Origin of the sequence: Leclercia sp. M50, assembly GCF_037150775.1 — a bacterium.
Classification (GTDB): Bacteria; Pseudomonadota; Gammaproteobacteria; order Enterobacterales; family Enterobacteriaceae; genus Enterobacter.
Map to the genome: position 1 here is coordinate 1 of NZ_JBBCPK010000025.1, position 50,185 is coordinate 50,185.

Genomic DNA, 50,185 nt, shown 5'->3' on the forward strand with positions numbered 1-50,185 from the left:
CGCTTTTCTCTGCCGGGTATTCATCGCTGAACCCCGCTGACCCGGCGGCTTGCGTGCCGTTGTTCCGTGTCAGTGGAGGCGCATTATAGGGAGTTCTCCGGCGCTGACAAGCGTAAAATTAAAAAAAACTACCAACCGTGTTTTTTTTCGCCAAAAGCCTCATTTTTTAGCCAGAAACGGTGCTAATTGCTGTTTTCGTCACCACAACCCGCCTGCAGGTGGCATACTTACTGGCATCAAGATTTAAGGAATATGCTTTATGCCTTTAAGCGCGCAACAGCTGGCGGCACAAAAAAACCTTTCCTATGTGCTGGCTGAAAAACTGGCACAGCGGATCCTGGCAGGTGTTTACATGCCTGGCAGCATCCTGCCGGGCGAACTGGAACTGGGGGAACAGTTTGGCGTGAGCCGAACGGCCGTTCGTGAAGCTGTGAAAACGTTAACCGCGAAAGGGATGGTGCTGCCCCGTCCGCGCATCGGTACGCGCGTGATGCCTCAGGGCAACTGGAACTTCCTCGATCAGGAGCTGCTCTCCTGGTGGATGACGGAAGATAACTTCCAGCAGGTTATTGATCACTTCCTTGTTATGCGCAGTAGCCTGGAGCCGCAGGCCTGCTTGCTGGCCGCAACGATCGGAACGGCAGAGCAAAAGGCCCGGCTAAACACCCTGATGGATGAGATGGTTCATCTGAAGAAAAACTTTAACCGGGAACGCTGGATAGATGTGGATATGGCCTGGCACGAGCATATCTATGAGATGAGCGGTAATCCGTTCCTGACCTCTTTTGCCTCGCTCTTTCACTCTGTCTATCACACCTACTTTACCTCTATTACCCAGGATGAAGTGGTTAAGCTGGATTTACATCAGGCCATTGTCGATGCCATTCAGGACAGTGACGGGCCACGCGCCATGGCAGCCAGCCAGGCGCTGCTTGCCCCACCAGCACGGTAGCCATAACAACAGGAACTCGAATGACAGTAAAAAAAGCACGCAGTATGGCGGGCCTGCCGTGGATAGCGGCAATGGCCTTCTTTATGCAGGCCCTGGATGCGACCATCCTTAATACTGCCCTTCCCGCAATAGCCCAAAGCCTGAACCGTTCTCCGCTGGCCATGCAGTCAGCCATCATCAGTTATACCCTGACCGTTGCGATGCTGATCCCGGTGAGCGGCTGGCTGGCCGATCGCTTCGGCACCCGCCGTATCTTTATGCTGGCGGTAACGTTGTTTACGCTGGGCTCGCTGGCCTGCGCACTCTCCAGTTCTCTGGGAGAGCTGGTTGTCTTCCGGGTAATCCAGGGGATAGGCGGCGCGATGATGATGCCGGTTGCGCGCCTGGCCCTGTTACGGGCCTATCCACGCAGCGAACTGTTGCCGGTGCTTAACTTTGTCACTATGCCGGGCCTGGTCGGGCCGATCCTCGGACCGGTACTGGGTGGCGTGCTGGTCACCTGGGCCAGCTGGCACTGGATATTCCTCATTAATATTCCGATTGGGATCGCCGGGCTTTTCTATGCCCGCAAATTTATGCCGAACTTCACCACCCCACGGCGTAAATTTGATATGGGCGGGTTTTTCCTGTTTGGCCTGAGCCTGGTGCTGTTTTCAAGCGGTATGGAGCTGTTCGGTGAGAAAGTGGTGGCGACCTGGCTGGCTATCTCCATCATTTTCGGCGGCATCGTTCTCTTCCTTCTTTATATCCGTCACGCGCGCCGTCATCCGACGCCGCTTATTTCGCTGTCGCTGTTTAATACTCGAACTTTCTCGGTGGGTATTGCCGGCAACATTGCCTCACGGTTGGGTACCGGTTGTGTTCCTTTCCTTATGCCGCTGATGCTACAGGTCGGGTTTGGTTACCCGGCACTGATTGCGGGCTGCATGATGGCGCCTACGGCGGTGGGCTCGATCCTCGCCAAATCCGGCGTGACGCAATTGCTGCGCCGGCTGGGCTACCGCAGGACGCTGGTTGGCGTGACGATATTTATCGGTGTGATGATTGCACAGTTCTCACTGCAGTCGGCGGCGTTGCCGGTATGGCTGTTGATCCTGCCGCTGTTTGTGCTGGGGATGGCGATGTCCATCCAGTTCACGTCGATGAACACCATTACCCTTGCCGATCTCAACGACGAGAATGCCAGCGGCGGTAACAGCGTGCTGGCGGTGACGCAACAGCTGTCGATCAGTCTGGGGGTGGCGGTAAGTGCGGCAGTACTGCGTTTTTATGAAGGATTCGACAGCACAAATACTGTCGAACAGTTTCACTTCACCTTTATCACCATGGGCGTGCTGACGGTGATCTCGGCGCTGGTCTTTATGCTGCTAAAACCGAAGGATGGTCGTAATCTTATTAAAGATCGGCACAAACCTAAACAGACCCCCGTTCCATCAGAACAGGAGTAAGCTGCAGCCGCTGTTGTTGCAGAGCGGGCTGGGCGATACGGTGGATCAGGACATCAACCGCCAGCTCGCCCAGTTCATCTTTTGGCTGATGGATGGTGGTGAGCGGCGGCGTCATATACTGCGCCAGTTCGATATCGTCATACCCCACCACGGCGATATCGTCCGGGATACGCAGTCCCGCCTGATAAAGCGCCTTGTAAGCCCCTACCGCCATCGCATCATTACCAATAAAGACCGCCTGCGGGCGCTCCTTCTGGGCCAGTAGAGCCTGCATCGCCTCAAACCCGCCGCTAAATTCAAAGTCACCGGTGATTTGATAGCCCTCAGGCACCGGCAAACCGGCACGCGCCATCGCCACCAGGAACCCTTCCAGCCGCAGGCGGGCGGGGGTTTTATCCAGCGGACCGGTAATACAGGCGATGCGGGTGTGGCCTTTATCAATCAGATGCTGCGTCGCCATGTCCCCGCCCAGCAACGAGTTATCCTGGATGAGATCGCTGGTACCGTCGAACGGCGCCCAGTCCATCATCACCGTGGGAACGGAGGGGTAGCGCTGCATAATCTCCGGGGAGGGTTGGTGCGTTTCGGTGCACAGCAATAGCAACCCGTCGACGCGCTTTTGCATCAGCGTCTCCAGATTGCGGTTCATGCGCTGTTCGTCGCCTTCGGTATTGCATAACACCAGGCTGTAGCCACGCTCAAAACAGCTGCGCTCAACGCCGCGCACCAGTTCAGAATAAAAGGGGTTGGTACTGGCCGTAATGAGCATGCCAATGGTGCGCGTCTGGTTGAGTTTCAGACTGCGCGCCAGGGCGGAAGGCGCATAATTGAGGGATTTAACGGCAGCCTCGACCTTCTCCCGAATAGCGTCGCTGACGAAGCGATCGTTATTGATGACGTGGGAGACCGTCGAAGTAGAGACGCCCGCCATACGGGCGACATCTTTCATTGTGGCCAAGCGTTACCTCTGCTGACTTAAAAATTCATCGATCTCATTACGCCATGGTACAGAAGGCTGTGCACCTGGACGGGTCACCGCAATGGCCGCCGCCGCATGGGCAAAGCGGATTGCGTCATCCAGGTGTTCGCCTTCCAGCAGCGCCGTCACCAGCGCACCATTAAAGGTGTCGCCCGCAGCGATGGTATCGACAGCTTTCACCTTAAAGCCAGGAATGCGACGCCCTTCTCCCTCAACGCTGGCCCATACGCCGCGGCTGCCAAGAGTAATGATGACCGTGTGGATGCCTTTGTCGTGCAGGGCTTTCGCCGCGCGCGCCGCATCCTCATCGTTTTCAACGCGAATGCCCGTCAGCTTTTCGGCCTCGGTTTCATTCGGGGTAATAATGTCCACCAGCGCCAGAAGCTCGTCTGATAATACACGGGCTGGCGCGGGATTTAGTACGACAGTGGTATGATTTTCATGAGCAATTTTCGCTGCCGCCAGCACGCTTTCTACCGGGGATTCCAGCTGCATCAGCAGGGCGTCGGCACTGGCGATAAGCGCATGTTGCGCCGCCACTCGCTCAGGTATCAGCGCCGCGTTTGCCCCCGCATGAATACCGATGACATTCTCACCTTCTCCGTTGACAAAAATCAGCGCCACGCCGGTTGATTCACCGTCCACCACGCTCACTGGCGCAATATCGATGTTGTCGCTTTCCAGCTGCTGGCGAACGCGCTCCCCGGTATCGTCATCGCCGGTACAGGCGATAAAGGCGATGTTCGCCCCGCTACGTCCGGCAGCGACCGCCTGGTTCGCGCCCTTGCCGCCAAAGGCGACCTGGTAGCGATGACCCGTTACGGTTTCGCCCGGTGTCGGGAAAGCGTCAAGGTTAAGAATGTGATCGGCATTAATACTGCCAAGGACGACGAGCTTACCTGCGGTTTTCATAGTTGAAGTGTCCATCAGAGAGTGCCACCGGGATGCCCCGGTGGCGTATGCCACTCTTTTCTTTATATGTTGTCCCTCAGGCAGCCTGCGACTGCCTGAATCGCATATTACTGCTTGATGACCAGTTTCAGGTCAACAGGGTATTTGGCCTGAACTTTCTCGCCCTTCAGCACTTTGTCAGCAGTCTGCACGCCAGTGGCGCCGATCTGCTCTGGCAGCTGAGCGATGGTCGCAGCCAGTTTGCCATCGTTTACCGCTTTTTCACCATCAGGCGTGCCGTCAAATCCAACCACCATCACATCAGATTTACCCGCAGTCTGCAGCGCACGCAGCGCGCCCAGCGCCATTTCATCGTTCTGTGCGAATACCGCTTTAACGTCCGGGTGCGCGGTCAGCAGGTTCTGCATGACGTTCAGGCCCTTAGTACGGTCGAAGTCTGCCGGCTGGCTGGCCAGTACGTTGAATTTGTGGGCAGCAACCGCCTGCTGGAAGCCTTCGCCACGCTCACGCGCTGCGGAAGTCCCGGCGATACCCTGCAGTTCGATAACCTTGGCGCCCTCGCCTGCTTTTTTGGCGATGTAGTCACCGGCGATTTTGCCGCCCAGCACGTTATCAGAGGCAATGTGGCTGACCACTTCGCCTTTAGATGCCTGACGGTCCAGGGTGATCACCGGGATGTTAGCCTGGTTTGCCATCTTCACGGCGTTACCTACCGCATCGGAATCGGTCGGGTTGATCAGCAGAATTTTGGTGCCGCGAACGGTTAAGTCCTGCACGTTAGCCAGCTCTTTTGCCGGGTTGTTCTGGGAGTCGAGGATCACCAGGTTGTAGCCCAGTTTGTCGGCCTCTTTCTGCGCGCCATCCTTCAGGGAGACGAAGAACGGGTTGTTCAGGGTAGAAACCACCAGCGCGATGGTATCTTTCGCCATGGCGTTTGCACTCACGGTTGCGCTCAGCGCGACAGCAGAAACCAGGGTAGCCAGTTTTTTCATGTTCATATCAAAGATGTCCTGTAGTGTCGTCAGTTACTGTTTTTTGTTGTCTACCAGTACCGCCAGCAAAATCACTACCGCTTTGACGATCATCTGGTAATAGGAAGAAACACCTAACAAATTCAATCCATTATTCAGGAAGCCGAGGATCAGCGCACCGATCAGCGTACCGACGATGCGGCCTTTCCCCCCGGCCAGGCTGGTGCCGCCCAGCACGACCGCGGCGATGGCATCCAGCTCATAGCCCGTACCGGCGGTCGGTTGCGCAGACGAGAGACGCGCCACTTCGATAATCCCCGCCAGCGAAGCCAGCAGGCCGCTCAGGGAGTAGACGATAACTTTGACTTTATTGACGCTGATACCGGACAGACGCGTCGCCGCTTCGTTCCCCCCCAGGGCATAGATATAGCGGCCCAGGCGGGTGTGATGCAACATGTACCACGCCGCGAGGAAGACTAACCCCATGATCCAGACCGGCGTCGGGATACCCAGCGGGCGGCCAATACCGAACCAGCCAAACAGATCGGCGTTGTCGGTAAAGCCGGTGTTAACCGGGCTGCCGTTGGTGTAAACCATGGTCACACCGCGCAGCAACAGCATCATCACCAGGGTAGCAATAAACGCCTGAACACGACCTTTCGCCACAATAACACCGGTAACAGCCCCAATAGCCGCACCCAGCGCCAGCGCCGCTGCAACGGCCACCAGCGCGTTGACTTCAATCCCTACAATTGAAGCAGCAACCGCGCCGGTGAGCGCCAGCAGGGAACCGACGGACAGATCGATACCCGAGGTCAGAATCACCAGCGTCATGCCCACCGCCATAATGGCGTTCACGGACGTCTGCTGGAGAATGTTGAACAGGTTATTAACGGTAAAAAAGTTCGGGCTCATGGTAGAGACAATCGCGATCAGCACCAGCAGGGCAATCAGCGATTTTTGTTCCATCAACCATGCCTTCGTGAAATAACGGCGTCCAGAAACAGCCTGGGTAGTCATCTTCTTACTCCTGATCCACGCGATTAAGCTTGCCCACAGCGGCAGCCATCAGAATTTCCTGGGTGGCCTGGTCGCGACTGAATTCACCGCCGAGATGCCCTTCATGCATGACGATAATGCGATCGCTCATGCCTAATACCTCTGGCATCTCGGAAGAGACCAGAATGATGCTTAGCCCGTCAGCCTTAAACTGGTTAATGAGCTGGTAAATCTCTTTTTTGGCGCCAACGTCCACGCCGCGCGTCGGTTCATCAAGAATCAGCACCTTCGGACGGGTCATCAGACCGCGGGCAATCGCCACTTTCTGCTGATTCCCGCCGGAGAGCAGCCCGATAGCCTGTTCCATCGACGGGGTTTTAACATTAAAGAGGCGGATAAAATCGCTGACTGCCTGCTGCTCGTCTTTATGCTTCAGACCACCGCCGCTGCGGCTGAAGTAGCCTAGCGCGGTTAAGGACATGTTCTCTTTCACCGACATGCCCAGTACCAGGCCATCGCGCTTACGGTCTTCGGAGATATAGACGATACCGTTCGCCAGGCCATCCTGCGGAGAACGGGTGACAACTTCATGACCATCAAGGGTGACATAGCCGCTGGTGCGCGGGTTGGCGCCATACAGCACCTTCATCAGCTCGGTACGCCCGGCGCCCATCAGCCCGGCCACGCCGAGGATCTCCCCCTGACGCAGGGTAAAGCTGACATCATGCACCCCAGGGCCGCACAGATTATCGACCTTCAGGCGGATTTCGCCCGGGGCCTTATCGATGCGCGGATACTGGTCTTCCAGCTTACGTCCCACCATCATCTCAATCAGCGTATCTTCGGTGAGGGTCACCACTTCACGCTCGGCAATAAACTGCCCGTCGCGGAAGACGGTGACGTCATCGCAAATCTCGAAGATCTCTTTCATGCGGTGGGAGATATAGACAATGCCGCGCCCCTGCGCTTTCAGCTCGCGGATCACGCGGAACAGGGAGTCGGTTTCGGTATCGGTGAGGGCGTCGGTGGGTTCATCCATCACGATAACCCGGGATTCGAAGCTCAGGACCTTGGCGATTTCGACCATCTGCTGATCGCCGATAGAGAGTTCGCCCACCAGACGATCGCTCTTAAAGCGCAGATTCAGCTTCGCCAGCAGTTTGTCGGCTTCGGCATACATCTGTTTCCAGTCGATTTTGCCAAAGCGGTTAACAAACTCACGCCCCAGGAAGATGTTCTCCGCGATGGAGAGCTGCGGGATGAGGTTGAGCTCCTGGTGGATGATGCCGATCCCGGCTTCCTGAGAGGATTTCGGGCCGTTGAAGGTGGTCTCTTTTCCCAGCCACAGCAGCGAACCGGCATCGCGTTGATAGATCCCGGTCAGCACTTTCATCATGGTGGATTTGCCAGCGCCGTTTTCGCCCACCAGCGCCATCACGCGCCCGGCGTAAACATTCAGCGCGGCCCCGGAGAGGGCTTTGACGCCCGGGAACGATTTATCGATCCCTTTCAGTTGCAGGAGTGCGTCCATGATGGCCTCAAAAGGTGACGCCAGCACAGAGAATGATATTCGCATACGGGGAACACTCCCCGCTGCGAATCACCGCCTGGCTGTCAGCGGTATTTTTCTTGAGCTGCTCGTGCGTTATGTAACTTATTTTTATGGTGTTTCCCTGGTGTTGTTGCAGTTGCTTGATATGGCCAAGCAACGTTTCGTGGAGCTGCGGATTATGTTGTTTGATTTCCGTTGCGAGAATGGCTTCCTCAACCTGCATCTCGGTTGTCACCACATCCAGCACCTGCATAAACGTGGGCACGCCCTGCGTTAATGCCAGATCAATACGCGTTGTGCTGTGGGGAATGGGTAAACCCGCATCACAAACTACCAGCGTATCGGTATGCCCGAGACGGGAGATGACAGATGAGACTTCAGAGTTGAGTACAGTGCCTTTCTTCATTTTCTTGCTCCACTAGCGAAACGTTTCGCTGACATCAGTTTTATCTTACCGATGCGCAGAAAACCACCATGACGTAACAGATTTGTGATCGTTGTCGAAACGTTTCGCTAAGTGAAATGGGGAGATAAATATGGCGGTCAGGCAGGGGTTTTGTAGGCCGGGTAAGCGAAGCGCCACCCGGCATTTTCAGGAGGGATTAAATCTCGACTTGCGTCCCCAGCTCAATCACGCGGTTAGGCGGGATCTCGAACTGGTCAGGCGCGCGCAGGGCGTTACGCTGGAGAATAAGATAGAGCTTCCCACGCAGGCGCAGATACCACGGGCGTTTGCCGATGATCAGCGACTCGTGGGACATAAAGAACGAGGTCTCCATCATCCGGCAGCTTAAACCCTCCAGACCGCAGCGGTGGAACACCTCTTCCACGTTCGGGGTTTCACGCCAGCCGTAGCTGGCCACCACCCGCCAGAAGGTGGGCGACAGCTGCTCTATCTGCACCCGGCGGACGTTATGCACATAGGGCGCATCCTCGGTACGCAGGGTCAACAGGATCACCCGCTCGTGCAGCACTTTGTTGTGCTTGAGGTTGTGCATCAGGGCAAACGGGATCACGTTCAGCGCGCGCGACATATAGACCGCAGTGCCGGGTACGCGCACCGGCGGAGATTTCTCCAGCGAGGCAATCATCGCCTCCAGAGAATTACCGTGTTCATGCATCCGGCGCAGCAGGCGGAAACGCTCGCTCTTCCAGGTGGTCATCACAATGAACATCACCAGACCCAGCGTCAGCGGCAGCCAGCCGCCGGAGACAATCTTGTCGAGGTTCGCGGAGAACAGCGGCACGTCAATACAGAGGAAGCCGACCAGAATCATCCCCACAAGGAATTTATTCCAGTGCCAGTTCCGGTACGCCACCGTGGTAGAGAGGATCGAGGTCAGCACCATCGTACCGGTAACGGCAATACCGTAGGCCGCCGCCAGGTTACTGGAGTGCTCGAAGCTGACGATAACAATTACCACCGCGACATAAAGCAGCCAGTTAACGAAAGGAATGTAGATCTGGCCCGACTCCATCTCGGAGGTATGGATGATACGCATTGGCGACAGATAGCCCAGACGCACCGCCTGGCGGGTCAGGGAGAAGACGCCGGAAATCACCGCCTGAGAAGCAATCACCGTCGCCAGCGTCGCCAGGATCAGCATCGGCACCAGCGCCCAGTCAGGTGCCAGCAGGAAGAACGGGTTTTTAATCGCTTCCGGATGTTTGAGCAGCAGCGCCCCCTGGCCGAAGTAGTTCAGCACCAGCGACGGCAGCACCACTAAAAACCAGGCCACGCGAATAGGCAACTTACCGAAGTGGCCCATATCGGCATAGAGCGCTTCAACACCGGTAATAGAGAGCACCACCGCGCCCAGCGCGATAAATGACACGGTTTTGTATTCGAGGAAGAAATGCACTGCCCACATCGGATTCAGGGCATGCAGCACTTCCGGGTTAGCAATGATACTGCGTAACCCCAGCGCCGCCAGGATCAGGAACCAGGAGAGCATAATCGGCGCGAAGAGTTTGCCCACCAGCCCGGTACCGTGTTTCTGAATAACAAACAGCAGGGTCAGAACAAGTATGGCCAGCGGGACAACCCACTCATCAAGATGCGGCGCGATAATCTCAAGCCCCTCTATCGCCGACAGCACCGAGATAGCAGGGGTGATCACCACTTCACCATAGAAGAAGCTGCCACCCACCAGGCCAATGATGACCAGGAACGAGGTCATTCTGGCGGACGTATTGCGTCCGGCAAGCGACATCAGGGTCAGGATCCCACCTTCACCGGCGTTATCCGCACGCATCACGAAGGAGAGATATTTAACGGAAACCACCAGGATCAGCAGCCAGAAGATCAGGGATAGAAAACCAAACACAGCGTCGCGTTCAACGCCAAATCCAAACTGACCGGACAAACATTCGCGCAGCGTATAAAGCGGGCTGGTGCCGATATCACCGTAGACAACGCCGATCGCCGCGAGCGTAATTGCGGGTAATGATTGCTTATTATCAGTGCTCATAGACTAGTCTTTTCGTTTAAATAACAAATGTGTGCTTAGTCCCTTGGCCCACAAAAAGCGCACAGTATGCACGATTAATCTTAGAATCGTACCCCTAAATGCCACCTCATTAACGTAGCGCAAAGAAAATAGCACCGTGGTTCAGTCTATTACCAGCCCGGAACGAAACGTCTATACTCGCTTCAATTAGCCGGGGGTACGGCGAAAGGATGCAAAAACAATTATGGCTCACACTCATTTATTAGCAGAAAGAATTTCCCGTCTCAGCGGTGCACTGGAGAAAGGGCTCTATGAACGTAGCCACGCCATTCGCCTCTGTTTACTGGCGGCGTTGAGCGGCGAAAGCGTATTTCTGCTGGGGCCGCCCGGCATCGCAAAAAGCCTGATTGCCCGCAGGCTGAAGTTCGCTTTTCAGCATGCCAGGGCGTTTGAGTACCTGATGACCCGCTTTTCCACGCCGGAAGAGGTCTTCGGTCCGCTCTCCATTCAGGCGTTAAAAGATGAAGGGCGGTACGAACGGTTAACCACCGGCTATCTGCCGGAAGCGGAAATTGTCTTTCTCGATGAGATCTGGAAAGCCGGCCCGGCGATCCTGAATACCCTGCTTACCGCCATTAACGAACGCCGGTTCCGCAACGGCGCGCATGAGGAGAAAATCCCGATGCGCCTGCTGGTGGCAGCATCCAACGAACTGCCCGAAGCCGACAGCAGCCTCGAAGCCCTGTATGACCGTATGCTGATCCGCCTGTGGCTCGATAAGGTGCAGGACAAAGCGAACTTCCGCTCGCTGCTGACCAGCCAGCAGGATGAAAACGATAACCCGGTGCCTGCCGCATTGCAGGTGACGGACGAGGAGTATCAGCAGTGGCAGCAGGACATTGGCAAAATCACCCTGCCTGATGCGGTGTTCGACTTGGTCTTTATGCTGCGCCAGCAGCTTGATGCCCTACCGGGGGCGCCTTACGTCTCCGATCGCCGCTGGAAGAAAGCCATCCGCCTGCTGCAGGCCAGCGCGCTGTTCAGCGGTCGCGATACGGTGGCGCCAATCGATCTGATCCTGCTGAAAGATTGCCTCTGGCACGACGCCAGCGGCATGAATCTGATGCAGCAGCAGCTGGAAATATTGATGACCGGACACGCGTGGGGACAGCAGGAGATGTTGAACCAGCTCGGGGCCATTACCCAGCGCCGCCTTCAGCTTCAGCAGCAGCAGAGCGACAAAACCGCCCTGCGCGTTATCCGTCAGAGCGGCATGTTCGCCCGTCGCCCACACTACGAATTACCGGTAGAACTGAGTGATACCACCCTGACGCTGCTCCTCCAGCAGCCGCTCAAGCTCCACGATATGCAGGTAATTCACATCACCCTCGAGCGGGAAACGCTGGCGCAGTGGCTGACCAAAGGCGGCGAGATCCGCGGCAAACTGAACGGCATTGGTTTCGCCCAGCCGCTCAATATGGAAGTGGACGGCAGCCTGCATCTGGTGATCCGCGACGTCAGTTTGCAGGGATCGCGTCTTGCGCTGCCCGGAACCGCGTCGGAAAGCGTGCCGGAAGAGATCAAACAGCAGCTGGAAGCGCTGGATAATCAGTGGCACCTCCAGCACACGCGCTTCAGCGAGCAGCAAAAATGTCTGTTCATCCACAGCGACTGGCTGGGGCGGATTGAAGCCAGCCTGCAGGATGTGAGCGCGCAGATCAAACAGGCGCGTCAATGCTGACGCTGGATACCCTCAACGTCATGCTTGCCGTCGGCGAGGAGGGCATGATCGAAGAGATCATCCTCACCCTGCTGGCCTCGCCGCAGCTGGCAATCTTTTTCGAAAAATTCCCGCGCCTTAAAACCGCCATCACCGACGATCTTCCGCGCTGGCGGGAAAATCTCCGCAAAAGGCTGAAAGATACCCGCGTCCCGCCGGAACTCACCGAAGAGGTGATGTGCTATCAGCAGAGCCAGTTGCTCTCCACCCCCCAGCTTATCGTCCAGCTGCCGCAGATTTTAACCCTGCTGGACAAGGTTCACTCTCCCTTTGCCGGCCAGGCGCGGCAGCTGGTAGTGGATAACGCCACCTTTACCCCCGCCCTGCATACCCTCTTTTTACAGCGCTGGCGGCTGAGCCTGGTGGTGCAGGCCACCTCCCTGAATCAGCAGTTACTGGAAGAGGAGCGCGAACAGCTGCTCAGCGAAGTACAGGAGCGGATGACCCTGGCCGGGGCGCTGGAGCCGGTACTGGTGGAGAATGAAAATTCCGCCGGTCGCCTCTGGGATATGAGCGCCGGTCAGCTCAAGCGGGGGGATCATCAGCTTATCGTTCGCTACGGCGATTTTCTGGCACAGCAGCCGGAGCTGATGCAACTGGCGGAACAGCTGGGCCGTTCGCGGGAGGCGAAGTCGGTGCCAAAAAAGGATGCCCCGCTGGAAACCTTCCGCACCCTGGTGCGCGAACCGGCGACGGTGCCGGAGCAGGTGGACGGACTGCAGCAGAGCGATGACATTCTGCGCCTGCTGCCGCCAGAGCTGGCGACCCTCGGCATCACAGAACTTGAGTACGAATTTTACCGTCGGCTGGTGGAGAAGCAGCTCCTCACTTACCGTCTGCAAGGCGATGCCTGGCGGGAGAAGGTGAGCCAGCGCCCGGCGGTGCATCAGGATTTCGACGAACAACCCCGCGGGCCGTTTATCGTCTGCGTGGATACGTCCGGTTCGATGGGAGGATTCAACGAGCAGTGCGCCAAAGCCTTCTGTCTGGCTCTGATGCGCGTGGCGCTCGCCGACAGACGACGTTGCTTTATCATGCTGTTTTCCAGCGAGGTGGTGGGCTACGAACTCTCGGGCCAGCACGGTCTGGAGCAGGCGATCCGTTTCTTAAGCCAGCGCTTTCGCGGCGGTACCGATCTCGCCAGCTGTTTTCGCGCCATTATTGAGCGGATGCAGGGCGGCGAGTGGTATGACGCCGACGCGGTGGTGATTTCAGACTTTATTGCCCAGCGGCTGCCGGAAGAGGTGGTGAGTAAGGTGAAGGTACTGCAGCAGGTCCACCAGCATCGTTTTCATGCCGTGGCGATGTCCACACATGGAAAACCCGGCATCATGCGCATCTTCGATCATATCTGGCGCTTTGATACCGGGTTGCGTAGCCGCCTGCTGCGGCGCTGGAAACGCTAATTACAGCAGGGCGTCGACGCTGTCACGAACCTGCTGCGGCCATACGCCACACTGAACCTGGCCGATATGGGAGAGTTGCAGCAGTAACATGGTCAGACGAGACTGGCCGATACCGCCGCCGATGGTCTGCGGCATCTCGCCACGCAGCAGCGCCTGGTGCCACTCCAGCTTAAGGCGATCTTCATCACCGGTAATAGCCAGCTGGCGCTTCAGCGCCTCGGCATCCACGCGGATCCCCATGGAAGAGAGTTCAAACGCATCTTCCAGCACCGGGTTCCAGACCAGAATATCGCCGTTCAGGCCCGCCAGGCCGCTCTCGCCTTCGCTGCTCCAGTCATCATAATCCGGCGCACGTACATCGTGACGCTGACCATGAGACAGTTTGCCGCCGATCCCGATCAGGAATACGGCCCCTAACTCTTTGGCGATCGCACGCTCACGCCCTTTGGCATCCAGATCCGGGAAGCGGCTCAGCAGCTCCTGGCTGTGGACAAAGTGGATCGTCTCCGGCAGGAACGGGGTCAGGCCAAACTCTTTGCTGACCGCAGCCTCGGTGGCTTTGATCCCGGCATAAATGGCTTCTACCGTCGCTTTCAGCGTACCGGTATGACGTTCGCCATCACCCATAACGCGTTCCCAGTCCCACTGGTCAACGTAAACAGAGTGAATCGCGGTAAGACGGTCTTCATCGGGGCGAAGGGCTTTCATGTGCGTGTAAAGCCCTTCGCCCGCGCTGAAGTCGTGTTGTCCCAAGGTTTGACGCTTCCACTTCGCAAGGGAATGGACCACTTCGAACTGGGCGTCTGGCAGTGTTTTCACTTTCACCTGAACCGCTTTTTCGCAACCAGACAGGTTGTCCTGCGTCCCGTCGCCCACGCGGCTTAAGATAGGTGCCTGGACTTCAACCAGGCCCAGCTTCTCTTCCAGCTGGCGGGAAAAGTGGGATTTAACGAAACTGATCTGGCGTTGTTGTGCGATGTAAGCGGTTTTCATTATTTATACTCCTGCGTCCTGTTGGCATTGATTAAGCAACAAAAAAGAGCCTCTTTCAATAATCCAACAATAAAACTCCCGACTCACTTTTAAATCGATAAAATTACCCGCTAAAATAGAGTGATTCATTAATCTTCATAAGAAAAAGCTATGGAAAATTATCAGATCGACAATCTGGACCGCGGCATTCTCGAGGCGCTGATGGCTAACGCACGTACTGCCTACGCAGAACTGGCAAAACAGTTTGGCGTCAGCCCGGGGACCATTCACGTGCGCGTAGAGAAGATGAAACAGGCGGGGATCATTACCGGCGCCCATATTGACGTCAGTCCGAAACAGCTGGGGTATGACGTCTGCTGTTTTATCGGCATCATCCTTAAGAGCGCTAAAGACTACCCTTCAGCGCTGGCAAAACTGAATGCGCTGGATGAAGTGACCGAGGCCTACTACACCACCGGCCACTACAGCATCTTTATTAAGGTGATGTGCCGATCGATCGACGCTTTGCAACAGGTACTTATCAACAAGATCCAAACAATCGATGAAATTCAGTCCACCGAGACGTTGATCTCCCTGCAGAACCCGATCATGCGTACCATCCGCCCGTAACCGGGCAAAATAATTACCACATTTTCCACAGGTAGATCCCAGCTCGTTCACAGCGTACAATGTCCTCCTGTTTATCTGAGCGAGCGATCAATGGCGGACATTACTCTTATTAGCGGCAGCACCCTTGGCGGCGCTGAATATGTCGCGGAACACCTGGCCGAAAAGCTGGAAGACGCGGGCTTTTCTACTGAAACGCTGCATGGACCGTTATTAGAGGATCTCCAGCTCGACGGGATCTGGCTGTTGATCACCTCCACCCACGGTGCGGGGGATCTTCCGGATAACCTTCTTCCTTTATATGAAGAGTTAAAAGAGCAGCAGCCCGACCTGACGAACGTCCGGTTTGGTGCCATTGGTATTGGCAGCCGGGAGTACGATACTTTCTGCGGCGCCGTTGAGAAGGTCGAGACCGAACTGAAGTCCTGCGGGGCACAACAGATCGGTGAAACGCTGAAGATCAACATCCTCGATCATGATATTCCGGAAGATCCAGCCGAACTTTGGCTGGCGGAATGGAAAAATTTACTCAAAACAGATTAAAGATCGTGCGATCAGATGTGGATAACTCTGGTTAAAAGCTTGGATCAACCGGTAGTTATCCAAAGAACAACCCGTGATGACTTTTTGTGCTGTGTATAACATCACGATCTGATCCCAGCTTATACGTCGCAGGATCACCGATCATTCACAGCAAACGATCCTCTCTAAGCACATGATCTTCTTTGGGAGATCCGGCTTATCCACAGAAACCCGCGATCCTAATAAGAGATCACAATAAAACAGATCTCTAAATAAAAAGATCTTCTTTTTAATAGCCAGGATCCCAGTGCTTTCTCGAACGACTAAAGTTGAGTAGAATCCACGGCCCGGGCTTCAATCCATTTTCTTACCGCTTTACGCGAGGCAGACCACCATGTTTTATCAGGATCCTTTTGACGTCATTATCATTGGCGGGGGTCATGCAGGCACCGAGGCCGCAATGGCCGCGGCGCGAATGGGTCAGCAGACCCTGCTTTTGACACACAATATCGACACGCTAGGACAGATGTCCTGTAATCCGGCGATTGGCGGCATTGGGAAAGGACACCTGGTAAAAGAAGTGGATGCACTTGGCGGCCTGATGGCAACCGCGATCGATCATGCGGGTATCCAGTTTAGGATACTAAACGCGAGCAAAGGTCCCGCCGTTCGAGCGACCCGTGCTCAGGCGGACCGCGTGCTCTACCGCCAGGCCGTGCGTACCGCGCTGGAGAATCAGCCGAACCTGATGATCTTCCAGCAGGCGGTTGAGGATCTGATTGTGGAAAACGATCGTGTCGTTGGCGCCGTGACCCAGATGGGTCTGAAGTTCCGTGCCAAAGCCGTCGTGCTGACCGTCGGGACCTTCCTTGACGGCAAAATTCATATCGGACTGGATAACTACAGCGGTGGCCGTGCTGGCGATCCGCCGTCCATTCCCCTTTCACGCCGTCTGCGCGAGCTGCCGCTGCGCGTCAGCCGCCTGAAAACCGGTACGCCACCGCGTATCGACGCCCGCACCATTGATTTCAGCGTGCTGGCCCAACAGCACGGCGATAACCCGATGCCGGTCTTCTCGTTCATGGGTAGCGTGGATCAACATCCGCGCCAGGTGCCGTGCTATGTCACGCACACTAACGAGAAAACCCATGACGTGATCCGCAGTAACCTCGATCGCAGCCCGATGTATGCCGGTGTGATCGAAGGGATCGGCCCGCGCTACTGCCCGTCGATCGAAGACAAGGTGATGCGCTTCGCCGATCGTAACCAGCACCAGATCTTTCTGGAGCCTGAAGGGCTGACCTCCAACGAGATCTACCCGAACGGTATCTCCACCAGCCTGCCTTTCGACGTGCAGATGCAGATCGTCCGTTCCATGCAGGGGATGGAGAATGCGAAGATCGTCCGTCCGGGCTATGCCATTGAGTATGACTTCTTCGATCCACGTGACCTGAAGCCAACCCTGGAGAGCAAATTTATCCAGGGGCTCTTCTTCGCGGGCCAGATCAACGGCACAACCGGTTACGAAGAGGCTGCCGCTCAGGGGCTGCTGGCTGGTCTGAACGCCGCACGCTTCTCGGCCGAAAAAGAGGGCTGGGCGCCGGGTCGTTCTCAGGCTTATCTGGGCGTACTGGTGGACGACCTCTGCACCCTCGGCACCAAAGAGCCGTACCGCATGTTTACCTCCCGCGCGGAATACCGTCTGATGCTGCGTGAAGACAACGCCGACCTGCGCCTGACCGAAATCGGTCGTGAGCTGGGGCTGGTGGATGATGCACGCTGGGCGCGCTTCAACGAGAAGCTGGAGAACATCGAGCGTGAACGTCAGCGCCTCAAATCGACCTGGGTCAACCCAACAGCCGAGTCTGTAGACGAAGTGAATGCTCACCTGTCTGCGCCGCTCTCCCGTGAAGCCAGCGGGGAAGATCTGCTCCGCCGTCCGGAGATGACCTACGACCAGCTAATCCAGATGACGCCGTTTGCGCCGGGTCTGGAGGATGTCCAGGCTGCTGAACAGGTCGAAATCCAGGTGAAATACGAAGGCTATATCGCCCGTCAGCAGGATGAGATCGAGAAACAGCAGCGTAACGAGAGTACGATCCTGCCCGCCACGCTGGATTACCGTCTGGTTAACGGCCTCTCCAACGAGGTGATCGCCAAGCTGAATGACCATAAACCGTCGTCTATCGGCCAGGCATCGCGTATTTCAGGCGTCACGCCTGCAGCCATCTCCATTCTGCTGGTGTGGCTGAAAAAACAGGGTATGCTGCGCCGCAGCGCTTAATTGTAAGAACTGCCCGGTGGCGCTGCGCTTACCGGGCCTACAGAATTCCGTAGGGCGGGCTCGCGTAGCGCCACCCGCCAACACCTATCTCAACAGGTATTCGCCGTGCTCAACAAACTCACTCGTCTGCTGGAACAAGCCGGTATTTCGCTCACCGATCACCAGAAAAATCAGCTGGTGGGGTATGTCGACATGCTGAACAAATGGAACAAGGCCTATAATCTCACCTCGGTTCGCGATCCGAACGAGATGCTGATTCGTCACATCCTCGACAGCATCGTGGTGGCGCCGCATCTCAAAGGAGAGCGTTTTATCGACGTGGGAACGGGGCCGGGTCTGCCAGGTATTCCACTCTCTATCGTTCGTCCCGAGAGCCATTTCACGCTGCTGGACAGCCTGGGCAAGCGCGTACGCTTCCTGCGTCAGGTTCAGCATGAACTGAAGCTGGAAAACATTTATCCGGTGCAGAGTAGGGTAGAGGCGTTCCCCGCCGAGCCGCCATTTGATGGTGTGATCAGCCGGGCCTTTGCCTCGCTCAATGACATGATCGACTGGTGTAAGCATCTGCCTGCGGAAAATGGCCGCTTCTATGCCCTGAAAGGGGTGCTGCCGGAAGACGAAATCGCGCAGATGCCTGAAGGTTTTGAGGTGGAAGAGGCGATTAAATTGCATGTTCCCCAGCTGGAAGGCGAGCGTCATCTGGTGATCGTTAAGCCAAAATATTTTTAAAAATATAATAAAAAATGTGGAATTTGTGCTGTTCTTAGGATGTTAAAAATTACGCGACAGGCTAAGAAATAGACAAGGTTAATTTAACCACTTTTTTACTGGGGATTTTCTTTGGGTTAACCTGGACATGTAGTTAACCCACAAGATAATAAACACCGAAAATATCAGCTTGCTAAAAGTAGGGAAGAGTAATCAGATTGTAATGTTAAATATTTATTAAAAATGTCAATAAAAGGTTTTTGTTGTATACAGGGCTGTTTTGAGAATAGTTGCTGAAATTAATCTTTAATATCATAAAGATGAAATATAACGTTTTACCGCTTTAATTTATTCGACCTTATCGTAAATGTGTATTTTGTGATCTCGTGCACGCTTTATCGTCAACGTTTCCGCGTTGTTTGCAGTTTTGACGCGCCATTCATAGTTTGACGAAAAGTTAAGAAATAGCGCCGGGGAAAAATATTTAAACATTTATTCACCTTTTCGCTACTTATTGTTTGAAATCACGGGGACGCACCGTATAATTTGTCCGCTTTTTGCTGCTTGACTCTGAGCCTTAAAGAACGTTTTATACGACACGCGACATACCTCGAAGTGAGCAGGAGTAAAAACGTGATATCAGTGTCGCTCTTGAGTCGAAACGTTGCTCGTAAGCTTCTGTTCATTCAGTTTCTGGCGGTGATGGCAAGTGGATTGCTGTTCTGCCTCAAAGACCCCTTCTGGGGCATCTCTGCGGTAAGCGGAGGTTTGGCAGTTGTTGTGCCAAACATGTTGTTTATGATTTTTGCCTGGCGTCATCAGGCGCATACACCTGCCAAAGGCCGCATGGCCTGGTCCTTCGCCCTCGGCGAAGTGTGTAAGGTGTTGCTGACCTTTGCCCTCCTGGTGGTGGCGCTGGCGGTTTTTAAAGTGGTATTTTTGCCGCTGATAGTGACGTGGGTTTTGGTGCTGGTGGTACAAATTCTGGCGCCAGCTGTAATCAATAACAAAGGGTAAAAGGCATCATGGCTTCAGAAAATATGACGCCGCAGGATTACATAAGTCACCATCTGAACAACCTTCAGTTGGACTTACGTACATTCTCGCTGGTGGATCCGCATAACCCCCCAGCCACCTTCTGGACGATTAATATCGACTCCATGTTCTTCTCGGTGGTACTGGGTCTGTTGTTCCTGGCCATTTTCCGCGGCGTTGCGAAACGTGCGACCAGCGGCGTTCCAGGGAAATTCCAGACGTTTATCGAAATGATCATTGGCTTTGTCCACGGTAGCGTCAAAGACATGTACCACGGTAAGAGCAAGGTAATTGCACCGCTGGCGCTGACCGTCTTTGTCTGGGTCTTCCTGATGAACCTGATGGACCTGCTGCCGATCGACCTGCTGCCGTTTATCGGCGAGCATATCTTCGGTCTGCCTGCGCTGCGTGTGGTGCCGTCTGCTGACGTGAACATCACCCTGTCTATGGCGCTGGGCGTATTCATCCTGATTCTTTTCTACAGCATCAAAATGAAAGGTGTAGGCGGCTTCGTGAAAGAGCTTACCCTGCAGCCGTTCAACCACTGGGCGTTTATTCCGATCAACCTGATTCTGGAAGGCGTTAGCCTGCTGTCCAAACCGATTTCCCTCGGTCTGCGACTGTTCGGCAACATGTATGCGGGTGAGCTGATTTTCATTCTGATCGCGGGTCTTCTGCCGTGGTGGTCACAGTGGGTTCTGAATGTGCCGTGGGCCATTTTCCACATCCTGATCATTACGCTGCAAGCCTTTATCTTCATGGTTCTGACGATCGTCTATCTGTCGATGGCGTCTGAAGAGCACTGATTCTTTACCAACACTACTACGTTTTAACTGAAACAAACTGGAGACTGTCATGGAAAACCTGAATATGGATCTGCTGTACATGGCTGCCGCTGTGATGATGGGTCTGGCGGCTATCGGTGCTGCGATCGGTATCGGCATCCTCGGGGGTAAATTCCTGGAAGGCGCAGCGCGTCAGCCAGATCTGATTCCTCTGCTGCGTACTCAGTTCTTTATCGTTATGGGTCTGGTGGATGCTATCCCGATGATCGCTGTAGGTCTGGGTCTGTACGTGATGTTTGCTGTCGCGTAGTAAGTCGTTTAAACCCTAAGCCACAGTTGTAAATTTAAAGAGGTATTGTGCTGTGAACATGAACGCAACAATCCTCGGCCAGGCCATCGCGTTTGTTATCTTTGTCTGGTTCTGCATGAAGTATGTATGGCCGCCTTTAATGGCTGCCATCGAAAAACGTCAGAAAGAAATTTCTGACGGCCTGGCTTCTGCAGAACGCGCTAAGAAAGATTTGGACCTTGCACAGGCCAACGCGACCGACCAGCTGAAAAAAGCGAAAGCGGAAGCCCAGGTAATCATCGAGCAGGCGAACAAACGTCGTTCTCAGATCCTGGACGAAGCGAAAGCTGAAGCAGAACAGGAACGTACTAAAATCGTGACACAAGCGCAGGCAGAAATTGATGCCGAGCGTAAACGTGCTCGCGAAGAGCTGCGTAAGCAGGTCGCGATTCTGGCTGTTGCTGGCGCCGAGAAGATCATCGAACGTTCCGTGGATGAAGCTGCTAACAGCGACATCGTGGACAAACTTGTCGCTGAACTGTAAGGAGGGAGGGGCTGATGTCTGAATTTGTTACGGTAGCTCGCCCCTACGCCAAAGCAGCTTTTGACTTTGCTATCGAACACCAAAATGTCGATCGCTGGCAGAACATGCTGGCGTTTGCCGCTGAGGTAACGAAAAACGAACATATGGCTGAGATGCTTTCTGGCGCCCTGGCGCCTGAAACCCTCGCCGATTCGTTCATCGCCATTTGCGGTGAGCAGCTGGACGCCAACGGCCAGAACCTGATTCGGGTAATGGCAGAAAATGGTCGTCTGAAAGCGCTCCCGGATGTTCTCGAGCAGTTTGAGCACTTGCGTGCCCTCAGTGAAGCCACTGTTGAAGTTCACGTAACTTCTGCGACTGAACTGAGTAACGAACAGCTTGCGAAAATCACCGCCGCGATGGAAAAACGTCTGTCACGCAAAGTGAAGCTGAATTGCAATATCGATAAGTCTGTAATGGCAGGCGTAATCATCCGTGCGGGTGATATGGTCATTGATGGCAGCGTACGCGGCCGTCTTGAGCGCCTTGCAGACGTCTTGCAGTCTTAAGGGGACTGGAGCATGCAACTGAATTCCACCGAAATCAGCGAACTGATCAAGCAGCGCATTGCTCAGTTCAGTGTTGTGAGTGAAGCTCACAACGAAGGTACTATTGTTTCTGTAAGCGACGGTGTTATCCGCATCCACGGCCTGGCCGATTGTATGCAGGGTGAAATGATCTCCCTGCCGGGTAACCGTTACGCTATCGCACTGAACCTGGAGCGCGACTCCGTAGGTGCAGTTGTGATGGGTCCTTACGCTGACCTCGCCGAAGGCATGAAGGTTAAGTGTACTGGCCGTATTCTTGAAGTTCCAGTTGGCCGCGGCCTGCTGGGTCGCGTGGTGAACACCCTGGGTGCGCCAATCGACGGTAAAGGTCCGGTTGAGCACGATGGCTTCTCCCCAATCGAAGTTATCGCACCGGGCGTAATCGATCGTCAGTCCGTCGACCAGCCGGTGCAGACCGGTTATAAATCCGTTGACGCCATGATCCCAATCGGCCGTGGCCAGCGTGAGCTGATCATCGGTGACCGTCAGACCGGTAAAACCGCGATGGCAATCGATGCGATCATCAACCAGCGCGATTCCGGCATCAAATGTGTGTACGTAGCTATCGGCCAGAAAGCGTCCACCATCTCTAACGTGGTGCGTAAACTGGAAGAGCACGGCGCGCTGTCCAACACCATCGTTGTTGTGGCGACCGCTTCTGAATCTGCTGCACTGCAATACCTGGCACCGTATGCCGGTTGCGCAATGGGCGAATACTTCCGTGACCGCGGTGAAGATGCACTGATCGTATACGATGACCTGTCTAAACAGGCTGTTGCTTACCGTCAGGTTTCCCTGCTGCTCCGTCGTCCACCTGGACGTGAAGCATTCCCGGGCGACGTATTCTATCTGCACTCCCGTCTGCTGGAGCGTGCATCCCGCGTTAACGCGGAATACGTTGAGAACTTCACCAAAGGTGAAGTGAAGGGTAAAACGGGCTCTCTGACCGCTCTGCCGATCATTGAAACCCAGGCGGGTGACGTTTCTGCGTTCGTTCCGACCAACGTAATCTCCATTACCGATGGTCAGATCTTCCTGGAAACCAACCTGTTTAACTCCGGTATTCGTCCGGCGGTTAACCCGGGTATCTCCGTATCCCGTGTGGGTGGTGCAGCGCAGACCAAGATCATCAAGAAACTGTCCGGTGGTATCCGTACCGCACTGGCACAGTATCGTGAACTGGCAGCGTTCTCCCAGTTTGCATCCGATCTTGACGATGCAACCCGTAAACAGCTTGACCACGGTCAGAAAGTGACCGAGCTGCTGAAACAGAAACAGTATGCCCCTATGTCAGTCGCACAGCAGGGCCTGGTACTGTTCGCAGCAGAACGTGGTTATCTGGGGGATGTAGAACTGGCGAAAATCGGTAGCTTTGAAGCCGCACTGCTGGCTTACGCTGACCGTGACCATGCTCCACTGATGCAAGAGATCAACCAGTCCGGTGGCTATAACGACGAAATCGAAGGCAAGCTGAAGAGCCTGCTCGATTCCTTCAAAGCAACCCAGTCCTGGTAACGTCTGGCGGTCTGTCTTAGGACAGACCGCAAGGCATTGAGGAGAAGCTCATGGCCGGCGCAAAAGAGATACGTAGTAAGATCGCAAGCGTCCAGAACACGCAAAAGATCACTAAAGCGATGGAGATGGTCGCCGCTTCCAAAATGCGTAAATCGCAGGAACGTATGGCGGCCAGCCGTCCTTATGCAGATACCATGCGCAAAGTGATTGGTCACCTTGCGAGCGGTAATCTGGAATATAAGCACCCTTACCTGGAAGAACGCGACGTTAAGCGCGTGGGCTACCTGGTGGTGTCTACCGACCGTGGTTTGTGCGGCGGCTTGAACATTAACCTGTTCAAAAAGCTGCTGGCGGATATGAAAGCATGGTCCGATAAAGGCGTTCAAAGCGATATCGCGATGATCGGCTCTAAGGGCGTCTCTTTCTTTAATTCCGTAGGCGGCAATATCGTCGCCCAGGTGACCGGTATGGGTGATAACCCGTCCCTGTCCGAACTGATCGGTCCGGTTAAAGTGATGTTGCAGGCCTATGATGAAGGCCGTCTGGACAGGCTGTACGTTGTAAACAACAAATTTATTAACACCATGTCCCAGGTTCCGACCCTCACTCAGCTGCTGCCGTTACCGGCATCAGAAGATGAAGAGTTACAGCATAAAGCCTGGGATTACCTGTATGAACCGGATCCAAAACCGCTGCTGGATACCTTGCTGCGTCGTTATGTTGAATCTCAGGTTTATCAGGGCGTGGTAGAAAACCTGGCTAGCGAGCAGGCCGCACGTATGGTGGCGATGAAAGCCGCTACCGATAATGGTGGCAGCCTGATCAAAGAGCTGCAGTTGGTATACAACAAAGCTCGTCAGGCCAGCATTACTCAGGAACTCACCGAGATCGTCTCGGGGGCCGCCGCGGTTTAACCAGGTTTACGAATTACGTAGAGGATTCAAGATGGCTACTGGAAAGATTGTCCAGGTAATCGGCGCCGTAGTTGACGTCGAATTCCCTCAGGATGCCGTACCGCGCGTGTACGATGCTCTTGAGGTTCAGAATGGTAACGAAAATCTGGTGCTGGAAGTTCAGCAGCAGCTCGGTGGCGGTATCGTGCGTACCATCGCCATGGGTTCTTCCGACGGTCTGCGTCGTGGTCTGGAAGTAAAAGACCTTGAGCACCCAATTGAAGTACCAGTAGGTAAAGCAACCCTGGGTCGTATCATGAACGTCCTGGGTCAGCCGATCGACATGAAAGGCGATATCGGCGAAGAAGAGCGTTGGGCTATCCACCGTTCAGCACCTTCCTATGAAGAGCTGTCCAGCTCTCAGGAACTGCTGGAAACCGGCATCAAAGTTATCGACCTGATGTGTCCGTTTGCGAAGGGCGGTAAAGTTGGTCTGTTCGGTGGTGCGGGTGTAGGTAAAACCGTAAACATGATGGAGCTGATCCGTAACATCGCGATCGAGCACTCCGGTTACTCCGTGTTTGCGGGCGTAGGTGAGCGTACTCGTGAGGGTAACGACTTCTACCACGAAATGACCGATTCTAACGTTCTGGATAAAGTATCCCTGGTTTACGGCCAGATGAACGAGCCGCCTGGAAACCGTCTGCGCGTTGCGCTGACCGGTCTGACCATGGCTGAGAAATTCCGTGACGAAGGTCGTGACGTACTGCTGTTCGTCGACAACATCTACCGTTACACCCTGGCCGGTACGGAAGTATCCGCACTGCTGGGTCGTATGCCATCAGCGGTAGGCTACCAGCCGACCCTGGCGGAAGAGATGGGTGTTCTGCAGGAACGTATCACCTCAACCAAAACCGGTTCTATTACCTCCGTTCAGGCGGTATACGTACCTGCGGATGACTTGACTGACCCATCCCCAGCAACCACCTTTGCGCACTTAGACGCAACCGTGGTACTGAGCCGTCAGATCGCGTCTCTGGGTATCTACCCGGCCGTTGACCCGCTGGACTCCACCAGCCGTCAGCTGGATCCACTGGTAGTAGGTCAGGAACACTACGACACCGCGCGTGGCGTACAGTCCCTGCTGCAGCGTTATCAGGAACTGAAAGACATCATCGCCATCCTGGGTATGGATGAACTGTCTGAAGAAGACAAACTGGTGGTAGCACGTGCGCGTAAGATCCAGCGCTTCCTGTCCCAGCCATTCTTCGTAGCAGAAGTATTTACCGGTTCTCCGGGCAAATACGTTGCGCTGAAAGACACCATCCGTGGCTTTAAAGGCATCATGGAAGGCGAATACGATCACCTGCCGGAGCAGGCGTTCTATATGGTGGGTTCCATCGACGAAGCCGTAGAAAAAGCCAAAAAACTTTAACGCCTTAATCGGAGGGTGATATGGCAATGACTTACCACCTGGACGTCGTCAGCGCAGAGCAACAAATGTTCTCTGGTCTGGTCGAGAAAATCCAGGTAACGGGTAGCGAAGGTGAACTGGGTATTTTCCCGGGTCATGCCCCGCTGCTCACCGCCATTAAGCCTGGTATGATCCGCATCGTTAAACAGTTCGGTCATGAAGAGTTTATCTATCTGTCTGGCGGCATTATTGAAGTGCAGCCTGGTAGCGTGACCGTACTGGCTGATACCGCAATTCGTGGCCAGGATCTCGACGAAGCGCGAGCTCTGGAATCGAAGCGTAAAGCAGAAGAGCACATTAAGAGCTCTCATGGCGACGTGGATTACGCTCAGGCGTCTGCAGAGCTGGCCAAAGCGATCGCGAAACTGCGCGTTATCGAGTTGACCAAAAAAGCGATGTAACACCGGCTTGAAAGCACGAAAGCCAGTCTGGTCTCCAGACTGGCTTTTTTTATGGATCTGTTTCATTAAATATGAAACTAAAACAATGTTTTATTATTTTGTGATTTAGCTCACAAAAAGATTGATCGGCAGAATTGTCAGGAGTAGACTTCGTTTTGTGATGAATATCACATAACTGAACTCCAAAAATATCAGGATGCCATCATGAAAACGATCAACAAAATCATCGCCCTTTTCAGCAACATGAACGTCTCTTTCGGTACGTTCAACCACTAAGTGCTGATATGCCGGGTGGCGCCACGCTTACCGTAGTGTGATAAGCGAAGCGCCTCTCTGGTACCTACATTTTTACCTGCGTTTTATCCAGTTTCTTCCCTTCACTGTTCACGCTTCTGCCCTTCGCGATAAAGTAGTTCGTGTTATCAACGTTTCCTGTCACCGCATCGTCGTACTCGCCTGGCTGATTACGGATCGATACGTTGCCGGTAAAGGTTCCCTGAGTTGTCACATCGCCGTATGGGCTTGGACGGAAGATGTAGTTAAAGCGCTGGTTATCCACCGCGATATTGTTCTCCACCACCAGCCTGCCGGGGTTAAAGTTATCAGTGAAGCCGTCCAGGTGATTGCCCGTGGCTTTGCTGTTGCGGATCTGATGCGCCACAGGCTGCCCTTCTCCGCCGAGCTTAAAGCCGTTACTGGTATTGTTGCTGGCAACCGAGTTCTCAATCACGACCACGCCGTTTGCGCCATCTTCAATCTTGTTGAACAGGTCAAAACCGTCGTCGATATTGTCATGGGAATAGCAACGCTCCAGCCGGTTACCTTCCCCCACCCGCATTTTCACCGCGAAGCCATCGGCGTTAATCTTGCCGGGATCTTCATTGGCGTAAGATTCAGAATCCACAACCCGGTTATAGCTTGCCCATAATGGCCGGCCAATCTTCTCCGGGGAGGAGATCTGGATCCCGGTATCGTCATTGCGGTAGGCCGTGACGCGCTCGATCAGGTTATGGCTACCCTGAACGCGCAGACTTTTGCCGGTCACGTCGATACCGTTGATATGCCAGTAGCTGGCATCAAGCAGCAGGCCGTGGATCACCACTTTCCCGTCTGCCTGCAGGGTTTTGAGTTTATCTCTGCTGCCGCTGGCAGCGACGGGGATCTCACTCTGCGGGTAATCGCCGCTTTTCAGCACCAGCTTGCCGCCGGGCGCCAGCAGGGCGATGGCGGAGGCGAGATCCAGTGGCGCATCGGCAGTGCCTTGTGCATCCGCTTTTCCGTCCGGAGCGGCATACAGGTGCGTCGTATCTCTGTCTGCAATGCGTTCGACGGTGAGCTGCTGGTTCACTGGCGTGCCATGAGCGGGCGTAAAGGTCACCGTGAAGGTGCTGGTCTGCTCCAGGCGGGCTGGCAGGGTGTACATCTCGCCTGCTTTCACCGCTTTCTCATTACCGATCACCACTTCGTTTTGTCTTACGCTAAATACCCCGTCCTCATTAGCGCGCGCCTGCAGCAGGTAATCTGGCGAAGCGCTGACCGTACCGGACGCCAGCTGCACCACGACCGGCAGTGGCTCTGCCTGCCAGGGCTCCGAAGGCACGGTATGGGCGCTGGTGGTGATGAGCGAGGCGTTAGTGACCGTAATTTTGGCATTGCGGGAGGCAAAAAAGCCGACGTAATAGTGGTCCTTGTTCTGTACCGAAATCAGGTCAGCGCGCGGCACGCGCTTGCTCACCCAGGTGTCGCTGTCCAGCGGGGCCCAGGCGGTAATAAAGCCGTCGTCGGTGCGCTGGAGTTTCAGGCGAAATTCCGGCGTCTGGCTCAGATCCACCTCTTCCTTGTAACTCTGTTTTTTAATGGCGGCTCCGGCATCACCCCACGGATGGCTGATCCCCTCCCGGGTGATAGCCTGCATTTTTACCCGCAGATGGTCTTTTTTATCCTGGGTCATGATGGCGTTCATCACCTGATTCGATGCCGCCGGAAACTCTTCATAACCCATTTTTAGCGGTTGCTGGCGCGGGTTGCCGAGGACATCGCGCACCAGCAATCCGGCGCCCTCCTGCGCGGCAGGTTTCGCGCCATTCTCCGGCCCAAACTGATCGACCCGGACAGTGGCCTGCAAAACGAAATTTTCTCCCGTTGGCAGCTCGGTATAGAAAAACGTTAAGCCGTCATGGGAGTTGGCGATTTTGCCGCCCCGGCTTTCCAGGGTGATGGCTTTTGCCAGGTCAGCGCTCTCCTGGGGCGAGAGCTTTTTCCCGTCGATGGTCACATCATTGACGCCGATTTTCTCGGGCAGCACGTTGGAGGAAAAATTCAGATCCGTTGATTGCCCAAAGGCAATGGCTTTCCAGACATGAGGTTGTTCTGTTGCCATAGCGGAAAAGGCGCTAAACATCATCAGGGCCAGAGGTATTTTAGACTTCATCTTATTCTCCTGAGTAATAATTGAGCGCTATTATCATCAGAATAAAACAGTGTTTCTTTTTTGTGTGTCACACATTCAGATAATTAAAACAGTGTTTTGCTTATAACAGGCTTTATTAATAGAGCGAAAAAATAGCTAACATGTTGGGAGGGCTGGAGAGTTCGCTAAAGGGCGCTATATTTCACAGGCAAAGCCCTTTAATCTGCGGTAAAAAGGACCTTTAATTTGCCCGAAACAGGCAACGTTGTGCGTTTTACCGCCACTCCATTTTTTGGCGCAAAATATGTAGAATTTTCAACGCCAAAGGGTTTTACTTTTCACTCAAATTACAGTCAGGACGTGTATGTTGAACACTGCAATGAGCGTGGTCATCCTTGCCGCAGGCAAAGGCACCCGCATGTATTCCGATCTTCCTAAAGTGCTGCACACCCTTGCAGGGAAAGCGATGGTGCAGCATGTCATTGATGCCGCTAACGATCTTGGCGCCAGCCAGGTGCATCTGGTCTACGGTCACGGCGGCGATCTGCTGAAGCAGACGCTACGCGATGACAAACTCAACTGGGTTCTGCAGGCAGAACAGCTGGGCACCGGCCACGCCATGCAGCAGGCCTCCCCGTTCTTCTCTGACGACGAAGACATCCTGATGCTCTACGGCGATGTGCCGTTGATCTCCGTTGAGACGCTGACCCGTCTGCGCGCCGCAAAACCGCAGGGCGGGATCGGCCTGCTGACCGTTAAGCTGGACGATCCAACCGGTTATGGCCGTATCACCCGTGATAACGGCAAGGTGACGGGCATCGTTGAGCACAAAGATGCCACCGAGGCACAGCGTGAAATTCAGGAAATTAACACCGGCATTCTGATCGCCAACGGCGCGGACATGAAGCGCTGGCTGTCACAGCTGAACAACAATAACGCCCAGGGCGAATTCTACATCACCGATATCATCGCGATGGCGTATCAGGAAGGCCGCGAGATCGCTGCCGTTCATCCGGATCGCTTAAGCGAAGTGGAAGGGGTGAACAACCGTCTTCAGCTGTCCCGTCTGGAGCGCGTATATCAGTCCGAGCAGGCTGAAAAGCTGCTGCTGGCGGGCGTGATGCTGCGCGATCCGGCGCGTTTCGATCTGCGTGGGGTGCTGAGCCACGGGCGCGACGTCGAAATCGATACTAACGTTATTCTGGAAGGCAACGTAACGCTGGGTAACCGCGTCAAAATTGGCGCCGGTTGTGTGATTAAAAACAGCGTCATTGGCGACGACTGCGAAATCAGCCCTTATAGCGTGGTTGAAGATGCTCATCTCTCCGCCGCCTGCACTATCGGGCCGTTTGCCCGCCTGCGTCCGGGCGCTGAGCTGCTGGAAGGCGCACATGTCGGCAACTTCGTCGAAATGAAAAAGGCGCGTCTGGGCAAAGGCTCGAAAGCTGGCCATCTGACCTATCTGGGCGATGCGGAGATTGGCGATAACGTGAATATCGGCGCCGGGACTATCACCTGTAACTATGACGGTGCGAACAAGTTTAAAACCATTATTGGTGACGACGTGTTTGTGGGATCGGATTCACAGCTGGTGGCGCCCGTGACGATTGGTAAAGGCGTTACCATTGCGGCGGGCACGACCGTTACCCGCAATGTGGCGGAGAACGAGTTGGTGTTAAGCCGTGTGCCGCAGGTGCATAAGCAGGGCTGGAAACGCCCGGTGAAGAAAAAGTAAGTGGATTATTTCCTCTCCCCCTCCGGGAGAGGGTTCGGGATGAGGGGATAACATAATCCCCCGCCCATCAGCAGTACCCATAAATATAACCCCACTCTCTACAAGGCTCGGGGCGCCCGGAAAGGGCATAACAGGTCAGCGACAACGCAGGCGAAAGCCTCTATTCGGAATCTAAAACTATGTGTGGAATTGTTGGCGCAGTCGCGCAGCGTGATATTGCTGAAATCCTTCTCGAAGGTTTACGTCGTCTGGAATACCGTGGTTATGACTCTGCCGGTCTGGCAGTGGTGGATGCAGAAGGGAATATGACCCGTCTGCGTCGCCTCGGTAAAGTAAACATGCTGGCACAGGCCGCGGAAGAGAACCCGCTGCACGGTGGCACAGGTATTGCCCATACCCGCTGGGCGACCCACGGTGAACCTTCGGAAGGCAACGCGCACCCGCACGTCTCTGAACACATTGTGGTGGTGCATAACGGCATCATCGAAAACCATGAACCGCTGCGTGAAGAGCTTATCGCGCGTGGTTACACCTTCGTCTCTGAAACCGACACCGAAGTGATTGCCCACCTGGTTCACTGGGAGCTGGAGCAGGGCGGTACGCTGCGTGAGGCCGTACTGCGTGCGATCCCACAGCTGCGCGGCGCCTACGGCACCGTGATCATGGACAGCCGCGACCCGTCTACCTTGCTGGCAGCCCGCTCTGGCAGCCCGATGGTGATTGGCCTGGGGATGGGGGAGAACTTTATCGCCTCCGATCAGCTGGCGCTGCTGCCGGTGACCCGTCGCTTTATCTTCATGGAAGAGGGCGATATTGCAGAAGTGACCCGCCGTGACGTCAAAATCTTTGATAAATCTGGCGAGCCGGTAAAACGTCAGGATATCGAATCCAACCTGCAGTACGACGCGGGTGATAAAGGCGCTTACCGTCACTACATGCAGAAAGAGATCTACGAGCAGCCGAATGCCATCAAAAACACCCTGACCGGGCGTATCAGCCACGGCGAAGTGGATTTGAGCGAACTGGGGGCTAACGCCAACGAAATGCTGGCAAAAGTTGAGCACATTCAGATCGTGGCCTGCGGCACCTCTTACAACTCCGGTATGGTTTCCCGCTACTGGTTTGAAGCGCTGGCAGGCGTGCCGTGCGACGTGGAGATCGCCTCCGAGTTCCGCTATCGCAAATCAGCCGTGCGTCGTAACAGCCTGATGATCACCCTGTCTCAGTCCGGCGAAACCGCTGATACCCTGGCGGCGCTGCGTCTCTCCAAAGAGCTGGGCTATCTGGGCTCGCTGGCCATCTGCAACGTACCGGGCTCCTCGCTGGTGCGTGAGTCTGACCTGGCGCTGATGACCAAAGCCGGTACCGAAATCGGCGTGGCCTCCACCAAAGCGTTCACCACTCAGCTGACGGTCCTGCTGATGCTGGTGGCGAAACTGGCCCGTCTGAAAGGTCAGGATGCGGCAATTGAGCACGATATTGTGCACGGTCTGCAGGCGCTGCCGAGCCGTATTGAGCAGATGCTCTCCCAGGACAAGCGCATTGAAGCGCTGGCGGAAGATTTCTCCGACAAGCATCACGCCCTGTTCCTGGGTCGTGGCGATCAGTATCCGATTGCTCTGGAAGGCGCCCTGAAGCTCAAAGAGATCTCCTATATCCACGCTGAAGCCTACGCGGCAGGTGAGCTGAAACACGGCCCACTGGCGCTGATCGATGCGGATATGCCGGTTATCGTGGTGGCACCGAACAACGAACTGCTGGAAAAACTGAAGTCCAACATCGAAGAAGTCCGCGCCCGTGGCGGCGTGCTCTATGTCTTCGCGGATCAGGATGCCGGCTTTACCAGCAGCGACAACATGCACATCATCGAGATGCCGCATGTGGAAGAGGTCATTGCTCCTATCTTCTATACCGTTCCGCTGCAGCTGCTGGCTTACCACGTTGCGCTGATCAAAGGCACCGACGTCGACCAGCCGCGTAACCTGGCGAAGTCCGTTACCGTAGAGTAATCCTCTCAGGCTCCACCTTCGGGTGGAGCTTTTTTTATCCTTCCTGCCCGTTTTTTCGCCTGCTTTTTTGCCCTGCGTTCTATGACAATCTGTCATCTTCGGCTATTTTTTTCAGTGTCACAGAAAGAAAATTTTTCTGAAATCAATGCGTCATATTTCGCTTTAACTTATTGATAAAGATGCTTTAATTTGCTTAATTTTCTGCGCAATTTTCGTTGTCATAAAACTGTCATAATTCGTACATTTATCTGTCACCTCTTTGTCCTATTTTGCTCATCGTAGCCACTAAACAACGATTTACGAAAATCTTGCAGGAGACATTATGAAAGTTATGCGTACCACTGTCGCAACTGTTGTCGCCGCGACCTTATCGATGAGCGCGTTCTCTGTATTTGCAGAGGCAAGCCTGACTGGCGCTGGTGCAACCTTCCCTGCGCCGGTGTATGCCAAATGGGCTGATACTTACCAGAAAGAGACTGGTAACAAGGTGAACTACCAGGGTATCGGCTCCTCCGGTGGCGTTAAACAAATTACCGCAAATACCGTTGATTTCGGCGCATCCGACGCTCCGCTGTCTGATGAAAAACTGACGCAGGAAGGCCTGTTCCAGTTCCCGACCGTTATCGGTGGTGTTGTGCTGGCGGTAAATATCCCTGGCCTGAAGTCCGGCGAGCTGGTGCTGGATGGTAAAACCCTGGGTGATATCTACCTCGGCAAAATCAAAAAATGGGATGACGAAGCCATCACTAAACTGAACCCGGGCGTGAAACTGCCTTCGCAGAACATCGCTGTGGTTCGTCGTGCTGACGGCTCCGGTACCTCCTTCGTCTTCACCAGCTACCTGGCGAAAGTGAACGAAGAGTGGAAATCCAAAGTCGGTTCCGGCTCTACCGTTAACTGGCCGACCGGTCTGGGCGGTAAAGGTAACGACGGTATCGCCGCGTTCGTACAGCGTCTGCCTGGCTCAATCGGCTACGTAGAATACGCTTACGCCAAGCAGAACAACCTGGCGTACACCAAACTGGTTTCTGCCGACGGCAAACCGGTCAGCCCAACTGAAGAGAACTTTGCTAACGCGGCTAAAGGCGCTGACTGGAGCAAATCCTTCGCTCAGGATCTGACCAACCAGAAAGGCGACAATGCATGGCCAATCACCTCTACCACCTTCATCCTGGTCCACAAGGATCAGAAGAAGCCAGAGCAGGGTGCTGAAGTGCTGAAGTTCTTCGACTGGGCATACAAAAATGGCGGCAAACAGGCTAACGACCTGGATTACGCCAGCCTGCCGGACAGCGTGGTTGAGCAGATTCGTGCTGCATGGAAAACCAACGTGAAAGACAGCAGCGGTAAAGCGCTGTACTAACAGGATATTTTTGACGAAGATGGCGGGTGGCGCTAGCGCTAACCCGCTCTACGGTTCCGACTGTAGGCCCGGCAAGCGTAAGCGTCACCGGGCATATTCGTAAGACGTCTCAAACAGAAGAGTAATTTATGGCTGCAACCAAGCCTGCATTTAACCCTCCGGGTAAAAAAGGTGACATGATTTTCAGCGCGCTGGTAAAACTGGCTGCGCTGATTGTGCTATTGCTGCTGGGCGGCATTATCGTGTCCCTGATTTTCTCCTCCTGGCCGAGCATCCAGAAATTTGGTTTCTCCTTCCTGTGGACCAAAGAGTGGGATGCGCCGAACGATATCTACGGTGCGCTGGTGCCTATCTACGGCACGCTGGTGACCTCGTTTATCGCGCTGCTGATTGCGGTGCCGGTGAGCTTCGGTATCGCCCTGTTCCTGACCGAACTGGCGCCAAACTGGCTGCGACGCCCGCTGGGTATTGCCATTGAACTGCTGGCGGCCATTCCAAGTATCGTTTACGGCATGTGGGGTCTGTTTATCTTCGCTCCGCTGTTCGCGACCTATTTTCAGGAGCCGGTAGGTAACGTCCTTTCCGCCATCCCGTTTGTGGGCGCGCTGTTCTCCGGTCCGGCTTTCGGTATCGGCATCCTGGCGGCAGGCGTGATCCTCGCCATCATGATTATTCCGTACATTGCGGCGGTCATGCGCGATGTCTTCGAACAGACCCCGGTGATGATGAAAGAGTCGGCCTACGGTATCGGCTGCACCACCTGGGAAGTTATCTGGCGTATCGTCCTGCCGTTCACCAAAAATGGTGTAATCGGCGGCATTATGCTGGGTCTGGGTCGTGCGCTGGGTGAAACCATGGCAGTGACCTTTATCATCGGTAACACCTACCAGCTCGACAGCGCCTCGCTCTATATGCCGGGTAACAGCATTACCTCGGCGCTGGCAAACGAATTCGCCGAAGCGGAGTCGGGCCTGCACGTAGCTGCGCTGATGGAACTGGGCTTAATTCTGTTTGTTATCACCTTCATTGTTCTGGCGATCTCCAAGCTGATGATCATGCGCCTGGCGAAAAATGAGGGGGCACGCTAATGGCTACGCTCGAAATGCAAAATACCGCGGAGCTGGCGGAATCCCGCCGCAAAATGCAGGCGAAACGCCGCATGAAAAACCGCCTCGCCCTGACGCTCTCCATGGCGACCATGGCGTTTGGTCTGTTCTGGCTGATCTGGATCCTGTTCTCCACGGTGGCGCGTGGTATCGACGGCATGTCGTGGGCGTTGTTTACCGAAATGACACCGCCGCCAAATACGGCAGGTGGTGGTCTGGCGAACGCCCTGGCGGGCAGCGGCCTGCTGATCCTCTGGGCGACCGTCTTCGGCACGCCACTTGGCATCATGGCGGGCATTTACCTGGCGGAGTATGGCCGTAAATCCTGGATTGCTGAAGTGATTCGCTTCATTAACGACATCCTGCTCTCTGCCCCATCGATTGTGGTCGGCCTGTTCGTCTACACCATCGTGGTGGCGCAGATGGAACACTTCTCCGGCTGGGCGGGTGTGATTGCGCTGGCGCTGCTGCAGGTGCCTATCGTTATTCGTACCACCGAGAACATGCTGAAACTGGTGCCGGACAGCCTGCGTGAAGCGGCCTACGCACTGGGTACGCCAAAGTGGAAGATGATTTCTGCCATCACCCTGAAAGCCTCCATCTCGGGGATCCTGACAGGTGTGCTGCTGGCCGTTGCCCGTATCGCCGGTGAAACGGCACCGCTGCTCTTTACCGCGCTCTCAAACCAGTTCTGGAGCACGGACATGATGCAGCCGATCGCCAACCTGCCGGTGACGATCTTTAAATTTGCGATGAGCCCGTTTGCCGAATGGCAGTCACTGGCCTGGGCCGGGGTATTGATTATTACCCTGTGCGTACTGTTACTGAACATTCTGGCGCGCGTTATTTTCGCGAAGAAGAAACACGGTTAATTATTGACGGCGTGGCACGCTGCGGCGCCGGATGAGGAAATGAGTCAATGAGTATGGTGAATACTGCTCCGGGTAAACTTTCGGTTCGTGACCTGAACTTCTACTACGGTAAGTTCCATGCCCTGAAGAACATCAACCTGGATATTGCTAAAAACCAGGTTACCGCGTTCATCGGTCCGTCTGGCTGCGGTAAGTCCACGCTGCTGCGTACCTTTAACAAAATGTATTCGCTTTATCCGGAGCAGCGCGCCGAAGGCGAGATCCTGCTGGATGGCGACAACATTCTGACCAATACCCAGGATATCGCTCTGCTGCGCGCGAAAGTGGGTATGGTGTTCCAGAAGCCTACGCCATTCCCGATGTCGATTTATGACAACATCGCCTTTGGCGTGCGCCTGTTCGAGAAGCTCTCCCGCGCCGATATGGATGAACGTGTGCAGTGGGCTTTGACCAAGGCCGCATTGTGGAACGAAACCAAAGATAAACTTCACCAGAGCGGGTACTCTCTCTCCGGTGGTCAGCAGCAGCGTCTGTGCATTGCGCGCGGTATCGCCATTCGCCCGGAAGTGTTGCTGCTGGATGAGCCGTGCTCAGCGCTGGACCCGATCTCCACCGGGCGTATTGAAGAGCTGATCACCGAGCTGAAAGCGGATTACACCGTGGTGATCGTGACCCACAACATGCAGCAGGCTGCCCGTTGTTCCGACCACACAGCATTTATGTACCTGGGCGAGTTGATTGAGTTCAGTAAAACGGACGACCTGTTCACCAAGCCTGCGAAGAAACAAACAGAAGACTACATCACCGGACGCTACGGCTGATTCAGGAGTGCGCAATGGATAATCTCAATCTTAATAAACATATTTCCGGCCAGTTTAACGCAGAGCTGGAGAGTATCCGCACCCAGGTGATGACCATGGGCGGTATGGTAGAGCAGCAGCTTTCTGACGCGATCACCGCAATGCATAACCAGGACAGCGAGCTGGCGAAGCGCGTGGTAGAAGGCGACAAACACGTCAACATGATGGAAGTGGCGATCGATGAAGCCTGCGTGCGCATTATCGCCAAGCGTCAGCCGACAGCGAGCGACCTGCGTCTGGTGATGGCGATCATCAAAACTATCGCCGAGCTGGAACGTATTGGCGACGTGGCGGACAAAATTTGCCGCACCGCGCTGGAGAAATTCTCTCAGCAACACCAGCCGCTGCTGGTGAGCCTGGAGTCGCTGGGGCGTCACACCGTGCAGATGCTGCATGATGTGCTGGATGCCTTTGCGCGTATGGATCTGGATGAAGCGGTACGCATTTATCGGGAAGATAAGAAAGTCGACCAGGAGTACGAAGGCATCGTGCGCCAGCTGATGACCTACATGATGGAAGATACGCGAACCATTCCAAGCGTACTGACCGCGCTGTTCTGCGCCCGTTCTATCGAGCGTATCGGTGACCGTTGCCAGAACATTTGCGAATACATCTTCTACTTCGTGAAGGGCCAGGATTTCCGCCATGTGGGTGGAGACGAGCTGGACAAGATGCTGGCGGGTAAAGATCCGAAAGAGTAATACCCTCCTCTCATCACGCCAGTACTTACTGGCGTGATTATTTCTGGTGCAATCACATTATTTACCTTCATCCGTTGCCTGACGACCGAAACGCGCTAACGTGGGACGAAAAACAGCAAAGGATGGAACATGAAAAAATCATTAGCATGCCTGGCTATGGCAATCAGTATTGGAATAAGTACTGGAATGCCGGTTAACGCCGCCCCCTTTCCTGCCACACCCGATCCGGCGATGCCGGTTAGCCACTATGTCACGCAGGTTAATACGGATAAAAGTATTACCTTTCGCCTGTTTGCGCCTGCTGCGAAGCGGGTCTCCGTGGTGACGGGATCGATGCCGGAAACCTGGGTTTCCCATGATATGACGAAAGATAAAAATGGCGTCTGGTCATGGAAAAGCGAGCCTATGGCACCGAACCTGTATGAATATTTCTACGATATTGACGGTTTTCGCTCCAGCGACACGGGCAGCCGCTATCCAAAACCCCAGCGCCAGGTCAATACCAGCCTGATTCTGGTCCCCGGCAGCATTCTGGACGATCGTCCGGTTCCCCATGGCGATCTGACCACCCTGACCTGGCATTCGCAGGCGCTCAACGCTGAACGCCGCGTCTATGTCTGGACCCCGCCGGGATATAACGGTAAAGGCGAACCGTTACCGGTTCTCTATTTCTATCATGGGTTTGGGGATACCGGCCTTTCAGCCATCGATCAGGGCCGCCTGCCGCAAATCATGGATAACCTGATGGCCGAGGGTAAAATCAAACCTATGCTGGTGGTCGTGCCCGACACGGAGACCGACATTCCGGAGGCGATTCCTGAAAACTTCCCGCCTGCCGAAAGACGCAAAACCTTTTATCACCTCAACGCTAAAGCGGCAGATCAAGAGCTGATGAGCGAGATAGTTCCGCTGATTGATACCCGCTTCAACGTGCGTAAAGAGGCGGAGGGCCGCGCGCTGGCGGGTCTGTCGCAGGGGGGATATCAAGCGCTGGTGTCCGGAATGAATCACCTGGACAGCTTTGGCTGGCTGGGAACCTTCAGCGGCGTTACCACAACTACCGTACCTGACGAGGGCGTAGCCGCAAGATTTAAGCAGCCCGATGTTATCAACGGACAGCTGCATAATTTTACGGTAGTGGTAGGAGAGCATGATTCGGTTACCGGAAAAGATATCGCCGGGCTGAAAGCGGAGCTGGAAAAGCAGGGCATCAAATTTGACTACAAGCTGTATCCCGGACTGAATCACGAAATGGACGTCTGGCGTCCGGCCTATGCGGAATTTGTACAAAAACTCTTTAAGTAAAAATATCAGCCCTCCCCGTTCGGGGAGGGCATTTGCTTAGCGGGTAATATTCCAGCCGCGTGCCTTCCAGAGTGCAGGCAGCTGCGCCAGATCGGTAAAGGTTGTCACCTTCGGATGGTCGAGCGGCGGGTTATGCGGATCGGCGCAGAAGTAGAACACCTCCATGCCCGCGGCGATCCCCGCCTGCGCACCCGCGCTGGAGTCATCCACCAGGATACAGTTCTCCACGTTGACGTTCATCGCTTTCGCCGCATGGAACATCATGGCCGGATCGGGCTTCCAGCGCTGAATATCGTAGCCGCTGAACAGTTTTTCCGGGAAATGGTGCAGCATCTGTAACTTGCCAAGGGAGTGCTGCATTTTGCTCACCGGGCCGTTAGAGACCACGCACATCGGCACCGCCATGGCATCCAGCAGGGCGCTGGCCCCGGCGATCGCTTCCAGTTCCGAGTCGAAAAGGCGTGCGACCTCGGCGCGGTAAACAGGCTCCAGATCCGCTTTCGCGAGGCTGACGCCGTGTTCGGCATTAATGATGTCGATGATCTCGTAGAGCTTCACGCCCTTAAAGCGTTTGAAGGTCTCTTCGAGATCGAGCGTGATACCAAATTCCTGGAACATGGTGACATACGCCCGGGAACAGATGACCTCACTGTCGACCAGCGTACCGTCGCAGTCGAAAAATACCGCATCAATCTGAGACATGCCTTTCCCTTTCTTAACAAGTTTAACGTTTACGTAATGCATAACGGTGTGACGCAATCGTTGCCGTATAAGCAGATGCAATGAAAAAAAGTACCTCACAACCGCCCTTATTGTCGCATTTTGGTATAGGATAGCGACGGATTTTCCCTCCCTGTTCGGAAATAGATAATGAGTCAACAACACACTACCCAGTCTTCTGGCGCGGGTTTGCTTGAGCGCGTGTTTAAACTGCGCGAGCACGGCACGACGGCACGCACCGAAGTGATCGCCGGTTTCACTACCTTCCTGACGATGGTCTATATCGTTTTCGTGAACCCACAAATTCTGGGCGTTGCTGGCATGGACACCAGCGCCGTCTTCGTTACGACCTGTCTTATCGCCGCCTTCGGCAGCATCCTGATGGGGCTGTTCGCTAATCTGCCGGTTGCCCTGGCACCGGCGATGGGCCTCAACGCTTTCTTCGCCTTCGTCGTGGTTCAGGCGATGGGCCTGCCGTGGCAGGTGGGCATGGGCGCCATCTTCTGGGGCGCGGTCGGTCTGCTGCTGCTGACCATTTTCCGCGTGCGTTACTGGATGATTGCTAATATCCCGGTCAGCCTGCGCGTAGGTATCACCAGCGGTATCGGCCTGTTTATTGGCATGATGGGGCTGAAAAACGCCGGCGTGATCGTGGCGAACCCGGAGACCCTGGTCAGCATCGGTAAACTCACCTCCCACAGCGTGCTGCTGGGTGTGCTGGGCTTCTTCATCATCGCGATTCTGGCCTCACGCAATATCCATGCGGCGGTGCTGGTGTCGATTATTGTCACTACCCTGCTGGGCTGGATGCTGGGCGATGTACATTACAACGGCATCGTCTCCGCGCCGCCGAGCGTCTCCACGGTGATTGGTCACGTCGATCTGGCGGGCTCGCTGAACCTGGGTCTGGCCGGGGTGATCTTCTCCTTCATGCTGGTGAACCTGTTTGACTCCTCCGGGACGCTGATTGGCGTGACCGACAAGGCCGGTCTGGCGGATGAGAAGGGCAAATTCCCGCGTATGAAGCAGGCGCTGTTTGTGGACAGCATCTCCTCCGTAACCGGCTCCTTTATCGGTACCTCCTCTGTGACCGCCTACATCGAATCCTCTTCCGGGGTCTCCGTGGGTGGCCGTACCGGCCTGACCGCTGTCGTCGTCGGCCTGCTGTTCCTGCTGGTGATCTTCCTCTCTCCGCTGGCCGGTATGGTGCCGCCCTACGCTGCCGCAGGCGCGCTGATTTACGTGGGTGTGCTGATGACCTCCAGCCTGGCGCGCGTGAAATGGGATGACCTGACCGAAGCGGTGCCGGCGTTTATCACTGCGGTGATGATGCCGTTCAGTTTCTCCATCACCGAAGGCATTGCGCTGGGCTTTATCTCTTACTGTGTTATGAAGGCGGGAACCGGGCGCTGGCGTGAAATCAGCCCGTGCGTGATGGTCGTTGCGCTGCTGTTCATTCTGAAGATTGCGTTTATCGACGCGTAATAAAAAAAGCCCTTTTCTCAGAAAAGGGCTTTAATTTTTGTCCCTTCTTTTACGCTTTTACCCGCTGGATATACTTCCCGAACGCGCTCAGCTGTCCGCTCAGGTGATCCAGCGTGCTCTGGTCAATCACTTCACCCGTCTGCGGATCGACCTTGTTCTGAATCACGCCACCCATAAATTCCGGTTTGTTCATTACCATCGCGTCGAGGAAGACCAGGATCTGGCGCAGATGATACTGGCAGCGCGCACCGCCAATCGCCCCCATTGAGCTGGTCTGGATCAGCACCGGCTTGCCTGCCAGCGGCTGCTCCGGCAGACGAGAAAGCCAGTCGATAGCGTTCTTTAAGCCACCCGGCACGGAGTAGTTATATTCCGGAGTCACGATCACCACGCCGTCTGCCTGGCGGATCTGTTCTGCCAGCGCTTCTACGGCAGCAGGGAATCCCTCTTCCTGCTGTATATCGGCGTCGTACAGCGGGATATCACCGATCGACGGCAGGGCGCTAATTGCCATCCCCTCAGGCGCCAGCTTCGGCAGAGTGCGGGCAACCATGCCGTTAAATGAACCTTTGCGCAGGCTTCCCAGTAACGTAACAACATTCAACGTATCAGACATCACTACTCCTTCTTCATCATGATGGCCCTGCTGAAGGGTCAGGTAAGGGTAATCGCTTTCTCCGCCGGTAAACTGGTGAGTCGCATCAGGCGTGCTGCCGGCTCGTTGGCGCGGGCAGGAACATCCGGCAGACCGTTCCATCCAAGGCGGCTATCGAATGCCCAGATTTTTAACCGTTCAATAACCGGGGTGACGGCAACAGACCAGATCAGCACATCTTCGGCATCGCTTAAGGCTTCCACCTGCGCGGCTCTGGATGCTCGTAGACGACCTGAGCCCGGTAACAGTTGTAGCAGGCTGGCGCAGTCGCTGGCGTCGCCTGACAGTTTACGAATGCTCTGGCGCAGGGTAATGAGCTGTGCTCTGGCTTCGTTGGGTCGGTCCGGTTTCGCACCCCTTAGGTCCCGTTGCTGGATAAGGGGTAGGTGTCGTGAGCGTGGGTACCATCCATGCTGCGAATGGTCCGCTGCAGCTCCATATCCAGGCCGCAGTCGCCTTCCGTGGTCAGCGCCAGACCCACGATATTGCCGGCGTAGGCAATAGAAAAACGGGGAAGCGCAGGATCGGCAAAAACCGGGCGACCCTCAGGTTCGGTAATTACGTCCGGCAGCTCGCTGGTGCCGTAAAGCATAAACATCAGTTCAGCAAGCAGCGATCGGGAAGCCAAAAATCGCGCCCGACGATGTTCCGGAAGCTTCCGCGCTTCGATATGACAGGATGGAGAGAGTCTGGTCGAAACCAGCCGCCCCTCGGTCAGCGTCCCTCTTGCAAAATGCGTTGCCATTTTTCGCTCCATGATAATGGTCAGTAGACGGGTTAAACGTTTACATCATTATCGCTTAACTGATCTACTGTTTTAATGGCTAAATGGGGGTAAGGGAAGTTTTGCAGCGGAACTTTACACTTTCTTAGCCAAAAACCGGACCGTTAGCGCAATGGAGAACCATACAGCGCCTTAATGGTTTCTCTCAGCCAGAGGATTTTAGGGTTGTGGCTGTTACGCTTATGCCAGATCAGGGTGAAGGGAACGGTGAGCTTTTGCGCCTGCGCTTCATCGATGGGGATTGGCAGGGTAACCAGCTTCCGCTGGTGGAGCTGATTATAGTGATGGCAGTAGTGCGGCGCGGTGGCAATATAATTATGGCCCGGCTGTGCCGCCATAAACATCGACTGCTCGAATCCAGGCAGGCTCATGGCGATATTACGCGTACGTCCCATCTCTCTCAGCACCTCATCCAGCGCCCAGGTGTCGCTCCGCTCCCAGAAGATGCTGATATGCGGATAGCGGAGGAAGGTCTCCAGATCCCACGTCTCCTGGAGAGCGGGATGGTCCTCGCGCAGATAGACGCAAGGGCGGTCGCTGAAGAGAATTTCGTAGTCGATAAACCACGGCATCAGCTTCAGTAACTCCCGGGAGCGCGGGTGCGTTTCGCGCCCGGTAAAACCGAGATCGACCTCCCCGCGGGTAATGGCGTCCAGCGAATCGTAATCCCAGTGGCGCATCTTCACGGTCGCCTGTGGGTAACGCTGATTCACCTGTTCCAGTAGCGCGTTAAAGCGGATCAGCATCAGCGGCGTTTCCGCCGCCAGCTCAAAGGTCAGGCCGCCGGGAGAGTCATGGTGGAATTTATCGAGGATCTGGTTGCCAATCTGCATCCAGTCGGCCAGATCCTGTTCCAGACTCACCGTCAGCGGGGTGGGCAGCAACCCCAGAGGGGTCTTTACAAACAGCGGATCGTCAAACCAGTCGCGCAGCTTCGCCAGTGATTTACTCACCGCGGACGGCGTAACGTTCATCCGTTTCGCGGCTTTGGTGACGCTGCGTTCCTGCAGCAAAAGCTGCAGGCACAACAACAGGTTAAGATCGAGACTGCTGAGGGGCTTCTTCATGATGTGCTGCGGGCCGGATGACCATAAGTAGGGTGATGCTGAGCATGCTACAGCCAATCAGAACCCCGATCAGCATATTCAGTGCATTCAGCCCGATTATCGCCGCCAGCCAAATCCACAGCGACGAGCCGCAGACCTGAGTAATACCCAGCACCGAGCTTGCCACTCCCGCTCGCAGCGCAAACGGCCCTAATGCCTGGCTCATTGCCACGCCAAACCCCATCGAGAACCCGGCGCAAACCAGGGTAATACCGGCCAGCATCAGGGCAGGAGAGCTGGCTGTCGCCAGCACCACGCCCGCCGCCAGGAACAGTACCTGCGAGGTCAGTATCAGCGTGCGCTGGCGGAAGATATTCAGTGCAAACGGCGCCGAAAAGGAGACGACCATGCTGACTAGCGCGGTTAACGCCATCACCGTAGAATACTCGCCGCGATCGAAACCCATGATTTCCATTAATAACACCGGGGAAGCGTTTACATAGGTCAGGATCACCGCCACGCTCAGGGTGGTGATCAGCAGCCGGCTAATGAAGAAGCGGTTAAGCAGCGTCTCCTCCGGCGGAACCGACGCCGTGTGACCAGGGTTTTGCGCTCCCGGATGGGTCTCTTTCAGCACCGCGATAGAGAGGATAAAAACCAGCATTCCCATCGCCGCCATGGCCCAGAAGAGGCTCTGCCACGGGAATTGCAGCATGATCAGGTAGCCCACCACCGGTGCCAGCACCGGAATAATACAGGTGATACCGTTTATCATGGAGAGCACCTTGGCGCGTCGCTGGGTGCTTAAGGTGTCACGCAAAATCGCAAACGCCACCACGTAGCAGCCGCCCGCGCCGATGCCCTGGATAAAGCGCCCGGCCAGAAACAGCGTACTCTCCTGCGCCAGAGAGCAGAGCACCGATGCCAGGGCAAAAATTACCGCCCCGGTAATGGCGACGGGCTGCCGTCCGGCTTTATCGGCAATCTTTCCGGCAAACACCATCGATGACGCCATCCCCGCGAGGTAGGCTGAAAACGCGATATGCAGCTGCGCTTCGCTGGCGCCCAGATCGCGGGCGATGTGCGGCAGCCCCACCAGATACATATCAATGCCCGATGGATAAAGCAGCACCAGCGCAAAACTACAAAACAGAAAACGAGCCATAAACCCCCCATAAATGCAGGCATGAAGCATAGGGGGAGAAGGAAGGTTTAGCGAGTTGCCATTTGGACAAAGGTGATTTCCTGGCAGGAAAGCCACCTCAGCGTGAGGTGGCTTACAGGAACGCAGGCAGGATCAACCGAAGCGCGGCAGGAAATTAAAGGTATTACCGAACCAGCAAAAAATGACCACGACCCCGAAGAGGATCACCAGAGAAGGGATCGCTATCCCGCCCCAGACGGTAAACATCTTATCCGGGAATTTCTGTCTCGCTTTCAACGCGAGCAGGGCCGGGACAATGACCGCCCATAGGGTTGCACACAGCCCGGCACCGCCAATTCCGTAGATAAAGCCGTTCGGGAAGATAAGGTAGAGCAAAGTGGGCGGCAGGAAGGTCAGCATGATTGTCTTCAGACGACCGGAGGGGGAATTATCCAGTTTAAAGAGGTCGGCAAGGTAATCGAACAAGCCTAGCGTGACGCCAAAGAAGGAGCTGGCGACGGCTAAATTGGAGAACACCAGTAAGCAAAATTCGATGACCCCGTGCTGGCGGGTGCCAAGGAAAGATTTCACCAGCGAATCGACGTTGCCCCCGGATGAGATGATCTCGTTGAAGCTGTCGCGGGTGATATTCCCCATCGTGCAATACAACCAGAACAGATAGATAAAAAGCGCCAGCAGCGAGCCAAACACAAGGCTTTTTATCAGTTTATCTTTCCGCTTCCCATAGCAGATGATCAGGCTGGGAATATTGCCATGAAAACCAAACGACGCCAGGCAGACGGGCAGGGCCATAAAGATATAGGGGAAGTAGCTGGTATTGCTGGCAGAGGTAACGTTGCTGTCTCTTAATATCGAGTAATCAACCTGAAAGAAAAATGACCCAAAAACAACGATAAAGGCGATGATCTTAATGCCTAAAAACAGCGAGGTAATCCTGCTGGCGGCTAATGAGCTGAACCACAACACCGCCGCGACAAAGAGCGCCGTACTGACACCCACAATGCGCGGGTTCACATGCGTGCCCTGATTCATGGCGATGGTTTCACTTATGATTGCGCCATTGGCCGAGATATAGGCATAGGTCAGGATATAAAGCACAAAGGCGACCGTGAAACCACTTACGATATTCCATTTATTGCCAAGCAGATCTTTGGTGACCGTATTAAAACTTGAACCGACAGGATAGTTTAAATTTGCTTCCAGCAATAACAACCCGGAGTGAAGCATTGAAAACCAGGCAATAATTAAAATAAAGGCACCCCAAAAAAACCATGCCCCTGCCAGATCCACGGGTAAAGCAAACATTCCCCCGCCAATAACGGTACCTGCTATAACCATGACACCCCAAACCGAAGAGTGTTTAGTCTCTAATTCTAAAGCGTTATCCATGGTGCCCCCATCAATTATGGTAAGCCTGATGTTATTGATATATTTACTTTGTGGGTGGCTAATATTATTTAGCCACCCGGGGACAGAAGGTTAAACTTCTTTGAGTTTTGCAGTGAAGTGGCGTAATACTTTAGGTTCGTAGGTGAAGGTTAACCCTTTTATATTCTTCGCATTTTCTTTAACGTGTTTAAAGGCTTCGACGATGAAATCCATATGCGATTGCGTATACGTGGCCCGCGGAATCGTTAAACGCAGCAGCTCTGCCGGGCAAGGTAATTGTTTACCTGTTTTCGGATCGCGGCCTAATAAGAACGAACCGATCTCAACTGCGCGGATACCCGCTACTTTATAGAGCTCACAGGCCAGCGCCTGCGCCGGGAACTGTTCTGCTGGAATGTGCGGCAATAACTTACCCGCATCCACGAAGGCAGCATGGCCCCCCGCCTGCTGGCAAACCACCCCGATGGCTTCCAGGCCGTCAACCAGGTACTGCACCTGATTAATCCGGTAGGCCAGCCAGTCCTGGCCCATGCCATCATGCAGGCCAACAGCCAGACGCTCCATCGCGCCACCTTCAAGGCCACCGTAAGTCGGGAACCCTTCCTGAACGACGCACAACGTTCTGCACTCGGTGTAGACGTCGAAGTAGTCATCGTTCTTGATGCACAGCAACCCGCCCATGGGCACCATGGCATCTTTCTTGGCGGACATCGCCAGCATATCCGCGTACTTGTAGGTTTCCCGGGTTATTTCCGCGATAGTCCAGTCTTTATATTCCGCTTCGCGTTTCTGAATAAACCAGGCGTTTTCTGCGAAGCGCGCAGAATCCATGACGACCGGGATATCGTATTTTCTGGCAATCGCATACATCGCTTTCAGATTCGCCAGCGACACTGGCTGCCCACCGGCGGAGTTGCTGGTGATGGTTGCGACAATATAAGGCACGTTACTCGGCCCCACTTCTTCGATGCCGTTTTCCAGACCCTGCAGGTCAAAGTTGCCTTTAAAATCGTAACGGACGCCGGTATCGAATGCTTCCTTAATATAGACGTTACGGACGGTGCAGCCATTTATCTGGCTATGCCCCTGCGTGGTGTCAAAGAAGTAGTTCGAGAAGGCGACCATTTTCGAGCGGTCTAACCCCTTCTCCTGCTCGCGTTTTTTGATTAACACAGGAATATAAATCTGCTCGGCGCCGCGTCCCTGATGGGTCGGGATAGTATATTGATAGCCGAAAATTTCTTTCACCGCGTCGGACAGCGCATAGTAGCTGCGGCTTCCGCTATAGGCTTCGTCACCGCGCAGCATGGCGGCCTGCATATTTTGTGTGACAGCGCCAGTGCCGCTGTCGGTCAGTAAATCAATAAACACGTCTTCGCTATCCAGCAGGAAAGGGTTCATCCCGGATTTAATAATAGCGTTTTCGCGATGCTCCCTTGTGGTGCGTTTAACTGGCTCAATAACTCTGATGCGAAATGGCTCTGGTAAATGTTTGAAGTTTTCCATTATATCATTCCTGTTTTTATTGCAGCGGTGCTGGTGGCTATTTTAATAACCATTAATACAGGCATGCCTGGGCCTGCCATACCGCTACGCAACCGGGAGAATATATTTCACCGACAGAGACGTGCAGAGGCACAATTGCAGCCTTATGGGCGCAATGATTTCAGGCATACCGGATAAATAGAGTGTTAATCTATTCAGGTTGCATAGAGAATGAGAAGCGAAGGGAGATTAAGGATGGTGATTGACAATTTTATTGTCAATATTGAACCACTTAGAAGTGATATATGTATTTAAGATAATCATCATTGATTTATCCTCATTAGACACGCTACTACACTATTCGAATGAGAATATTTGTCTATGCGCGGTGATATTAATTGTGATTGTAATCACAGAGAATATAACAGGCGTATTTGGTATTTATTCAGGTAATATGAGAAAAGAAAAAGCCGCAATAACAGCGATGCTATTGCGGCTTTTTTGCAGTTAACTGCAACGGGTTTATTTCCCGATGCAGAAGCTGGAGAAGATGCGACCCAGCAGATCGTCCGAGGTAAACTCCCCGGTGATCTCGCTTAACGCCTGCTGCGCCAGACGCAGCTCTTCCGCCAGCAACTCTCCGGCCCAGGCGCCGAGCAGCTGCGCTTTACCCTGATCCAGATGCTGTGCCGCCTCTTCCAGCGCCTGCAGATGGCGACGACGGGCGAGGAAGCCGCCCTCCATGCTGGTATCAAAGCCCATGCTCTGCTTCAGATGGTTGCGCAGCTCATCCACACCTTCGCCGGTACGTGCCGACAGACGGATAAGTGAGTGACCATTCACATCGCTGATACCCAGCGTTTCGCCGGTAACGTCCGCTTTGTTACGCACCACGGTGATCGGCAGTTTTGCTGGCAGGCGGGCGATAAAGTCTGGCCAGATTTCGGCCGGGTCAACGGCGGCGGTGGTAGTCCCGTCCACCATAAACAGCACCCGGTCGGCCTGCTCGATCTCGTGCCAGGCGCGCTCGATACCGATACGCTCCACTTCGTCACTGGCATCGCGTAAGCCCGCGGTGTCGATGATATGCAGCGGCATACCGTCGATATGAATGTGTTCCCGCAGCACGTCGCGAGTGGTACCGGCTATGTCGGTGACAATTGCCGCTTCGCGCCCCGCCAGGGCATTCAGCAGGCTCGATTTCCCGGCGTTCGGACGCCCGGCAATGACCACCTTCATCCCTTCGCGCAGCAGGCTGCCCTGACGCGCCTCGGCGCGTACCGCGTCGAGATCGTTCATCACTTCGTTAAGCTGGGCTTCGATTTTGCCATCGGAGAGGAAGTCGATCTCCTCATCCGGGAAATCAATGGCTGCTTCCACGTAGATGCGCAGGTGAGTAAGTGCTTCCACCAGATGGTTAACGCGCGCGGAAAAGGCGCCCTGCAGCGAGTTCAGCGCCGAGCGCGCGGCCTGTTCAGAGCTGGCGTCGATCAGGTCGGCAATCGCTTCTGCCTGGGCCAGATCCAGCTTGTCGTTCAGAAACGCCCGCTCGGAGAACTCGCCCGGTTTGGCGATGCGTAGGCCCGGCAGGGTCAGAATGCGTTTTAACAGCAGGTCGAGGATCACCGGCCCGCCGTGGCCCTGCAGTTCGAGCACGTCTTCGCCGGTAAAGGAGTTCGGGCCCGGGAACCAGAGTGCGATGCCCTGGTCCAGCGCCGTTCCGTCGCTATCTTTAAAGGGCAGATAATCGGCATAGCGTGGCTTTGGCAGTTTACCCAGCACCGCTTCTGCCACCTCGCGCGCCTTCAGGCCGGAGATACGCAGAATGCCCACACCACCGCGTCCCGGTGGGGTTGCCTGGGCGACGATAGTGTCGTTATGGCTCATGATTTGTCTCTTCTTAACGCAATAAAAAAGGCGGTCTGATGACCGCCTTTATTTTAGCTACAGCCTACTTGGGATCAGGAGCTTTTCTTTTCGCGGCTATGCAGGCCACGTTTTTCCAGACCACGGTAGATCAGCTGTTGCTGAAGGATGGTTACCAGGTTGCTGACGATATAGTACAGCACCAGACCTGACGGGAACCACAGGAAGAACACGGTGAAGATGACCGGCATAAAGGTCATGATCTTCTGCTGCATCGGGTCGGTCACGGTGGTCGGCGACATCTTCTGGATGAAGAACATCGTCACGCCCATCAGGATCGGCAGGATGTAGTACGGGTCCTGTGCGGAGAGGTCATGGATCCACAGCGCGAATGGCGCGTGGCGCAGCTCAACGGAGCCCATCAGCATGTAGTAGAGCGCAAGGAAGATAGGCATCTGGATCAGCAGCGGGAAGCAGCCACCCAGCGGGTTCACTTTCTCGGCTTTGTACAGGGCCATCATCTCCTGGCTCTGACGCTGCTTGTCATCGCCCAGACGCTCACGCATCGCCTGAATCTTCGGCTGCAGCATACGCATCTTCGCCATGGAGGTGTACTGCGCTTTGGTCAGCGGGTACATGATGCCACGAACGATAAAGGTGATAACGATGATGGAGAAGCCCCAGTTACCCAGGAAGCTGTGGATCCACTTCAGCAGCTTGAACAGCGGCTGAGAGATGAACCACAACCAACCGTAGTCTACGGTCAGGTCCAGGTGCGGCGCCACGGCAGCCATTTTGTCCTGGATTTCCGGGCCGACCCACAGGGTGCTGGCCAGCGTACCGGTTTGACCCGGCTGAACCAGAACCGGCTGAGACTTATAGCCGATAGCGGCAACACCGTTACCCAGGTTCGCGGTATAGAAGTTGTTGGTACCGTCGTTATTCGGGATCCACGCGGTAGCGAAATACTGCTGCAGCATCGCAACCCAGCCGCCTTTGGAGCTGACGTTCAGGTTTTCGTTATCGGCGATGGTGTCGAACTTGTATTTCTCATATTTCGCGTCTGGCGTAGAGTACGCTGCGCCGCGGAAGGTGTGCAGCGCGAAGTTGCTGCTTCCGGTGGCGCGGTGCGACGGCAGATTGA

At 54.9% G+C, this 50,185-nt stretch carries 44 protein-coding genes and 1 pseudogene; 26 read left to right on the forward strand and 19 right to left on the reverse strand.

Going from position 1 to position 50,185, the window contains the following annotated elements; genetic code table 11:
- Positions 1-259: 259 nt before the first annotated feature.
- On the forward strand, positions 260-952 hold the full coding sequence (locus tag WFM46_RS08305; protein ID WP_103791332.1) for a FadR/GntR family transcriptional regulator: 693 nt from the start codon (positions 260-262) through the stop codon (positions 950-952).
- Between the two features lie 20 nt (positions 953-972).
- Positions 973-2,400: a multidrug transporter subunit MdtD gene (mdtD, locus tag WFM46_RS08310; protein ID WP_336997432.1), complete on the forward strand. Its 1,428-nt coding sequence runs from the start codon at positions 973-975 to the stop codon at positions 2,398-2,400.
- On the opposite strand, the gene rbsR is transcribed toward mdtD, so the two are convergent.
- The 7 genes from rbsR to kup all read right to left on the reverse strand — a co-directional run bounded on the left by rbsR (position 2,366) and on the right by kup (position 10,284).
- The gene (rbsR, locus tag WFM46_RS08315) at positions 2,366-3,358 is read right to left on the reverse strand and encodes a ribose operon transcriptional repressor RbsR (protein WP_103177593.1); all 993 of its coding nucleotides are present in this window, start codon (positions 3,356-3,358) and stop codon (positions 2,366-2,368) included. The two genes, mdtD and rbsR, sit on opposite strands and share 35 nt — an antisense overlap.
- A 3-nt stretch (positions 3,359-3,361) precedes the next feature.
- Positions 3,362-4,291: a ribokinase gene (gene rbsK / locus WFM46_RS08320; RefSeq protein ID WP_180210266.1), complete on the reverse strand. Its 930-nt coding sequence runs from the start codon at positions 4,289-4,291 to the stop codon at positions 3,362-3,364.
- A 107-nt stretch (positions 4,292-4,398) separates the two neighbouring features.
- Positions 4,399-5,289: a ribose ABC transporter substrate-binding protein RbsB gene (gene rbsB / locus WFM46_RS08325; RefSeq protein ID WP_032615470.1), complete on the reverse strand. Its 891-nt coding sequence runs from the start codon at positions 5,287-5,289 to the stop codon at positions 4,399-4,401.
- A gap of 27 nt (positions 5,290-5,316) precedes the next feature.
- Positions 5,317-6,282, reverse strand: coding sequence for a ribose ABC transporter permease (gene rbsC, locus WFM46_RS08330; protein WP_103177595.1), 966 nt, complete (start codon positions 6,280-6,282; stop codon positions 5,317-5,319).
- A gap of 4 nt (positions 6,283-6,286) precedes the next feature.
- Entirely contained in the window at positions 6,287-7,792 is a 1,506-nt protein-coding gene (gene rbsA, locus WFM46_RS08335; protein WP_336997441.1) for a ribose ABC transporter ATP-binding protein RbsA, read from the reverse strand.
- Between the two features lie 7 nt (positions 7,793-7,799).
- Positions 7,800-8,219 carry a D-ribose pyranase gene (gene rbsD, locus WFM46_RS08340; protein WP_336997433.1) on the reverse strand — a complete coding sequence of 140 codons (420 nt, stop codon included), beginning with the start codon at positions 8,217-8,219 and terminating at the stop codon, positions 7,800-7,802.
- A 196-nt stretch (positions 8,220-8,415) separates the two neighbouring features.
- Positions 8,416-10,284, reverse strand: a complete 1,869-nt coding sequence (gene kup / locus WFM46_RS08345) for a low affinity potassium transporter Kup (protein ID WP_103177598.1) — start codon at positions 10,282-10,284, stop codon at positions 8,416-8,418.
- A gap of 223 nt (positions 10,285-10,507) precedes the next feature.
- Between kup and ravA the strand changes: the two genes are divergently transcribed.
- Both ravA and viaA read left to right on the forward strand, forming a co-directional pair.
- The gene (gene ravA, locus WFM46_RS08350; RefSeq protein ID WP_336997434.1) at positions 10,508-12,004 is read left to right on the forward strand and encodes an ATPase RavA; all 1,497 of its coding nucleotides are present in this window, start codon (positions 10,508-10,510) and stop codon (positions 12,002-12,004) included.
- Positions 11,998-13,449, forward strand: a complete 1,452-nt coding sequence (gene viaA, locus WFM46_RS08355; protein WP_103824227.1) for an ATPase RavA stimulator ViaA — start codon at positions 11,998-12,000, stop codon at positions 13,447-13,449. The genes ravA and viaA overlap by 7 nt, the downstream gene beginning before the upstream one ends.
- On the opposite strand, the gene asnA is transcribed toward viaA, so the two are convergent.
- On the reverse strand, positions 13,450-14,442 hold the full coding sequence (asnA, locus tag WFM46_RS08360) for an aspartate--ammonia ligase (protein WP_103177601.1): 993 nt from the start codon (positions 14,440-14,442) through the stop codon (positions 13,450-13,452).
- Positions 14,443-14,592: 150 nt separating this feature from the next.
- On the opposite strand from asnA, the gene asnC reads away from it, so the two are divergent.
- From asnC to WFM46_RS08425, 13 genes are all read left to right on the forward strand, one after another.
- Complete coding sequence (gene asnC / locus WFM46_RS08365) at positions 14,593-15,051, forward strand: transcriptional regulator AsnC (protein WP_032615488.1); 459 nt, start codon at positions 14,593-14,595, stop codon at positions 15,049-15,051.
- Between the two features lie 90 nt (positions 15,052-15,141).
- The gene (gene mioC, locus WFM46_RS08370; protein WP_103177602.1) at positions 15,142-15,591 is read left to right on the forward strand and encodes an FMN-binding protein MioC; all 450 of its coding nucleotides are present in this window, start codon (positions 15,142-15,144) and stop codon (positions 15,589-15,591) included.
- 373 nt (positions 15,592-15,964) lie between these two features.
- Positions 15,965-17,854, forward strand: a complete 1,890-nt coding sequence (mnmG, locus tag WFM46_RS08375; RefSeq protein WP_103177603.1) for a tRNA uridine-5-carboxymethylaminomethyl(34) synthesis enzyme MnmG — start codon at positions 15,965-15,967, stop codon at positions 17,852-17,854.
- Between the two features lie 105 nt (positions 17,855-17,959).
- Positions 17,960-18,583 carry a 16S rRNA (guanine(527)-N(7))-methyltransferase RsmG gene (rsmG, locus tag WFM46_RS08380; RefSeq protein WP_103177604.1) on the forward strand — a complete coding sequence of 208 codons (624 nt, stop codon included), beginning with the start codon at positions 17,960-17,962 and terminating at the stop codon, positions 18,581-18,583.
- Between the two features lie 615 nt (positions 18,584-19,198).
- Positions 19,199-19,579, forward strand: a complete 381-nt coding sequence (gene atpI / locus WFM46_RS08385) for a F0F1 ATP synthase subunit I (RefSeq protein WP_103181004.1) — start codon at positions 19,199-19,201, stop codon at positions 19,577-19,579.
- Positions 19,580-19,587: 8 nt separating this feature from the next.
- Positions 19,588-20,403: a F0F1 ATP synthase subunit A gene (atpB, locus tag WFM46_RS08390; protein ID WP_180210263.1), complete on the forward strand. Its 816-nt coding sequence runs from the start codon at positions 19,588-19,590 to the stop codon at positions 20,401-20,403.
- Positions 20,404-20,452: 49 nt separating this feature from the next.
- Positions 20,453-20,692 (forward strand): F0F1 ATP synthase subunit C, encoded by a 240-nt coding sequence (gene atpE / locus WFM46_RS08395; protein WP_000429386.1) that lies wholly within the window; start codon positions 20,453-20,455, stop codon positions 20,690-20,692.
- A 52-nt stretch (positions 20,693-20,744) separates the two neighbouring features.
- The gene (gene atpF / locus WFM46_RS08400) at positions 20,745-21,215 is read left to right on the forward strand and encodes a F0F1 ATP synthase subunit B (RefSeq protein WP_032615498.1); all 471 of its coding nucleotides are present in this window, start codon (positions 20,745-20,747) and stop codon (positions 21,213-21,215) included.
- Positions 21,216-21,229: 14 nt separating this feature from the next.
- Positions 21,230-21,763: a F0F1 ATP synthase subunit delta gene (gene atpH, locus WFM46_RS08405; protein WP_103177606.1), complete on the forward strand. Its 534-nt coding sequence runs from the start codon at positions 21,230-21,232 to the stop codon at positions 21,761-21,763.
- A 12-nt stretch (positions 21,764-21,775) separates the two neighbouring features.
- Positions 21,776-23,317, forward strand: coding sequence for a F0F1 ATP synthase subunit alpha (atpA, locus tag WFM46_RS08410; protein ID WP_103177607.1), 1,542 nt, complete (start codon positions 21,776-21,778; stop codon positions 23,315-23,317).
- Between the two features lie 50 nt (positions 23,318-23,367).
- Positions 23,368-24,231 carry a F0F1 ATP synthase subunit gamma gene (gene atpG, locus WFM46_RS08415; protein WP_103177608.1) on the forward strand — a complete coding sequence of 288 codons (864 nt, stop codon included), beginning with the start codon at positions 23,368-23,370 and terminating at the stop codon, positions 24,229-24,231.
- Positions 24,232-24,262: 31 nt separating this feature from the next.
- On the forward strand, positions 24,263-25,645 hold the full coding sequence (atpD, locus tag WFM46_RS08420; RefSeq protein WP_103177609.1) for a F0F1 ATP synthase subunit beta: 1,383 nt from the start codon (positions 24,263-24,265) through the stop codon (positions 25,643-25,645).
- 20 nt (positions 25,646-25,665) lie between these two features.
- Complete coding sequence (locus tag WFM46_RS08425; protein WP_039032217.1) at positions 25,666-26,085, forward strand: F0F1 ATP synthase subunit epsilon; 420 nt, start codon at positions 25,666-25,668, stop codon at positions 26,083-26,085.
- Between the two features lie 340 nt (positions 26,086-26,425).
- Here WFM46_RS08425 and WFM46_RS08430 read toward each other — a convergent pair whose 3' ends face one another.
- Positions 26,426-28,516, reverse strand: coding sequence for a right-handed parallel beta-helix repeat-containing protein (locus WFM46_RS08430; protein ID WP_336997435.1), 2,091 nt, complete (start codon positions 28,514-28,516; stop codon positions 26,426-26,428).
- Between the two features lie 343 nt (positions 28,517-28,859).
- On the opposite strand from WFM46_RS08430, the gene glmU reads away from it, so the two are divergent.
- From glmU to WFM46_RS08470, 8 genes are all read left to right on the forward strand, one after another.
- Positions 28,860-30,230, forward strand: coding sequence for a bifunctional UDP-N-acetylglucosamine diphosphorylase/glucosamine-1-phosphate N-acetyltransferase GlmU (gene glmU / locus WFM46_RS08435; RefSeq protein ID WP_103177611.1), 1,371 nt, complete (start codon positions 28,860-28,862; stop codon positions 30,228-30,230).
- A 179-nt stretch (positions 30,231-30,409) separates the two neighbouring features.
- Positions 30,410-32,239, forward strand: coding sequence for a glutamine--fructose-6-phosphate transaminase (isomerizing) (glmS, locus tag WFM46_RS08440; protein ID WP_103177612.1), 1,830 nt, complete (start codon positions 30,410-30,412; stop codon positions 32,237-32,239).
- Between the two features lie 322 nt (positions 32,240-32,561).
- Complete coding sequence (pstS, locus tag WFM46_RS08445) at positions 32,562-33,602, forward strand: phosphate ABC transporter substrate-binding protein PstS (RefSeq protein WP_103177613.1); 1,041 nt, start codon at positions 32,562-32,564, stop codon at positions 33,600-33,602.
- A gap of 128 nt (positions 33,603-33,730) precedes the next feature.
- Entirely contained in the window at positions 33,731-34,690 is a 960-nt protein-coding gene (gene pstC, locus WFM46_RS08450; protein ID WP_103177614.1) for a phosphate ABC transporter permease PstC, read from the forward strand.
- Positions 34,690-35,580, forward strand: a complete 891-nt coding sequence (gene pstA / locus WFM46_RS08455) for a phosphate ABC transporter permease PstA (RefSeq protein WP_103177615.1) — start codon at positions 34,690-34,692, stop codon at positions 35,578-35,580. The genes pstC and pstA overlap by 1 nt, the downstream gene beginning before the upstream one ends.
- 47 nt (positions 35,581-35,627) lie before the next feature.
- Positions 35,628-36,401, forward strand: coding sequence for a phosphate ABC transporter ATP-binding protein PstB (pstB, locus tag WFM46_RS08460; RefSeq protein WP_103177616.1), 774 nt, complete (start codon positions 35,628-35,630; stop codon positions 36,399-36,401).
- A 14-nt stretch (positions 36,402-36,415) separates the two neighbouring features.
- Positions 36,416-37,141, forward strand: coding sequence for a phosphate signaling complex protein PhoU (phoU, locus tag WFM46_RS08465; RefSeq protein WP_103177617.1), 726 nt, complete (start codon positions 36,416-36,418; stop codon positions 37,139-37,141).
- Positions 37,142-37,297: 156 nt separating this feature from the next.
- Positions 37,298-38,446 carry an esterase gene (locus tag WFM46_RS08470; RefSeq protein ID WP_442913450.1) on the forward strand — a complete coding sequence of 383 codons (1,149 nt, stop codon included), beginning with the start codon at positions 37,298-37,300 and terminating at the stop codon, positions 38,444-38,446.
- 36 nt (positions 38,447-38,482) lie between these two features.
- On the opposite strand, the gene yieH is transcribed toward WFM46_RS08470, so the two are convergent.
- The gene (gene yieH, locus WFM46_RS08475) at positions 38,483-39,148 is read right to left on the reverse strand and encodes a 6-phosphogluconate phosphatase (RefSeq protein ID WP_103177619.1); all 666 of its coding nucleotides are present in this window, start codon (positions 39,146-39,148) and stop codon (positions 38,483-38,485) included.
- Between the two features lie 168 nt (positions 39,149-39,316).
- Between yieH and adeP the strand changes: the two genes are divergently transcribed.
- Positions 39,317-40,651: an adenine permease AdeP gene (gene adeP / locus WFM46_RS08480; RefSeq protein WP_139156311.1), complete on the forward strand. Its 1,335-nt coding sequence runs from the start codon at positions 39,317-39,319 to the stop codon at positions 40,649-40,651.
- 49 nt (positions 40,652-40,700) lie between these two features.
- Here adeP and WFM46_RS08485 read toward each other — a convergent pair whose 3' ends face one another.
- From WFM46_RS08485 to yidC, 9 genes and pseudogenes are all read right to left on the reverse strand, one after another.
- The gene (locus WFM46_RS08485; protein ID WP_103177621.1) at positions 40,701-41,267 is read right to left on the reverse strand and encodes an NADPH-dependent FMN reductase; all 567 of its coding nucleotides are present in this window, start codon (positions 41,265-41,267) and stop codon (positions 40,701-40,703) included.
- Positions 41,268-41,305: 38 nt separating this feature from the next.
- Positions 41,306-42,051 (reverse strand): annotated as a pseudogene (locus WFM46_RS08490) (4'-phosphopantetheinyl transferase family protein).
- A gap of 143 nt (positions 42,052-42,194) precedes the next feature.
- A complete protein-coding gene (gene yidZ / locus WFM46_RS08495) occupies positions 42,195-43,157 on the reverse strand; it encodes an HTH-type transcriptional regulator YidZ (RefSeq protein WP_336997437.1) in 963 nt (320 codons plus the stop codon).
- Entirely contained in the window at positions 43,126-44,301 is a 1,176-nt protein-coding gene (locus WFM46_RS08500; RefSeq protein ID WP_103177624.1) for an MFS transporter, read from the reverse strand. Before WFM46_RS08500 ends, yidZ begins: the two co-directional genes overlap by 32 nt.
- A gap of 132 nt (positions 44,302-44,433) precedes the next feature.
- Positions 44,434-45,690: a low affinity tryptophan permease TnaB gene (tnaB, locus tag WFM46_RS08505; protein WP_336997438.1), complete on the reverse strand. Its 1,257-nt coding sequence runs from the start codon at positions 45,688-45,690 to the stop codon at positions 44,434-44,436.
- A gap of 90 nt (positions 45,691-45,780) precedes the next feature.
- Entirely contained in the window at positions 45,781-47,196 is a 1,416-nt protein-coding gene (tnaA, locus tag WFM46_RS08510; protein ID WP_103177626.1) for a tryptophanase, read from the reverse strand.
- A 228-nt stretch (positions 47,197-47,424) separates the two neighbouring features.
- Positions 47,425-47,502, reverse strand: a complete 78-nt coding sequence (gene tnaC, locus WFM46_RS23820; RefSeq protein ID WP_350028380.1) for a tryptophanase leader peptide — start codon at positions 47,500-47,502, stop codon at positions 47,425-47,427.
- A gap of 195 nt (positions 47,503-47,697) precedes the next feature.
- Entirely contained in the window at positions 47,698-49,062 is a 1,365-nt protein-coding gene (gene mnmE, locus WFM46_RS08515) for a tRNA uridine-5-carboxymethylaminomethyl(34) synthesis GTPase MnmE (protein ID WP_336997439.1), read from the reverse strand.
- A 74-nt stretch (positions 49,063-49,136) separates the two neighbouring features.
- Positions 49,137-50,185, reverse strand: a 1,049-nt coding sequence (gene yidC / locus WFM46_RS08520) for a membrane protein insertase YidC (RefSeq protein ID WP_336997440.1), incomplete at its 5' end; no start/stop codon positions are given.

Bases quoted from the DNA above. Each gene is read 5' to 3' on its own strand.
- WFM46_RS08305 (WP_103791332.1), top strand. From the start codon at position 260: ATGCCTTTAAGCGCGCAACAGCTGGCGGCACAAAAAAACCTTTCCTAT.
- mdtD (WP_336997432.1), top strand. From the start codon at position 973: ATGACAGTAAAAAAAGCACGCAGTATGGCGGGCCTGCCGTGGATAGCG.
- rbsK (WP_180210266.1), bottom strand. From the start codon at position 4,291: ATGAAAACCGCAGGTAAGCTCGTCGTCCTTGGCAGTATTAATGCCGAT.
- rbsB (WP_032615470.1), bottom strand. From the start codon at position 5,289: ATGAACATGAAAAAACTGGCTACCCTGGTTTCTGCTGTCGCGCTGAGC.
- rbsC (WP_103177595.1), bottom strand. From the start codon at position 6,282: ATGACTACCCAGGCTGTTTCTGGACGCCGTTATTTCACGAAGGCATGG.
- rbsA (WP_336997441.1), bottom strand. From the start codon at position 7,792: ATGGACGCACTCCTGCAACTGAAAGGGATCGATAAATCGTTCCCGGGC.
- rbsD (WP_336997433.1), bottom strand. From the start codon at position 8,219: ATGAAGAAAGGCACTGTACTCAACTCTGAAGTCTCATCTGTCATCTCC.
- kup (WP_103177598.1), bottom strand. From the start codon at position 10,284: ATGAGCACTGATAATAAGCAATCATTACCCGCAATTACGCTCGCGGCG.
- ravA (WP_336997434.1), top strand. From the start codon at position 10,508: ATGGCTCACACTCATTTATTAGCAGAAAGAATTTCCCGTCTCAGCGGT.
- viaA (WP_103824227.1), top strand. From the start codon at position 11,998: ATGCTGACGCTGGATACCCTCAACGTCATGCTTGCCGTCGGCGAGGAG.
- asnA (WP_103177601.1), bottom strand. From the start codon at position 14,442: ATGAAAACCGCTTACATCGCACAACAACGCCAGATCAGTTTCGTTAAA.
- asnC (WP_032615488.1), top strand. From the start codon at position 14,593: ATGGAAAATTATCAGATCGACAATCTGGACCGCGGCATTCTCGAGGCG.
- mioC (WP_103177602.1), top strand. From the start codon at position 15,142: ATGGCGGACATTACTCTTATTAGCGGCAGCACCCTTGGCGGCGCTGAA.
- mnmG (WP_103177603.1), top strand. From the start codon at position 15,965: ATGTTTTATCAGGATCCTTTTGACGTCATTATCATTGGCGGGGGTCAT.
- atpB (WP_180210263.1), top strand. From the start codon at position 19,588: ATGGCTTCAGAAAATATGACGCCGCAGGATTACATAAGTCACCATCTG.
- atpE (WP_000429386.1), top strand. From the start codon at position 20,453: ATGGAAAACCTGAATATGGATCTGCTGTACATGGCTGCCGCTGTGATG.
- atpH (WP_103177606.1), top strand. From the start codon at position 21,230: ATGTCTGAATTTGTTACGGTAGCTCGCCCCTACGCCAAAGCAGCTTTT.
- atpA (WP_103177607.1), top strand. From the start codon at position 21,776: ATGCAACTGAATTCCACCGAAATCAGCGAACTGATCAAGCAGCGCATT.
- atpG (WP_103177608.1), top strand. From the start codon at position 23,368: ATGGCCGGCGCAAAAGAGATACGTAGTAAGATCGCAAGCGTCCAGAAC.
- atpD (WP_103177609.1), top strand. From the start codon at position 24,263: ATGGCTACTGGAAAGATTGTCCAGGTAATCGGCGCCGTAGTTGACGTC.
- WFM46_RS08425 (WP_039032217.1), top strand. From the start codon at position 25,666: ATGGCAATGACTTACCACCTGGACGTCGTCAGCGCAGAGCAACAAATG.
- WFM46_RS08430 (WP_336997435.1), bottom strand. From the start codon at position 28,516: ATGAAGTCTAAAATACCTCTGGCCCTGATGATGTTTAGCGCCTTTTCC.
- glmU (WP_103177611.1), top strand. From the start codon at position 28,860: ATGTTGAACACTGCAATGAGCGTGGTCATCCTTGCCGCAGGCAAAGGC.
- glmS (WP_103177612.1), top strand. From the start codon at position 30,410: ATGTGTGGAATTGTTGGCGCAGTCGCGCAGCGTGATATTGCTGAAATC.
- pstS (WP_103177613.1), top strand. From the start codon at position 32,562: ATGAAAGTTATGCGTACCACTGTCGCAACTGTTGTCGCCGCGACCTTA.
- pstC (WP_103177614.1), top strand. From the start codon at position 33,731: ATGGCTGCAACCAAGCCTGCATTTAACCCTCCGGGTAAAAAAGGTGAC.
- pstA (WP_103177615.1), top strand. From the start codon at position 34,690: ATGGCTACGCTCGAAATGCAAAATACCGCGGAGCTGGCGGAATCCCGC.
- pstB (WP_103177616.1), top strand. From the start codon at position 35,628: ATGAGTATGGTGAATACTGCTCCGGGTAAACTTTCGGTTCGTGACCTG.
- phoU (WP_103177617.1), top strand. From the start codon at position 36,416: ATGGATAATCTCAATCTTAATAAACATATTTCCGGCCAGTTTAACGCA.
- WFM46_RS08470 (WP_442913450.1), top strand. From the start codon at position 37,298: ATGGCAATCAGTATTGGAATAAGTACTGGAATGCCGGTTAACGCCGCC.
- yieH (WP_103177619.1), bottom strand. From the start codon at position 39,148: ATGTCTCAGATTGATGCGGTATTTTTCGACTGCGACGGTACGCTGGTC.
- adeP (WP_139156311.1), top strand. From the start codon at position 39,317: ATGAGTCAACAACACACTACCCAGTCTTCTGGCGCGGGTTTGCTTGAG.
- WFM46_RS08485 (WP_103177621.1), bottom strand. From the start codon at position 41,267: ATGTCTGATACGTTGAATGTTGTTACGTTACTGGGAAGCCTGCGCAAA.
- yidZ (WP_336997437.1), bottom strand. From the start codon at position 43,157: ATGAAGAAGCCCCTCAGCAGTCTCGATCTTAACCTGTTGTTGTGCCTG.
- WFM46_RS08500 (WP_103177624.1), bottom strand. From the start codon at position 44,301: ATGGCTCGTTTTCTGTTTTGTAGTTTTGCGCTGGTGCTGCTTTATCCA.
- tnaB (WP_336997438.1), bottom strand. From the start codon at position 45,690: ATGGATAACGCTTTAGAATTAGAGACTAAACACTCTTCGGTTTGGGGT.
- tnaA (WP_103177626.1), bottom strand. From the start codon at position 47,196: ATGGAAAACTTCAAACATTTACCAGAGCCATTTCGCATCAGAGTTATT.
- tnaC (WP_350028380.1), bottom strand. From the start codon at position 47,502: ATGATGATTATCTTAAATACATATATCACTTCTAAGTGGTTCAATATT.
- mnmE (WP_336997439.1), bottom strand. From the start codon at position 49,062: ATGAGCCATAACGACACTATCGTCGCCCAGGCAACCCCACCGGGACGC.